At 60.9% G+C, this 56168-nt stretch carries 55 protein-coding genes and 2 pseudogenes (2 of these 57 only partly in view); 22 read left to right on the forward strand and 35 right to left on the reverse strand.

The window, feature by feature from the left end:
• The 6 genes from BM399_RS19810 to dusB all read right to left on the reverse strand — a co-directional run.
• Positions 1-280 carry the beginning of a D-amino-acid transaminase gene (locus BM399_RS19810; protein WP_092869531.1) on the reverse strand. 581 nt of this gene lie to the left of the window's left edge, so only the first 280 of its 861 coding nucleotides appear in the window; its start codon is at positions 278-280; the stop codon falls past the left edge of the window.
• Positions 281-292: 12 nt separating this feature from the next.
• Positions 293-1693, reverse strand: coding sequence for a nitrogen assimilation response regulator NtrX (ntrX, locus tag BM399_RS19815; protein ID WP_092869532.1), 1401 nt, complete (start codon positions 1691-1693; stop codon positions 293-295).
• A gap of 32 nt (positions 1694-1725) precedes the next feature.
• On the reverse strand, positions 1726-4050 hold the full coding sequence (locus BM399_RS19820) for a sensor histidine kinase NtrY-like (RefSeq protein ID WP_177228227.1): 2325 nt from the start codon (positions 4048-4050) through the stop codon (positions 1726-1728).
• Positions 4051-4297: 247 nt separating this feature from the next.
• A complete protein-coding gene (gene ntrC, locus BM399_RS19825; RefSeq protein WP_092869534.1) occupies positions 4298-5743 on the reverse strand; it encodes a nitrogen regulation protein NR(I) in 1446 nt (481 codons plus the stop codon).
• A complete protein-coding gene (locus BM399_RS19830) occupies positions 5743-6909 on the reverse strand; it encodes a two-component system sensor histidine kinase NtrB (RefSeq protein WP_092869535.1) in 1167 nt (388 codons plus the stop codon). Before BM399_RS19830 ends, ntrC begins: the two co-directional genes overlap by 1 nt.
• Positions 6906-7892 (reverse strand): tRNA dihydrouridine synthase DusB, encoded by a 987-nt coding sequence (gene dusB, locus BM399_RS19835; protein WP_092869712.1) that lies wholly within the window; start codon positions 7890-7892, stop codon positions 6906-6908. Before dusB ends, BM399_RS19830 begins: the two co-directional genes overlap by 4 nt.
• A 282-nt stretch (positions 7893-8174) precedes the next feature.
• Between dusB and BM399_RS19840 the strand changes: the two genes are divergently transcribed.
• The 5 genes from BM399_RS19840 (at position 8175) to BM399_RS19860 (ending at position 12115) form a co-directional block, all read left to right on the forward strand.
• Complete coding sequence (locus BM399_RS19840) at positions 8175-9395, forward strand: bifunctional 2-C-methyl-D-erythritol 4-phosphate cytidylyltransferase/2-C-methyl-D-erythritol 2,4-cyclodiphosphate synthase (RefSeq protein WP_092869536.1); 1221 nt, start codon at positions 8175-8177, stop codon at positions 9393-9395.
• Positions 9392-10012 carry a cation efflux transmembrane domain-containing protein gene (locus BM399_RS19845; protein ID WP_143117879.1) on the forward strand — a complete coding sequence of 207 codons (621 nt, stop codon included), beginning with the start codon at positions 9392-9394 and terminating at the stop codon, positions 10010-10012. Before BM399_RS19840 ends, BM399_RS19845 begins: the two co-directional genes overlap by 4 nt.
• Before the next feature lie 166 nt (positions 10013-10178).
• Positions 10179-10655 carry a MarR family winged helix-turn-helix transcriptional regulator gene (locus tag BM399_RS19850; RefSeq protein ID WP_244531399.1) on the forward strand — a complete coding sequence of 159 codons (477 nt, stop codon included), beginning with the start codon at positions 10179-10181 and terminating at the stop codon, positions 10653-10655.
• A 108-nt stretch (positions 10656-10763) separates the two neighbouring features.
• Complete coding sequence (locus tag BM399_RS19855) at positions 10764-11255, forward strand: CinA family protein (RefSeq protein WP_092869538.1); 492 nt, start codon at positions 10764-10766, stop codon at positions 11253-11255.
• Positions 11252-12115, forward strand: a complete 864-nt coding sequence (locus BM399_RS19860; protein WP_092869539.1) for a pentapeptide repeat-containing protein — start codon at positions 11252-11254, stop codon at positions 12113-12115. Before BM399_RS19855 ends, BM399_RS19860 begins: the two co-directional genes overlap by 4 nt.
• 9 nt (positions 12116-12124) lie before the next feature.
• Here the strand turns inward: BM399_RS19860 and BM399_RS19865 are convergent, their stop codons facing one another.
• The 8 genes from BM399_RS19865 to BM399_RS19900 form a co-directional block, all read right to left on the reverse strand.
• Positions 12125-12592 carry a type II toxin-antitoxin system RatA family toxin gene (locus BM399_RS19865; RefSeq protein ID WP_092869540.1) on the reverse strand — a complete coding sequence of 156 codons (468 nt, stop codon included), beginning with the start codon at positions 12590-12592 and terminating at the stop codon, positions 12125-12127.
• A gap of 119 nt (positions 12593-12711) precedes the next feature.
• Positions 12712-12966, reverse strand: a complete 255-nt coding sequence (locus BM399_RS19870; protein ID WP_092869541.1) for a GlsB/YeaQ/YmgE family stress response membrane protein — start codon at positions 12964-12966, stop codon at positions 12712-12714.
• Positions 12967-13051: 85 nt separating this feature from the next.
• Positions 13052-13342: a hypothetical protein gene (locus BM399_RS19875; RefSeq protein ID WP_244531400.1), complete on the reverse strand. Its 291-nt coding sequence runs from the start codon at positions 13340-13342 to the stop codon at positions 13052-13054.
• A gap of 199 nt (positions 13343-13541) precedes the next feature.
• The gene (locus BM399_RS19880; protein WP_092869542.1) at positions 13542-13928 is read right to left on the reverse strand and encodes a hypothetical protein; all 387 of its coding nucleotides are present in this window, start codon (positions 13926-13928) and stop codon (positions 13542-13544) included.
• Between the two features lie 234 nt (positions 13929-14162).
• A complete protein-coding gene (locus tag BM399_RS19885) occupies positions 14163-14492 on the reverse strand; it encodes a DUF5076 domain-containing protein (RefSeq protein ID WP_092869543.1) in 330 nt (109 codons plus the stop codon).
• A gap of 136 nt (positions 14493-14628) precedes the next feature.
• Positions 14629-14910 (reverse strand): FtsB family cell division protein, encoded by a 282-nt coding sequence (locus BM399_RS19890; protein WP_092869544.1) that lies wholly within the window; start codon positions 14908-14910, stop codon positions 14629-14631.
• Positions 14911-15129: 219 nt separating this feature from the next.
• On the reverse strand, positions 15130-15480 hold the full coding sequence (locus BM399_RS19895) for a hypothetical protein (RefSeq protein WP_244531401.1): 351 nt from the start codon (positions 15478-15480) through the stop codon (positions 15130-15132).
• A 264-nt stretch (positions 15481-15744) separates the two neighbouring features.
• A complete protein-coding gene (locus BM399_RS19900; protein WP_244531402.1) occupies positions 15745-17019 on the reverse strand; it encodes a porin in 1275 nt (424 codons plus the stop codon).
• Between the two features lie 252 nt (positions 17020-17271).
• Between BM399_RS19900 and BM399_RS19905 the strand changes: the two genes are divergently transcribed.
• From BM399_RS19905 to BM399_RS19915, 3 genes are all read left to right on the forward strand, one after another.
• Entirely contained in the window at positions 17272-18507 is a 1236-nt protein-coding gene (locus BM399_RS19905) for an FAD-dependent monooxygenase (RefSeq protein ID WP_092869547.1), read from the forward strand.
• Between the two features lie 115 nt (positions 18508-18622).
• Positions 18623-19489, forward strand: coding sequence for a lysophospholipid acyltransferase family protein (locus BM399_RS19910; RefSeq protein WP_280140600.1), 867 nt, complete (start codon positions 18623-18625; stop codon positions 19487-19489).
• A gap of 139 nt (positions 19490-19628) precedes the next feature.
• A complete protein-coding gene (locus BM399_RS19915) occupies positions 19629-20438 on the forward strand; it encodes a GTP-binding protein HSR1 (protein ID WP_092869549.1) in 810 nt (269 codons plus the stop codon).
• Between the two features lie 160 nt (positions 20439-20598).
• Here the strand turns inward: BM399_RS19915 and BM399_RS19920 are convergent, their stop codons facing one another.
• From BM399_RS19920 to BM399_RS19940, 5 genes are all read right to left on the reverse strand, one after another.
• Entirely contained in the window at positions 20599-20847 is a 249-nt protein-coding gene (locus tag BM399_RS19920; protein ID WP_092869550.1) for a DUF883 family protein, read from the reverse strand.
• A gap of 203 nt (positions 20848-21050) precedes the next feature.
• Positions 21051-22994 (reverse strand): threonine--tRNA ligase, encoded by a 1944-nt coding sequence (gene thrS / locus BM399_RS19925; RefSeq protein WP_092869551.1) that lies wholly within the window; start codon positions 22992-22994, stop codon positions 21051-21053.
• A gap of 111 nt (positions 22995-23105) precedes the next feature.
• Positions 23106-23384 (reverse strand): membrane protein insertion efficiency factor YidD, encoded by a 279-nt coding sequence (gene yidD, locus BM399_RS19930; RefSeq protein WP_092869552.1) that lies wholly within the window; start codon positions 23382-23384, stop codon positions 23106-23108.
• Positions 23385-23440: 56 nt separating this feature from the next.
• On the reverse strand, positions 23441-24076 hold the full coding sequence (locus BM399_RS19935; RefSeq protein ID WP_092869715.1) for a hypothetical protein: 636 nt from the start codon (positions 24074-24076) through the stop codon (positions 23441-23443).
• A gap of 298 nt (positions 24077-24374) precedes the next feature.
• Positions 24375-24836, reverse strand: coding sequence for an iron-sulfur cluster assembly scaffold protein (locus BM399_RS19940; RefSeq protein WP_092869553.1), 462 nt, complete (start codon positions 24834-24836; stop codon positions 24375-24377).
• Between the two features lie 219 nt (positions 24837-25055).
• On the opposite strand from BM399_RS19940, the gene hisI reads away from it, so the two are divergent.
• Together hisI and BM399_RS19950 are read left to right on the forward strand one after the other, a co-directional pair.
• The gene (gene hisI / locus BM399_RS19945) at positions 25056-25502 is read left to right on the forward strand and encodes a phosphoribosyl-AMP cyclohydrolase (protein ID WP_092869716.1); all 447 of its coding nucleotides are present in this window, start codon (positions 25056-25058) and stop codon (positions 25500-25502) included.
• 178 nt (positions 25503-25680) lie between these two features.
• A complete protein-coding gene (locus BM399_RS19950) occupies positions 25681-26685 on the forward strand; it encodes a patatin-like phospholipase family protein (RefSeq protein ID WP_092869554.1) in 1005 nt (334 codons plus the stop codon).
• On the opposite strand, the gene BM399_RS19955 is transcribed toward BM399_RS19950, so the two are convergent.
• A complete protein-coding gene (locus BM399_RS19955; protein ID WP_092869555.1) occupies positions 26667-27098 on the reverse strand; it encodes a CBS domain-containing protein in 432 nt (143 codons plus the stop codon). The two genes, BM399_RS19950 and BM399_RS19955, sit on opposite strands and share 19 nt — an antisense overlap.
• Before the next feature lie 187 nt (positions 27099-27285).
• Positions 27286-28011 (reverse strand): rhomboid family intramembrane serine protease, encoded by a 726-nt coding sequence (locus BM399_RS19960; protein ID WP_244531404.1) that lies wholly within the window; start codon positions 28009-28011, stop codon positions 27286-27288.
• 238 nt (positions 28012-28249) lie between these two features.
• On the opposite strand from BM399_RS19960, the gene BM399_RS19965 reads away from it, so the two are divergent.
• The 3 genes from BM399_RS19965 to BM399_RS19975 all read left to right on the forward strand — a co-directional run bounded on the left by BM399_RS19965 (position 28250) and on the right by BM399_RS19975 (position 30533).
• Positions 28250-28891: a PAS domain-containing protein gene (locus BM399_RS19965; RefSeq protein WP_244531405.1), complete on the forward strand. Its 642-nt coding sequence runs from the start codon at positions 28250-28252 to the stop codon at positions 28889-28891.
• A 172-nt stretch (positions 28892-29063) separates the two neighbouring features.
• Positions 29064-29693 carry a PilZ domain-containing protein gene (locus BM399_RS19970; protein ID WP_092869558.1) on the forward strand — a complete coding sequence of 210 codons (630 nt, stop codon included), beginning with the start codon at positions 29064-29066 and terminating at the stop codon, positions 29691-29693.
• Positions 29694-29966: 273 nt separating this feature from the next.
• Positions 29967-30533 (forward strand): transglutaminase-like cysteine peptidase, encoded by a 567-nt coding sequence (locus BM399_RS19975; protein WP_280140604.1) that lies wholly within the window; start codon positions 29967-29969, stop codon positions 30531-30533.
• 187 nt (positions 30534-30720) lie between these two features.
• On the opposite strand, the gene BM399_RS19980 is transcribed toward BM399_RS19975, so the two are convergent.
• From BM399_RS19980 to cysE, 3 genes are read right to left on the reverse strand one after another with little or no spacing between them, the layout of a single operon-like run.
• A complete protein-coding gene (locus BM399_RS19980) occupies positions 30721-31251 on the reverse strand; it encodes a gamma carbonic anhydrase family protein (RefSeq protein ID WP_092869560.1) in 531 nt (176 codons plus the stop codon).
• Between the two features lie 12 nt (positions 31252-31263).
• Positions 31264-31479: a DUF3126 family protein gene (locus BM399_RS19985; protein WP_092869561.1), complete on the reverse strand. Its 216-nt coding sequence runs from the start codon at positions 31477-31479 to the stop codon at positions 31264-31266.
• A gap of 21 nt (positions 31480-31500) precedes the next feature.
• Positions 31501-32328 (reverse strand): serine O-acetyltransferase, encoded by an 828-nt coding sequence (gene cysE / locus BM399_RS19990; protein ID WP_092869562.1) that lies wholly within the window; start codon positions 32326-32328, stop codon positions 31501-31503.
• Positions 32329-32550: 222 nt separating this feature from the next.
• Between cysE and BM399_RS19995 the strand changes: the two genes are divergently transcribed.
• From BM399_RS19995 to BM399_RS20005, 3 genes are read left to right on the forward strand one after another with little or no spacing between them, the layout of a single operon-like run.
• Positions 32551-33354 carry an enoyl-CoA hydratase gene (locus tag BM399_RS19995; RefSeq protein ID WP_092869717.1) on the forward strand — a complete coding sequence of 268 codons (804 nt, stop codon included), beginning with the start codon at positions 32551-32553 and terminating at the stop codon, positions 33352-33354.
• Positions 33355-33367: 13 nt separating this feature from the next.
• Entirely contained in the window at positions 33368-34456 is a 1089-nt protein-coding gene (locus BM399_RS20000; protein WP_092869718.1) for a polysaccharide deacetylase family protein, read from the forward strand.
• Between the two features lies 1 nt (position 34457).
• Positions 34458-34955: a GNAT family N-acetyltransferase gene (locus BM399_RS20005; RefSeq protein ID WP_092869563.1), complete on the forward strand. Its 498-nt coding sequence runs from the start codon at positions 34458-34460 to the stop codon at positions 34953-34955.
• A 678-nt stretch (positions 34956-35633) separates the two neighbouring features.
• Here BM399_RS20005 and metH read toward each other — a convergent pair.
• The 5 genes and pseudogenes from metH to BM399_RS20035 all read right to left on the reverse strand — a co-directional run.
• Positions 35634-38300 (reverse strand): annotated as a pseudogene (metH, locus tag BM399_RS20015) (methionine synthase); the annotation flags it as partial.
• 55 nt (positions 38301-38355) lie between these two features.
• Positions 38356-39069 carry a class I SAM-dependent methyltransferase gene (locus tag BM399_RS20020; protein WP_092869566.1) on the reverse strand — a complete coding sequence of 238 codons (714 nt, stop codon included), beginning with the start codon at positions 39067-39069 and terminating at the stop codon, positions 38356-38358.
• Between the two features lies 1 nt (position 39070).
• Positions 39071-40123, reverse strand: a pseudogene (locus tag BM399_RS20025) (homocysteine S-methyltransferase family protein); the annotation flags it as partial.
• A gap of 25 nt (positions 40124-40148) precedes the next feature.
• The gene (metF, locus tag BM399_RS20030) at positions 40149-41063 is read right to left on the reverse strand and encodes a methylenetetrahydrofolate reductase [NAD(P)H] (protein WP_092869567.1); all 915 of its coding nucleotides are present in this window, start codon (positions 41061-41063) and stop codon (positions 40149-40151) included.
• On the reverse strand, positions 41063-42076 hold the full coding sequence (locus BM399_RS20035; protein ID WP_244531407.1) for a metalloregulator ArsR/SmtB family transcription factor: 1014 nt from the start codon (positions 42074-42076) through the stop codon (positions 41063-41065). The genes metF and BM399_RS20035 overlap by 1 nt, the downstream gene beginning before the upstream one ends.
• A 161-nt stretch (positions 42077-42237) precedes the next feature.
• On the opposite strand from BM399_RS20035, the gene BM399_RS20040 reads away from it, so the two are divergent.
• The 4 genes from BM399_RS20040 to BM399_RS20055 all read left to right on the forward strand — a co-directional run bounded on the left by BM399_RS20040 (position 42238) and on the right by BM399_RS20055 (position 46425).
• The gene (locus tag BM399_RS20040; RefSeq protein ID WP_092869568.1) at positions 42238-42858 is read left to right on the forward strand and encodes a hypothetical protein; all 621 of its coding nucleotides are present in this window, start codon (positions 42238-42240) and stop codon (positions 42856-42858) included.
• A gap of 252 nt (positions 42859-43110) precedes the next feature.
• Positions 43111-43584 carry an ABC transporter substrate-binding protein gene (locus tag BM399_RS20045; protein WP_244531408.1) on the forward strand — a complete coding sequence of 158 codons (474 nt, stop codon included), beginning with the start codon at positions 43111-43113 and terminating at the stop codon, positions 43582-43584.
• 210 nt (positions 43585-43794) lie between these two features.
• Complete coding sequence (locus BM399_RS20050) at positions 43795-44382, forward strand: PRC-barrel domain-containing protein (RefSeq protein ID WP_092869570.1); 588 nt, start codon at positions 43795-43797, stop codon at positions 44380-44382.
• A 177-nt stretch (positions 44383-44559) separates the two neighbouring features.
• Complete coding sequence (locus BM399_RS20055) at positions 44560-46425, forward strand: hypothetical protein (RefSeq protein ID WP_143117880.1); 1866 nt, start codon at positions 44560-44562, stop codon at positions 46423-46425.
• 69 nt (positions 46426-46494) lie between these two features.
• On the opposite strand, the gene ettA is transcribed toward BM399_RS20055, so the two are convergent.
• The 3 genes from ettA to BM399_RS20070 all read right to left on the reverse strand — a co-directional run bounded on the left by ettA (position 46495) and on the right by BM399_RS20070 (position 50158).
• Positions 46495-48153: an energy-dependent translational throttle protein EttA gene (gene ettA / locus BM399_RS20060; RefSeq protein WP_092869572.1), complete on the reverse strand. Its 1659-nt coding sequence runs from the start codon at positions 48151-48153 to the stop codon at positions 46495-46497.
• A 190-nt stretch (positions 48154-48343) separates the two neighbouring features.
• Positions 48344-49093 (reverse strand): CPBP family intramembrane glutamic endopeptidase, encoded by a 750-nt coding sequence (locus BM399_RS20065; protein ID WP_092869573.1) that lies wholly within the window; start codon positions 49091-49093, stop codon positions 48344-48346.
• A gap of 27 nt (positions 49094-49120) precedes the next feature.
• Positions 49121-50158: a mitochondrial fission ELM1 family protein gene (locus BM399_RS20070; protein ID WP_092869574.1), complete on the reverse strand. Its 1038-nt coding sequence runs from the start codon at positions 50156-50158 to the stop codon at positions 49121-49123.
• A 135-nt stretch (positions 50159-50293) separates the two neighbouring features.
• Here BM399_RS20070 and BM399_RS20075 point away from each other — a divergent pair, with 135 nt between their 5' ends.
• Complete coding sequence (locus BM399_RS20075; RefSeq protein ID WP_092869575.1) at positions 50294-50782, forward strand: Lrp/AsnC family transcriptional regulator; 489 nt, start codon at positions 50294-50296, stop codon at positions 50780-50782.
• A 25-nt stretch (positions 50783-50807) separates the two neighbouring features.
• Entirely contained in the window at positions 50808-51371 is a 564-nt protein-coding gene (locus BM399_RS20080) for a hypothetical protein (protein WP_092869576.1), read from the forward strand.
• A 46-nt stretch (positions 51372-51417) separates the two neighbouring features.
• Here the strand turns inward: BM399_RS20080 and greA are convergent, their stop codons facing one another.
• The 3 genes from greA to BM399_RS20095 form a co-directional block, all read right to left on the reverse strand.
• Positions 51418-51891 (reverse strand): transcription elongation factor GreA, encoded by a 474-nt coding sequence (gene greA, locus BM399_RS20085; RefSeq protein ID WP_092869577.1) that lies wholly within the window; start codon positions 51889-51891, stop codon positions 51418-51420.
• 141 nt (positions 51892-52032) lie between these two features.
• Positions 52033-55308, reverse strand: coding sequence for a carbamoyl-phosphate synthase large subunit (gene carB, locus BM399_RS20090; protein WP_092869578.1), 3276 nt, complete (start codon positions 55306-55308; stop codon positions 52033-52035).
• A gap of 149 nt (positions 55309-55457) precedes the next feature.
• Positions 55458-56168: the 3' portion of an MFS transporter gene (locus tag BM399_RS20095; RefSeq protein ID WP_092869579.1), read on the reverse strand. The gene runs 516 nt beyond the window's last position; 711 of the gene's 1227 nt are visible here — the last part of the coding sequence; its start codon lies off the right edge, out of view — the gene reads right to left on this strand; the stop codon is at positions 55458-55460.

Consider the following 56168-nt stretch of genomic DNA (forward strand, 5'->3'; position numbering starts at 1 on the left):
AGACTTGCATATAAACGATGCCGTCGCGGACGCGATTGCGGCGGATCACCTGATGAATGACGTGGCGCAGCGCGCTCTCCGACATCGGCGCGGGGATCGCAAGTTCACTCAACGACCGGGCGAGACGCGCGAGATGCCGGGGTGCATCGACCAGTCCGCCGTTGCGGACTTCGATGACCTCGTAGATGGCATCGGCGAATTGGAAGCCGCGGTCTTCGACATGAACGGCGGCCTGCGCATAGGGCCGGTAGCCGCCATTGACATAAACGATGCGTGTCAAGCGACCTCGCTCCTAGGACGCCGATCTCAGGTCGCCGCTGCGCTGCTCGGAGGAAACGCCGAGCGCGCGGAGCTTTCGATGCAATGCCGATCGCTCCATGCCGACGAATTCAGCGGTTCGCGAGATGTTGCCGCCGAACCGGTTGATCTGAGCCAGGAGGTATTCACGCTCGAAAATTTCCCGCGCCTCGCGGAGCGGAAGCGACATCAGGTGTTCGGCGCCGCCATTGACGGGCAACGGCACGTTGGAGCCGATTTCATCGGGCAGCATGTCGGCCGTGATCGCGGCGTTCGGCTCACCGCCTGCGAGGATCAAAAGACGTTCGACGTTGTTGCGCAGCTCGCGAACGTTACCCGGCCAATCGTGCGCCTGGAGCACCGCGATGGCGTCTTCACCGATCCTGCGGGGCGCGAGGCCCGACGTCTGGGCGACCTGGCCGATGAAATACTGGATGAGTTCGGGAATATCCTCCCGGCGTTCGGCGAGGCTCGGCACCCTGAGCGTCACGACGTTGAGGCGATGGTAGAGATCTTCCCGGAAGCGGCCCTCGCGGATGTCCTGCTCGAGGTCGCGCGAGGTCGATGAGATGATCCTGACATCGACCGAGACTTTTTGCGAGCCGCCGAGACGGAGGAACTTCTGTTCGACGAGCACGCGCAGGATCTTGCCCTGCGTTTCCATCGGCATGTCAGCGACTTCGTCGATGTAGAGCGTGCCGGTGTGCGCTTCTTCCAGAGCGCCGACTTTCCGGGGGCCGCCCGTTCGGTCCTCCGTTCCGAACAACTCGTCTTCGACGCGATCAGGCACCATGGCTGCCGCGTTGAGCACGACGAACGGTCCGTCGGCGCGCAGCGATTTTTGGTGGAGAACGCGGGCTGCGAGTTCCTTGCCAGTACCGGACGCGCCGCGCAGCATGATGCGGCTGTTCGTCGGGCCTGCTTTGTCGATGTTGTTCTTGAGCTGGTTGATCGCGGGTGACTTGCCGATCATGTCGGCGGAGACGACGGAGCGCTCCTTGAGCTCGCGCACTTCACGCTTCAGCTGAGATGCTTCGAGCGCGCGCAACGCGACGAGGATGAGGCGATCGGATTTGAACGGCTTCTCGATATAATCATAAGCGCCGCGCTTGATCGCGGTCACGGCGGTTTCGATGTTGCCGTGGCCCGAAATGATGACGACGGGGAGATCCGGATACGTCCGCTTCATCACCGTCAGGACTTCGAGCCCGTCGAGGCGGCTTCCCTGCAGCCAGATATCGAGGACGACGAGATGAGGCCTTCGGTCTTCGATCGCGCGCAGAGCTTCATCGCTATCGCGCGCAAGCCGGGTCCGGTGGCCCTCGTCCTGTAGGATGCCGGCGACCAGGTCCCGGATATCCGCCTCGTCATCAACGATCAATATATCAGCTGACATTGCTGCGCTCCTGGGGGGTTAAGCGTTTCATCTCATGCTCCGCCGGCGATGTGGGCAGCGGCGCGAATTTGATCTGTCGTCATCTCGCGGGATGGTCCGACTTTCACTGGCAATGTCAGCCGGACCAGAGCGCCGCGCGTTCTCGTATTGCTTACAGGAGCATCCTCAAGGGCCAGCGTGCCGCCGTGCTGCTCGACGACTTTCTGCACGATGGCGAGACCGAGGCCAGTGCCCTTGGCTCTTGTCGTAACATAGGGTTCCAAAAGCTTCGCACGGTTTTGTTTTGGCAGACCAATGCCGTTGTCGATGACTTCGATCGCGACGCGGTCAGTCAGGGATACCAGCCGCACCTCGATCTCGCCCTTATAGCCCGGCGGGCGGCCTTGTGCTTCGCCGTAGGATTCGATCGCCTCGGCCGCGTTCTTGATGAGATTGGTGACGGCCTGCGAGATGAGCCGCATGTCGAAATTCGCTGTGACCGGGCGATCCGGCAGGACGAGCTTGAAGTCTATGTCCTTGTGGCCTTCGCGGAAAAGGACGGCCGGTTCCTGCACGGCGAGTTTCAGATCCTGATCGGCCATGACGGGCTGCGGCATACGCGCGAACGATGCAAACTCGTCGACCATGCTTTTGATCTGACCGGTCTGGCGTTCGATCGTCTGCGTCAGCGTTTCGAACAGCTCGCGGTTCTCGCCAATCTGCGTCCCGAACTTCCGGCGCAGGCGCTCGGCTGAAAGTTGTATCGGCGTGAGAGGGTTTTTGATTTCGTGGGCGATGCGCCGCGCGACGTCCGCCCAGGCGCTCGTTCGCTGGGCCTGGACGAGTTCGGATATGTCATCGAACGTGACGACGGAACCGACGTCGCCCTCACCCTCTCTCTCGTGCGTGATCCGGACGGCGAACGTCCGCTCTTCGTCGCCGATCTGCTTTTGGATTTCGTACTGCTTGCTCTTCAGACCAGGCTCATCTGCGGAGGAAAGAATGCAAGCGAAGTCAGGAACGACGTCCTTCAGCGGTTTGCCGACGACTTCCGCGCTCGTGAAGCCGAGCAGGCGTTCGGCGGAGCGGCTGAGGAGCGTGATGCGGTCGGCGCTGTCGAGGCCGATGACGCCGGCGGATACGCCCGACAGGACGGCTTCGATGAAGTTCCGCCGTTCGGTCAATTGCGCATTGGTGGTGACCAGCGCGTCCTGCTGCTGCTTCAAATCGCGCGTCATCACGTTGAACGTATGCGAGAGGCGCCGCAGATCGCCTTCTCCCCGCTTCTCGGGCAGCGAGAATTCGAGATTGCCTTTCGACACTTCTTGCGCGCCTGCGATCAACCTTCGGATCGGCGCGACGAACCTGCCCGCAAACCACATGCCGACCCAGATTGCCGCTAGCAGAGACGTCATCGAGATCATGAAGTAGATGAGGCCGTGCGCGACCTTCAGGCCGCCTTTGGCTTGCCTCAGCCGCGTATACTCATAGACGTTCTGCTCGGTGCTCTGGAGATGACTGATCACCTTCGGACTGACGCCGCGGGCGACGTAGAGATAGCGCCCCGGCATGCTGTCGATCTTGGTGATCGCGGAAATCCGGTAATCGCTCGACGGTTTCGATAATGCGACCTGGCCGGATTCCGCCTGCTGAATTGCGGCGGGCGGCGGCACGACATACGGCAAATTCGGATCATCGAGCGCAAGGACGATCGGTACGCCTTCGCCGTCGATGATGTAGGCCGACGTCAGATCTCGGAGACCTGCCTGGCCGATGAGAAACTTCTGAAATGCGTCGGGGTCGTCCTTGAGTGTCGCGGCCTCGCCATTGATATCGCGGACCATGTTGACGATATCGGTCCGGATGATCTGGCTGTGCTCGTCGACGTAGGCTTTCGCGACGTCGTAGGAATTTTCGACGATGGCGCGCGTGCGCCCCGAGAACCAGCCGTCGAGCGAGCGGGAGAATGTCGTCGTCGCGGCGACGGCGAGCAGCACGGCCGGCAGTGCGGCCGTCAGCGTGAAGAGGGCGACGATGCGCGTGTGCAGCCGCGCTCCAGGAACCTTTTGCTTCCACGCGCGGCGAAGTCCGAGCGCTTGCCAGACAATGGTGCCGAACATCGCAACGAGGAGGACGGCATTCACCGCCAGCGCCGTCCAGACATATTCATTGCGCGGCGTTATCGCGGTTAAACCCGTCAGAATGAGATAGCTGACGAGCGCAGACATCAAAGAGAGCAGCACGACGCCGAGGCCGAACCAGAATGCGCGGTCGGACGGGTTCAGCGGTGTTGCCCCTTCCTCGACCAAAGCAGCAGCGGGCACCCTATCGCGCGGGGCGATCGTGTCGGCTTTGCCATCGCTGTTGCTGGCGCTCATCAGTTGTCGACCGATCCAACTATTGCTCTGAATTCGTTCCCAATTGACCGTCCGCCCATTACCGTGGACGGCATTTCCCGACGCGTTATTTCCGCGCCGGGCGAGCATGCAGCGACGATCACGCTACAGCTGCCCAGACCCAACAGCCTAACTGTGACATTTTCGCGACGGGTGTGGCGCAGATCAAGCGCCAAACGCGTGTTCGGTCAAGGCCTGTGAATAACTTTTTGGGATACGAACCGGATCATTAGCCTTCGACGGTGCGGAATACCCGGATATTGAGATCCCGAATGCGCGCCCGCAGCGTGTTGCGGTTGAGGCCGAGAAGCTCGGCGGCGCGAATTTGATTGCCGCGCGTGGCGGCCAGCGCCGCGCTGAGCAGCGGCTTCTCCACGTCGCGGATGACCCGGTCGTAAAGGCCCGGCGGCGGCAGATCGTTGCCGAACGAGGAAAAATACCGCGAGAGGTATCGCTCGACGGCTTCTCCGAGATCGCCGCCCTCGGCGCCACCTCCGGCCGGGGCCGAGATGGTGGAGCCGGCAAGCTCCTGCTCGACGATTTGAGCTGTCAGCACGTCCTGCGTGTAGAGGGCGACAAGGCGGCGGACGACGTTCTCCAGCTCACGAACGTTTCCAGGCCAAGGATGCGACTTGAGGCGTTCGATCGCGGCGCTCTCGATCGACTTCTGACCGAGGCCTTCGCGCGCGGCCTGTCTCAGGAAGTGGCGAACGAGATCGCCGATATCTTCGAGCCGCTCGCGAAGGGGTGGCAGGCGGATCGGCACGACATTCAGCCGGTAGAAAAGATCTTCGCGGAATAGACCCTGCTGGATCTGCGTTTTGAGATCGCGGTGCGTCGCCGCGATGATGCGCACGTTGGTCTTGATGGGCGTGCGTCCGCCGACGGTCGTGTATTCGCCCTGCTGCAGAACGCGCAGCAGCCGCGTCTGCGCTTCGAGCGGCATGTCGCCGATTTCGTCGAGGAAGAGCGTGCCGCCCTCGGCCTGCTCGAAGCGGCCGGGCGTGCGCGTCTGGGCGCCGGTGAAGGCTCCCTTTTCGTGCCCGAAGAGCTCACTCTCGATCAATTCCCGCGGGATCGCCGCCATGTTTATCGCGACGAAGGGGCCGTGCCGGCGCTTGCCGTAATCGTGCAGAACGCGCGCGACGAGTTCCTTGCCCGTGCCGCTCTCGCCGTTGATCATGACCGTCAGATCGCTCTGTGTCAGGCGGGCGAGCACGCGGTAGATGTCTTGCATCGGCAGCGAGCGGCCGATGAGCGGCAGTTCGTCCGACTCGCGTTCGGTGTTGACCGTCTGGCGCTTTCGCCCCGGCTCCGACAGCGCGCGCGAGACAACCGCCACGACCTCATTGAGATCGAAGGGCTTGGGGAGATATTCGAAGGCGCCCTTCTCGGCCGCCGTCAGCGCCGTCATCAGCGTGTTCTGCGCGCTCATGACGATGATCGGCAGGTCTGGCCGCAATTTCTTCATGCGCGGAATAAGATCGAACGCGTTCTCGTCCGGCATGACGACGTCCGTGATGACGACGTCGCCCTCGCCCTGGCTCACCCAGCGCCACAGCGTCGCCGCGTTGCCGGTCGCCCGAGGCGCGAAGCCTGCCCGTGCCAATGCCTGGTTCAACACCGTGCGAATGGCGGTGTCGTCGTCGGCGATAAGTATTGTGCCTCTGGCCATCAAGTCTCTCTCGTCGTCGGCACGGGAGCTGGCCGCGTGCGTTGCATGGGAAGCAGCACGCGGAAGATCGTGCGCTTAGGTTCACTTTCACATTCGATGATGCCGCCATGATCGGCGATGATCTTGGCGACCAGGGCGAGGCCGAGGCCGCTGCCGGACGTCTTCGTCGTGACGAACGGATCGAAGAGATGCGGTTTCAAATGATCCGGGATACCGCAACCGTTGTCTTCGATCTGGATCATCAGCGGGAGGCTGACACGGGTATCGGAGCCGGGAAGCGACAAGCGCACGCCCGGCCGGAACGCCGTCTGCATGATGATGCGGCCAGAGTCGGTTCTATCGCCGATGGCTTCCGCCGCATTCTTCAGAAGGTTGAGGAAGACCTGCACGAGCTTATCGCGATTGCCGAGAACGGGTGGGAGCGAGGGATCGTAATCCTCGACGTAACGGACGTTGCGGCCGAACCCGTGCTCCGCGATGCGTCGCACATGATTGAGAACGTCGTGAATGTTGACCGCATCCTTCGTGATCGGGCGCTCGTCACCGAACACCTCCATGCGATCGACGAGGTTGCGGATGCGATCGGTTTCGGAACAGATGAGCTGGGTCAGCGCGCGGTCTTCGTCGGACAGAGCGGGCTCCAGCAGCTGGGCTGCGCCGCGGATGCCGGACAAGGGATTTTTGATCTCGTGCGCCAAGACGCCGGCCATTCCCGACACGGACCGCGCGGCCGCGCGATGCGTCAACTGCCGCTCGATCATTTGCGCCATCGAGCGCTGCTGCAGCATCAGGAACATGTTGCGCGGCTCTTCCGGCAACGGGCCACCGTAAACATCGACGAGCTTTGCGCCGGAGAAGCGCGGCGTTGCGACCTCGATGCCGTATTCGTTGACCGTCGATGAGGTGGCCTGCACCTGCTCGATCAATCCCAGCAGCGGGCAGCCGAACGCGACGATGTCGGAAATCCGGCTTCTCGTCAGCGCGGACGCACTCATGGAGAAAAAGGATTCAGCCGCCGCGTTTGCGAAAACGATGGTTTGATCGTCGGCGATGACGAGGATCGGGTGCGGCAGCGCACTCAATAGATCCTCGCAATCGACCACTCCGGCAGGAGGCGGCGCCGAGTGACGATCAGATTTGCGTACCGATGCCGACTTGCTACTCATGCTGCGCGGAACTCCGTACAAGAATAAAAAGTCTTGAGGCCGTCGAGCACGCGCTCGGGTTCAAGCATCGTGCAGAGCTTGGCGCGCCACGACTTGACGACAGCTTCGCTGGCGCCGCTCGTCGCCAAGTACCAGCCGACGTGCTTGCGGGCGTTGCGCAGGCCGAGCTCCCTGCCGTAATGGCCGAGCATCGCTTCAACATGCTCGATGGCAATGTTAGCCTGATCGTCGAGCGCCGGATTGCCCGCATCGCGGCCGGTCGCCAGGAAGCTTGCGATCCGCCCCGGCATCCAAGGTGCGCCGTAGGCCCCACGTCCAACCATGACCCCCCTCGCCCCGGATGCTTGCAGCGCCTCTGCGGCATGGGCCGGCGAAAGGATGTCTCCATTGACGAGGACGGGAAGCGAGGTCGCTTCGACGACGGGACGCACGGCCGACCAATCGGCAGCGCCCGTGAAGAACTGACATCTCGTGCGGCCGTGCACCGTGATCAGCTTGACGCCTTCCGCCTCCGCACGCTTGGCAAGTTCAGGGGCGTTGCGGGTCTTGTCGTCCCAGCCGAGCCGCATCTTCAGCGTCACCGGAACCTTCACGGCATTGATGACCGCTTTGATCAAGGCCTGGGCGTGGTCGAGATTGCGCATGAGCGCCGAGCCCGAGAGCTTGCCCGTCACCTCTTTGGCCGGGCAGCCCATATTAATGTCGATGATGTTCGCGCCCTTCGCTTCGGCGATACGGGCCCCCTCGGCCATCCACCGCTCTTCGCGGCCGGCGAGTTGTACGACAAACGGGGTCAAATCCCGTCCCTCGACGCGGCGCAGGACGTCAAAACGCGATTTGACCAATTCCTCGCTCGCGACCATCTCGGAAACGACGAGGCTCGCTCCAAGGCGATGAGCAAGGCGCCGGAAGGGCAGATCGCTCACCCCCGACATGGGTGCCAGAACTGCGGGCGGCGCGCCGTTTACGATGTCTTCTAGCATATGGTCGAAACCAGCTTTCACCGTTCTGCCTATTCCATGTGCAGATTGCAGATGTGCCGCGAGTTTGGGCAGCCTATGCGCCGTCCGTCAATTTCGCAAGGGTGAACAAGACGTTTCGGAATTGCCGATTTGACGCGGCTGAGCATCTGGCGACTATGAAATTGGCAGTTCCGGTTTCACGGCGGCCGTTCCAGTGGGCAACAGGGTGTTGCGAAAGCTTGCGCCAGGGGGCACGGAAGGCCTGGGCTTTCAACCATAGAGCATTTCCAGGGAGATCGTATCTTGCGCATTGCCGCTTTGATTGTCGCGGCCGGTCGGGGAACGCGCGCCGCTTCGGGCCAAAGCTCCGGAGGTCTGGGCTCCAGCGGTTTGGGCGCTGGGCCGAAGCAGTATGCGGCTATCGGTGGGAGAACGGTCCTCACCCGTGCGATCGACGCCTTCGCGCGCCATCCCGAGATCACCGAGATCAAGGTCGTCATCCATGCTGACGATGGCGAGTTGTACGAGCGGGCCACGGCGGGATTTGGCTTCGGCAAGCTCGCCCCAGTCGCCATTGGCGGCCCAAGCCGGCAAGCCTCCGTCTTGCGCGGTCTCGAGGCTTTGGCTGACACTGCTCCCGACGTCGTCTTGATCCACGACGCCGCGAGGCCGTTCGTTTCATCGAAAACGATCTCGAACGTCATTGCGGCGCTTCGCGATCGGCCCGCGGCCTTGGCAGCGCTGCCGGTCACCGACACCCTGAAGCGGACTTCCGGCGAGAGCGTCGTAACGGAGACTGTCGCCCGCGCCGGTCTATGGCGCGCACAGACACCCCAAGGTTTTCAATTCGGGCCTATCATTGCCGCCCACCGTGAGGCGGCGAAGAAGAACTTGGACACGTTCACCGACGATGCCGCGATCGCCGAATGGGCCGGTCTCGAGGTGGCCGTCGTCGAAGATTCAACCGGCAATATCAAAATCACAACGGCAGAGGATATCGAATTGGCAGACCGGCAGATGACTAGCGCACTCGAACCGCGCACCGGCACGGGCTTCGACGTTCACCGCTTCTGCGAAGGCGACCACGTTTGGCTCGGCGGCGTGAAAATTCCGCACACGCACAAACTCGAGGGGCACTCCGACGCCGACGTCGTGCTGCACGCGCTGACGGACGCTCTACTTGGCGCGATCGGAGACGGCGATATCGGTCAGCACTTCCCGCCGTCCGATCCGAAATGGAAAGGGGCTGCGTCGCGGCTGTTTTTGGAGGATGCCGTTCGTCGCGTTCGCGAGACCGGCGGCCGGATCGGCAACGTCGACATTACCGTGCTTGCCGAAGCTCCGCGCATCGGCCCGCACCGGCCGGCGATGCAGAACTTGATCGGCGAGGTTTTAGATCTTCCGCCGAACCGCGTCGGCATCAAAGCAACGACGATGGAATGCATGGGTTTCGTCGGCCGCCGCGAAGGCATTGCCGCAATGGCATCGGCGATGGTCTTTGTTCCGGCTGACGACGCCAAATGAGCGAGGCACCTAATCCCGCTGCCGACGACATCGCGACGAATAGCCGGCTGCGCGTGACGGTACGGAATGTTGCGGCACTCAATCTCGGATATTTCGGGATCGAGTTTGCCGTGGCCGTCGCGATCGGCTCCGTCTCGCTCTTTGCGGACAGCGTCGATTTCCTCGAGGATGGCGCGATCAATCTGCTCATCCTCGCTGGCTTGGGTTTCAGCGCCGCTCGCCGAGCCAAGCTCGGAATGCTCCTTGCAGTGATTATTCTCGTTCCGGGTCTCGCGACGCTCTGGACGGCTTGGCAGAACTTTGCAGACGTCCGCGTTCCGGCCGCCGTCCCGCTCAGTCTCACCGGACTTGGAGCGCTCGCCGTCAATTCCGTCTGCGCGTGGCTGCTCGCGCCATTTCGAGCGGGAGGCGGCAGCTTGACCAAAGCGGCGTTCTTGTCGGCGCGCAATGATGTGGCGGCGAATATCGCGATCGTGTTCGCCGGGCTTTTGACTGCGGGAACGGCTTCCCGCTGGCCGGATCTGATCGTTGGGCTCGGCATCGCGGCACTGAACGCCGGAGCTGCCATCGAAATCTATCAGGCCGCCCGCGATGAACACGTTTCGGCCAAACCGTGATTACCGGTTTGCGTGCTCCCAACAATTCGCCTCGCCAACGAAATCGATGCTGCTTTGCAACGGCATTCTTCGTTGACCCTCAAGGCAGAATCGCGGCATCAAATGGTTAAGTGGTTGTATTGCCACGACCCACGAAAGTGCTCATACGGGAGCCGATATGAACATCATGCCCCAAAATCTAGAACGCAAGCCTGTCGACGACGCCATCAGTACAATAGCTGAGGCACAATCGGAGATGTGCTTAGCGACCCGTGTGCGTCAGCTTTCGCGGATCGTCACGAGGGTTTACGACGATGCCTTGCGCCCACTCGGCATCACCGCGAGCCAATATACGTTGCTTGCCCAGCTAGCGTCTCGTGACGGAATCACGGCCGTCGAGATCGGACACGAACTCGACATTGAAAAGTCGACTCTCTCTCGCAATTTGAAGCGACTCTTGGCACTTGGCCATATCATCATGGATCCTCCCGCCGGACGGCGGGGACGCGGCCTGCACCTTACGCCCAAAGGTCAGGCGGTTCTGAAGGATGCCTACCCGATCTGGCAAGAAGCCCAGAAGCGTGCTGTCGGGGCCATGGGTTCCGATAGCCGGTCCGTCCTCGATAGCCTGCTTCTACACGCTGAGGTCTTAGCCGCGGCTTGATCAGCCAAGCCGTTTGCACATTCTTCTCTCTCTAGATAGCTTTGTCGGGGAGTGCTTCATCTGAAGCGCTCCCCTCCTTCTTTTGGGAGCAATGGCGAGGCTTCCCGCGTGTTTCCACCTGACGTACTCGATGACGCGAGTCGGCTCATTGCCGCTCTCAGAGCCAAGCGCCGGCTGCTGGCGACGGCTGAGAGCTGCACGGGCGGCCTCGTTGCAAGTGCGATTACGGCTATTGCCGGTTCGTCGGACGTGTTTTTCGGTGGGTTCGTCACGTACGCCGACGATGCGAAGTCCGGCATGATCGGAGTCGATAGCGGGCTCATCCAGCGCCATGGCGCCGTCAGCGAGGCCGTTGCCCATGCCATGGCGGACGGCGTCGTACGGACGACGGGCGTGGATCTGGCCGTTTCCATCACGGGCATCGCCGGGCCCGGCGGGGGCAGCCCTCACAAGCCCGTCGGGCTGGTTTACATCGGAATCGCTTCCGTGTTCGACGCTCCGCTCGTTGAACGCCATATGTTCGGTGAGGTTGGGAGGGACGAGGTGCGCCTCGCGAGCCTCCGGGCGGCCCTCAGGATGCTTTTAGAGGCGGCTGCATGAGGCGGGGAACATTTCGGGCATTGAATGGCGCCGCCGTGCGCGCGTTCCTCCTGGCGGCCACAGGCACGCTGGAATTCGCGCTCGCATTTGGGCCGGCGTTCGCGGCTGATATGTCGGCACGGGACGTCTCGCTCCTGGTGTTTCGGGCCGCTCCCGGAAGCCACCCTTCCCTCAATCATCGGGATCTGACGCGGCTCGACCTTTCGGGCCTCGACTTCAAGCAGGCCGACCTCAGCCAATCCAATCTCTTCGGCGCCGATCTTTCGGGCGCAAACCTTTCGGGGTCCGATCTCTCCGGCGCGATACTGGACCGCGTCACTCTCGTCGGTGCGAAGCTCGACGGCGCTCGCCTCGACAATGCGAGCCTGATGCGCCCGTCGTCGTTTTCAACGCTCGCCCCTCTTCTAGCTGAAGCGCCGAGCCTCAAGGGCGCTTCGATGCGCGGCGCGCGGTTTTTTGGAACCTTCGCGGGCTCGAATCTTGCCGGCGCCGACCTCACCGATTCCCATTGTGCACCCACGTACACCACGGGCTTCATCGAGCACATTTGGCGGACCGACTTCACGAGCGCGAACCTCGTTGGGGCTATTCTCACGCGCGCCGACATGGGCCGGGCGCAACTGAGTTTTGCGCGGCTTCAAGGCGCCGACATGCGCGACGTCATCCTGCGAGGCGCTGACCTTTCCGGCGCCGATCTGACGAACGCCGATTTGTCGGGGGCTGATTTGACGGACGCTGACCTGACCGATGCGGATGTTCGCGGCGCCAATCTCTCGGGCACCAAACTTCGCAATGCCAAAGGATTGGATCGGCTCAGGGGTTTGGCGCTCGCCAAAAACTCGGACAAGAGCGTCCGCTAGTTTTCGCCGTCAGGTTTCCGCCGTCTTGGGCGCAGCGCCGTAGACCTGAGAGGCTCGTTCCTCGAAGGCGTGGGTAAAGCGCCGGAATGCCTGATCGAACATCGCGCCCATGAGCGCGCCGAGCAGTTTCGAGCGAAATTCGTAGTCGATGAAAAAGTCGACCATCGAGCCCGATGGATCGTCCAAAAATTTCCAACGATTTTCGAGGTGCCTGAACGGGCCATCGAGGTAGCTGACATCGATATGCCGGTCGGACCTATCGATCACGACGCGCGTCGTGAAGCTTTCGGCAATCGATTTGTAGCCGATGCTCATGCGGGCGGTCAGTTCCTCGCCCGCAGCGGTTTGCTGGCGGGACAGGACCGTCAAGCCGGTGCAGAGCGGAAGGAAGTCGGGATATTTTTCGATGTCGGCGACGAGAGCAAACATTTGCTCGGCCGAAAAGCGGACGTGGCGCTGGGTGGAGAAAGATGGCATGGCGCCGGTCTTATGGCACGGGTCGGCTCTCGGCGGAAAGCATATGCTTCAAGCAGCCGCACCGCTGCGCGGCGCCCATTGCGCCTTGCTCTATCAGGCGATGACATCAGGCGATCAGATTAGGCGATCAGGCGGGCGAGCAGCACGATCACGATCGCGCCGATGGCGGCGGTGACGACCTCCGACACGAAGGCGTTTCCGATGCCGAGATTGATGCCCAGCGCCCTGAAGAGATAGCCGCCGACGAAGGCGCCGATGATGCCGGTGATCAGGTACCGGATCAGGCCGTCGCCACCGACCACGAGAGACGCCAGAAAGCCGGCGATGATCCCGATAATAGCGAAGACCACCAGATCGCGCGTTTGACTGTCCATGTTAGCTCCGAAGGCTTCACACTCCGAAACAGCGGCAACTGAACCGCAATTTTCGGTTCGTCACAGTGGAGTCAAAACTGGAGGCTCAAACGTGGCAGCGAGCACCCAGATACTGGTTGAGCAGGTCGTTGTACTTGTCGACGTCGGCGCGTTGGGCGGGCGTAAGTTTGCCGCCGCCGCTGGCGCGTTCGACTTGAGCGGGAACGCCCTTGGAATCCAGTCGATTGAGCTCACCGCGAATCGAACCGCACGATTCGCCCGCAGGAAGTGGCCTTGCTCCCGGATCGCCGCCGGTCGTTCCTGCGGCACCACCGCATCCCTGCAGCGCGCAGCCAAGAGCGATTACAAGACCAACCGCTAAACTACCCCGCATCATCAGTCCCACTCAGCTTGAAGTTACGAAGAGGTTTCCGAGGAAGGCCCTTCTCACGTCGCAGAGATCACAGCCAGGGAGCCTTCGCAATCCCCCGTGGCCTTCCTGTGGCACTGATGCAGCAACAGAAATTTCAAAATAGCGGTTTTCCACACGCCGAAAAAGCGTGCGCGCCATCATCGCTTCAATGCTCGGGATCAGGTCAGTTCGCGGCAGGAGTCGTTGCAGCCGCGGCGGGTTTTGCCGGCTGTTGCGATGCGACCTGGTTGGGAACGCCCGTGCCACAGCGTGTCTGATACTCGCCGTAGGCCTTGTTGAGCTCGGCCTGCTTCTGGAGAGCTGTGCGCTTCACAGAAACCTTGTCGCCTTTTCCGTCGGCCGCTTTCTCGAGTCTCTCGATTGTGCCGTCACCCTTCAAGGTCGTGATCTGACTTGCGAGCGAGGTGCAGACAGGATCGGCTTTTGCCGCTGTCTTCTCCGTAGGCGTTACCGAAGCGGTAGAAAGATCAAAACCCGAGTTCGCGCATCCGCACGTGAGCGCCGCCGCAGCGATCACAAAACCGATTTTGCCAATATGAACTTTTCTCATTGAAACCCCCAGAGAGTTGCCACCCACAACTCAACGCGCACATACCAATTGTTAGCGATCCGTGAGGACGCGGCGCAAGGAGGGGAACCCCCGTCATCCCCGGCCAATGCGGCCCGAAGGTCCGAAAGTGTGGAGATCAAATATCTGGCGCAAATGGGCAACAGAGCGGGCCGGACGCCCGCTTATCACGGTGCGTCTTACGTTCGCCACGCCCGGAGGCCGGCGCGTCGCGCGCTAGTGGGTAACGCGCTTACGGCTTTTGCCGAAGGCAGCCAATTCGTTCTTCGGGAAAGCCTCGTCGAAGCCTTTACGGACGGCCGCGATCAAGCGCTGTTCGCCTGATTCCCCGTTCGCGGAAGCGGACCGCGCGACGTGGTGCCCAATCTGCGCGAGCAATCTGCCCCATTCTTCCAATCGCGGGCCGAACGCTTCGCCGTTGAGGGTTACGACGAGTGCGCCGTCCGCCACCCAAGCTCTGATAAGTTCGACGGCCTGCTCGGCCTCCGGCACTTCTTCCGGAATATCGAGTTCGAGGAGGACGTCGGAATCCTGCAGGTCTGACATTTCATGGACTCCCCTCGATGCACCAAACGCATCTCTGACGTAGCCACTCTCGGCCTGGTGCTCAAGCGGCGATTATTCCACGGGAGCACTCATTTGGAGCTGCGAGATGCCAAGGCGTAGTAATCAACTACGGTGCTTATTGGGCGGGGATGATTTTGTCGTCGGCGCGCACATAGCCGAGCATGTCGCGTGCGGTCTCTTCCACGATATCGGCGTTCGGGATTTCGGGAGACAGCAGCGCCACGTCATGGCGGAGTTTCGTGCGCACGCTCTCAAGGCCTTTGATCTCGAAATCGAGAAGCGCCGAGCGCTCGACGAGCCCTGCCCGCACCTCGAGGCCGTGCCGTCCATATCGAATGTGGTAGGCGAAATAGCTCGTCAGCGCGATACAGGCCAAAGTAATCGCAAGCTGCTCCATGAGCCGCCCGGCTCCATTCGGCCTGTTCGTTGAGGGGCTCAAGTAACGCAAGCGGCGGTCCCGGAGAAGTGAGGGCGAGATCGACGGTATATGAGGCGGGCCATTAAGAGCGGGTAAACCCGGTGTCCAGCAACGGACAGCTGACCGACGGACATCTCAGAAGTTAGCGCTGATGGGCAACATCGTGCGAAGGAGCGAGGCCAGACGGCCGCATCATCTCTAGAAGCGGTGTTTCACCGATCCGTGGATCATCAGGTCTTTCTGATCATCGGAATTCTGGGAATCGGGAAGATTGGGGGCTTTGTTATTGTCCTCGGCGGCGCCGTACAAAAGATCGAGGCCAAAGTCCATTTTCGGCAACGTACCGATTTTGCCGAGACCGGGAATTCTGATTTCGGTGCCCTCGGTCCTCGGAGGAGTTGCAGAATCTTGCTCTTGGGCCTTCGGGGCATCAGGCACGGACATGCCGCCCGGGATCGCCCCGCGCTGCTCTTCCATTGAGAACACATTGGTGCTCGCCGCAGCGGCCAATGCCGCCAGCATGCCAGTCACCATAATCAATCGTCTCACGTCTACCCCGCAATGCTTCGAAAGCACGCACATGTCGTAGTGTTGCGCGGTAGATAGCAGAACTTCAATGGCATTAGCCCATCCTTAACTGGACAGAGGACGTTTCTTATCGTCGCTGTTGTAGCATAGCCATGTTGCCGGGACGACACACGTTTCCAGAGGCTCGCGCCGGCTGCTGGTCACGCGGTTCGCTTTGCGAATCCTCAACAAAAAGGGGCTGCCCGAAGGCAGCCCCAATACTCTGACGCAGACGGGAATAAGCGATCAGAATTTAAGCATTGCGCCCATGATGACCATGTCGAAGGCGTCAAGCTTCACTGTGTCCGCGGAGGCGTTGGTGATATCGCCGTCTGCGTGGCGATAGATCACGTAGAGATCCATTGCTGCAGGTTCGATGTTCTGAACGACGCCAGCGCCCACGAAGTCGAGGCTGCTGTTGTGCACGTAGTCGCCAAGGAAGTTCTTGTCGAGGTTCGAGCCGCCGTCATCGTGACGGTATTCACCGAACACCGTGGTCTTGCCGAGCGGAAGCCACTTCTGCTCGATACCGCCCTGGATGAACCACATCGTGTCCGTGGCTTTAGCACCGGAGACTTTAGCTTCGGTCTTGTCGTGGTTCTGCGCAAAGCCGCCATAAGCATACAGGCCCGTGGGGACGTGCATGATCGTGCCGGCGGCGCCGAACAGTTCGCAATCCTGACCGTTGAGCTTCGAGCAAGCCGAGATGGTTTCGTCGGAGTTCTGGCCGTAGCCAACCTTGCCGAGGAGTTTGAAGTCGCCGAGCGTGTTGGCGTAGGTCAACGCCATGGCCCAGATATCGTCTTCACCCCACGATGCCGTCACGGTGAAGCCGGCGATCGTCGGCGAGTCGTAACGCACGATGTTTCTGCGGCCGTCCTGGCCGTCCGTGCCGTTGTTCACGCCGCGAAGGACGTCGCTCCAGCGCAGGTTGTTGACGAAAGCGCCGCCGCTGCGGAGGAAGAACGCGCCCTGTGCAACAGCTGCTCCCTCGGCATCGGAGAAGCTGCGCGTGTTCGTGCCGTCGGCATCATCCAGGATGTGATACATCGCGGTGCCTTCGAGACCAACGGTGACTTTGCCGTAGTCTTTGCTCTTCAGCCACCAGTTGCTCTTGCGGACCGTCAGCTGGTTGTCGTTGCTGCCGGTGCCGGGCGTGGTTTGATCCCACTTGTTGGAGGCGTGGCCCACGATACCGATTTCGAGCGTGTAACCTGCGGAGTAACCGGGAGCGATCTGAGCTTCGCCGGTGAACTTGACGCGCGACTGCTCGAGCGAGTTGGTGCCGACATAGGTATTGCGTTCGGTGCCGTCATCCCACATGAACACGGCTTCGTTGACCCAACCCGAAACCGTGAGCGAAACCTTGCGGTTACCCTTGCGGGCCGTCGTGGCTTCGAGTTCGGCTACGCGCTCTTCGAGATCGGCGCAGCAATCGCCGCCCAGATCGGCCGCTTGAGCCGGTGTAAATCCAATGGCCAACCCGAAGGCTGCAACTAACGCCATACGGCTACTAGACAATTTGAATACCGACTTCATCGGTGCCCCTCTGTTTACAGACCCCAAACTTGACGACGCGCAATCCCCTTCGCGCCGGGCGATTTTTCGCCGTAGCCCCTGAGAAGTTTTTCTCCGTGAGCAACTTACGTGTCTGCTAACCACGCCAATTTAACAGATGCGTGACAGTCGGGCCCAAACAGCGTTGCACGCCAGCAACGGCTCCCCTTTAGCGAATTTCTGTGTTTCAATGATCACACTCACAGGGGCTAAGGCATGAGCCGACAAGACATTTTTGACATTGCTGTCGTGGGCGCCGGTCCTGCCGGGCTCATCACTGGATTGTCTTGTGCTTTCTCGGGACTTAGCACCGCCGTCCTTGGGCCGCGGTCCAGCATAACGGACGGGCGCACATCGGCGCTCTTCGGTGGTTCCATCGATCTTTTGAAAGCCGTCGGCGTGTGGCCGGCGCTCGCCGATGCCTCCGCTCCGATTTCCGGAATCAGCATTGCGGATGCGAGCGGCGGGTTGCTGAGCGCGCCGGAGGTACATTTCCAAGCTAAGGAAATCGAACTCGACGCATTTGGCTACAACGTCCCGAATGTCCCCCTCACCCAAGCTCTCGAGGACGCAAGCGCCGGGCGTGTGAACCGCGTTATCTGCGCGGGCGTGACGGGGTTCGCCTCGGAGGCCGATCATATCCTGGTATCGGACAGCGACGGGAACCAGACCCGGGCGAGGCTCGTCGTGGCGGCTGACGGCAGGGCTTCCCCAGCGCGGCAGTTCGCCGGCATCGATGTTTCGACCTGGTCGTATCCGCAGTCGGCAATCGTTGCGACCTTCCGGCACCAGCGTCCGCATCGGGGCATATCGACCGAGTTGCATCGGCGCGCTGGGCCCTTGACCGTCGTTCCCGGCCAATCCGGGTTGTCTCATCTTGTTTGGGTCGATACTCCCGAAGAGGCCGCGAGATTGCTCGCGCTCGATGATTTAGGTTTTGCGCGCGCGCTCAATGCGGAACTCAAAGGGCATTTGGGCGCGCTTTCGGAGTTCTCTCCGCGGCAGGCCTTCCGATTGACGGGACAAACCGCGCGTTCGTTCGGGAAAAACCGGTTTGTGCTCGTCGGCGAAGCTGCCCACGTCATTCCGCCGATCGGCGCGCAGGGTCTCAATCTCAGCTTCCGGGATGCGGCCACGATTGCCGAGATTGCCGGTAACGCGAAACGCAACGGAACGGATGTCGGCGGCGACGCTACGCTCGCCCGTTATGAAGGCGCGCGACGCAGAGACATTGCGACGCGGGTTTTCGCGGTCGACCTTCTGAACCGGTCGCTCCTGAGCAACCTTCCGGGCGTCGGCCTCGCACGCGGGTTTGGCCTCTTTGCACTCGCTTCCAGCCCCGCCTTGCGGGTTCGGATCATGCGGGAAGGCTTCAGACCGTCCGCTTCAACTCCCGCCTTGATGGCCTCGCCCGCGGTTCTGTCCGGGGGAAATAGGGTGATGGAAGCTTGACGGGCCCCTCGTCGGGGGAGCATGACCCTCGGTCAACGGGCAATACGAGGGTCGGGCACTGTCCACGCCAGAAATTTCACGGCTGCGCGATTTGCAGTTCCGGCTCGAATATTGGTTGCTTCGGGGTGTAGCCGGGGTTGTGCGCTCGGTGCCTCTCGACGCTGCGACGCACTTCTCGGCTTGGTGCTGGCGCCGGCTGGCGCCCAGGATCAACCCGAAGCGTCACAACCGAGCGCTCGACAATCTGAGGATCGCCTTTCCGGAGAAGTCGGAAAAGGAACGAGAAGCCATTGCGCTCGCCCATTGGGAAAACCTTGGGCGCGTCATGGCCGAGACGATGCGCATCGACCAGATCATCGCCGAACCGTCGCGGCTCACCATCAAGAACCCAGAGGTCTTCAACCGCTACTCGAGCAAGCTCGGGCCGATCGTTGGCGCGTCGCTTCACATGGGGAACTGGGAACTCGCCATCTGGCCGTTGACGATCTCGGGCGCAAATCCTGCCTGCGTCTATCGCACGGTCAACAATCCCTACATCGACCAATATGTCCGTTATCAGCGCCGCGACCTTTATCCCGGCGGCCTTTTCGGCCGGGGCAAGGTCGAGGGTGATCACGGCGAGAGCCAGAAAACCGCGCGGGTCATCATGGATTACGTTCGCAACGGCGGCCGTCTCGGCGTCGTTTGCGATCTCTATGATCACACAGGACTTCCCGTCCCGTTCTTCGGAAAAGACGCCCGCACCGTGAGCATCCCAGCGATGATCGCGCGCCGGGTGGGCGCGCGTATCTGGATGGCGCGGTGCCTGCGCATCGGCCGGGACAGCCGTTTCGAGATCGAGTTAAAAGAACTGCGCGTACCGCGAACTGCCAACCAGGGCGAGGACGTGAAGTGGGCGACGGCCGAGATGACCCGTCAATTCGAAGCCTGGGTGAGAGAGTTCCCGGAACAGTGGATGTGGTCGAACCGTCGCTGGAAATGAGCATCTGACGCTGCGCCGTGAGCCGAAGTTCGTGTCCCGAAGTCATGTCCCGAAGTCATGTCCCGAAGTCTGGGGCCTGAATAGGAACCGAGGGTCGACAGCTTGCGTTTCATGGGGTTGAACCGCGACGGAGCGCCGGATGAGCGACGCCCTATCACAACTACGGCTGTTTATCGTTTTCCTTGGACTGCTGTTCCCGACGCTGGCCCTTATCCCGCTTGGCAGCCTGTGGCTCTGGCAACATGGCTATCTGATCTATTGGGCAGCAGCGACGCTCTGCTGCACGCTCATTGCGTTCGTCTTCCAGCGGCGAACTCTTGGGCCTCCGCCTAAGACCGGCCAAGACGAGCCGGTCGCCGAGATCATTCCGCCGGGCAGTTCTTCCGATGGCGATCCTGTGCGCTCCGCTGCACAGAGGGCCGTCGATACTTTTGCGAGCGACGCGAACACGCGAACAATCGGATCGTGGAGCGATTTGCTGAATACCGGTCTCGAGACGGTTGAGATCGTCGCCAAGACCTATCATCCGGACCGCAAGGACCCGATGCTGCGATTCACCGTTCCGGAAGCCTTGACGCTGCTCGAACAGGTCAGCGGGCGCCTCAGGCCGGTGTTCGAGGGAACCATTCCGCTTGGCAACCGCCTGACGATCGCGCAATTCGCGCAGGTCTATCGGTGGCGCGGAATCTACGATGTTGCCGGCCGGGCCTGGTCGGTGTGGCGTCTTGCGCGGATGTTCAATCCTGCGACTGCCGCCACTTACGAATTGCGCGAGAAGCTATCGAATTCCCTCATCCAGTGGCTCAAGGGGACGATTTCAGGCCGCTTGGTTCGGGCATTCATTCATGAGGTCGGAGCAGCCTCGATCGATCTTTATAGTGGCGAACTCAAGAAAGCCGCATCGGATCGTAAAGCCGCAAATCTTCCGGCGACAATTCCGAAGCCATAGTTCGCTCATCCGAAGCCATAGGCCTCGTTTGGATCGCGATCAACGCACGAAGGCCGCCGAGCACTCCAGAGGGATAGTTGCCCGATGGAGCCTTCGACGGCCTCAATGATGTCTCACGAGCGGAACGCTGACTAACGATGCTTTACCCGCAAGCGAGTGATTACGACTTCCAAAGAGCGCCGAGGACAAAGCCGACTGCGGCTGCCATAGCCAATGTTGCGATCGGCTGATCTTTCACCGATTTATCGATTGCGCCCTTCACATTGCCGGCAACATCGCTGACCTGTTGCCGAGCCTGGCCGGCTATCTCCTGCGCGCGGTCGGAAGCCTCATTAAAGGTCTCTTTGGCTTTGCCTTTGATGTCGTCGAGTGATGTCGATGTCCCATACTGGGAAGCAGATGCGGCCATAGGTCAAAACTCCGTTCGTTGCAGTTTCATGGGTGCAAACGCGGAGCGCGAGGCGTTGGTTGCACGCGGCCGGCCCAAAAGAAATATCGGCGGTGTGAGGCCGCCGATATGCCGATATTCAGGGTGCAGATCACATGCGATGGTCGCGCCGCATCCCACGGCGCTGCTTCCGGCCGGTTATCTCAGGCCATTATCTGACGCCATTATCTAAGGTCTGGCGGCACGGCCTCGCCGGCGAGCGCGGTTAACGCCTCATCGAGGCTGAGCACCGTCTGGTCCTGCGAACCGAGGCGCCGGATCGAGACTTTCTTTTCCTCGGCCTCGCGTTTTCCGACGACGATGATGACCGGAATTTTCGCGAGCGAATGTTCGCGGATTTTCAGGTTGATCTTCTCGTTGCGCAGATCCGTTTCGACGCGCAGGCCCGCTGCCTCGGCCTTTTGCGCAACCTCGATAGCGTAGTCGTTCGCGTCCGAGACGATCGGGGCGACGACGATCTGCAACGGCGCAAGCCACAATGGGAAGTGACCTGCGAAGTTCTCGATCAGGATGCCGGTGAAGCGCTCGAGCGAGCCGAACATCGCCCGGTGGATCATTACGGGGGTTTTCTTTTCCGAATGATCGTCGATGTAGAACGCGCCGAGGCGGCCTGCGAGATTGAAGTCGACCTGCGTCGTTCCGCATTGCCAGTCGCGGCCGATGGCGTCCTTCAAGACGTACTCAAGTTTCGGGCCATAGAAGGCGCCCTCGCCCGGATTGATCGCAGTCTTCACCTGCCCGTTCGAGCGGCGTTTCACTTCGTCGAGCACGTCCGACAAGGCTTTCTCGGCTTTGTCCCAAAGCGCGTCCGCGCCGACACGCTTCTCCGGCCGGGTCGAGAGCTTGATGTAGATGTCCTCGAAGCCGAAGTCCTTGTAGATCGCGAGCATCAGATCGTTGATCTTGAGGCATTCCTCCATGATCTGATCTTCAGTCAGGAAGATGTGCGCGTCGTCCTGAGTGAAATGACGCACGCGGAGCATGCCGTGCAGGGCGCCCGACGGCTCATAGCGGTGAACCTTGCCGAACTCGGCGATGCGATATGGAAGATCCCGGTAGCTCTTCAGGCCGTTCTTGTAGATCTGCACGTGGCCTGGGCAGTTCATCGGCTTGCAGCAGAACACACGCTCGTCCGGCAGGACGGTCGTAAACATGTTCTCGCCGTAGTTCTCCCAGTGGCCGGATAGCTCCCAGAAATGCTTCTCCATCATGTCCGGAGAGTTGACTTCCTGGTAGTCGGCGCGTTGCTGCTGACGGCGCATGTATGCGATCAGGGTCTGGAACAGCGTCCAGCCTTTCGGGTGCCAGAAGACGGAGCCCGGCGCCTCTTCCTGGAAATGGAAAAGATCCATCTCGCGGCCGAGCTTGCGATGGTCGCGCTTCTCGGCTTCTTCCAGCTGATGCAGGTAGGCTTTGAGTTCGTCTTCGGTCGCGAATGCGGTGCCGTAGATGCGCTGGAGCTGCGGCTTCGTTGAATCGCCGCGCCAATAGGCGCCGGCAAACTTCATCAGCTTGAAAGCCTTGCCGACCTGACCGGTCGAGGTCATGTGCGGGCCGCGGCAGAGGTCGAGCCATTCGCCCTGCTTGTAGATCTTGAGGTCCTGATCCTCAGGGATGGCGTCGACGAGCTCGACCTTGAAGTACTCTCCCTTGTCCTTGAAGAATTCCTTCGCCTTGTTGCGCGTCCAGACTTCCTTGGTGAACGGCGCGTTCTTGGCGATGATCTCGCCCATGCGCTTCTCGATCTTCGGAATGTCGTCCGGTTCGAACGGCTGCTGCTTGGCGAAGTCGTAGTAGAAGCCGTTGTCGATCACGGGGCCGATGGTGACCTGAGTTCCGGGCCAGATCGATTGCACGGCTTCGGCGAGAACGTGCGCGGCATCGTGCCGGATCAGCTCCAAAGCTGCCGGATCGGTGCGCGATACGAAGTTGATCGACGCGTCCTTGGTGATCGGATCGGCGAGGTCGGCCAATGCGCCGTCGAGCTGCATGGCAACGGTGCGCTTGGCGAGCGACGGCGAGATCGACTTTGCGATTTCGAGGCCGGTGGTTCCTGATGCGACCTGGCGCTGTTTGCCATCGGGGAACGTAATCGTAACATCAGTCATCGCGGCCTCCTTTGCTCACTCGCCGCAAACGAACGCGGCGTAAGACGATTTCGAATGCGCTAATGGGGCGTGGCGGCGTCTGAGTCAAGTCAGCCCAATCGCAGCACCGGCTCAGCGCCAGCGGCCGTAACGCCAGGGCTCAAAGGTGTGTTTAACGGCGCGGATATCGGGCACCATGTCGACGCCGTGCGTGCCGCCCGGTCCGCATCTCACGAAGCGCGAGAGGGTCAGCCAGAACCCCCGCCAAGCGCCATTCAGTTCGATGGCCTGAAGTGCGTATTCGGAACACGTCGGCCAATGGCGGCACTGGCCGCCCGCCATGCCTTTGAAGGTGTAGCGGTAGACGTAAACGGGCGCCTTGAGGAGCGTTTTGGCGAGCGTGGAACTCATAGTGCGAGCAGACGCCAAGTCCGTGGGCAGACGCAAGCGCAAACCCGTCGCAGTTGTCAGGGCGCAGGGGTTGCCGGTGCGGCGGGAGCCGGAGGTGCAGGGGCCGGTGCCGCCGGGGGCGCCGCTTTCGCCGCTTCCAGCTCCTTCTGGACGGCGCTCAGCTGCGATTTCAGGCTGTCGTTTTCGGCACGAATTGTGTCCAGGGCTGCTTCCGCGTCGGCCTTCGCCTTGTTCGCAATATCGAGCAGTGCCTTGACCTTGTTGGTTTCGTCTCCGGCTGCCGCGAGCTTCGCCTTCGCGTCCTCGTCGGCGGCGGCGAGCTTGGCTTTCAGATCGTCGGTTTCCTTGGCCAGGGCATTCGCCTTGTTGTCGAGTTCCGACACCTTGGCCATCGCCGTCGAGACGTCGGCCTTGCCCTCGTCGACCTGACGGAGCGCATCTGTCTCAGCGGCCTTCAGGCGATCGATCTCGTCTTGCGATGATTTTCTTACCTGCGCGGCGTCGTCGACCGCCTTGCGGAGCGAGGCCACTTCACCCTGCATCGCCGTAAGTTCGCCCTCGGCCGACGTCTTGCCATGCCAGCCGTAGAGCGCGAGGAGAGTCAGGATTGCGATCACGGCCCACTTGAGCGCGCTGGTCGATGAGGCCGCACTATCCGCGCGCGCGCCGCTATCGTTGTCCTGCGCTGCCATCTGAAACTCCATTTCTGCTCAAGGCCACGGCTTGCGGGCGTACCCGACGCCGCTTCGGCCTGGCCAAAAATTCTCTTCGACTCGTGTTCGACTCGTGACTGGCATACTCCGCAGACGGGCCGACTTCCACACTCAGTTTGCCGGATGTAACCGCTTGAAAAAGATGGCATTGCTGAGGCTGTCGGCGCGGATGCGTCCTGCCGGTCTTGTCTTTTGGACATACAGCACGCCGCATCGTGCTCGTCGATTGGCTGAATGATTTTGCGGCAGACTTAGTCGCAAAAAATTGCAGTAAAGGTTAGCGCGCAGCCTGCAGCCCGCTGTCCGTCCGAAGTAACGCGTCGTCGAGTGCTTTCTCGACGGCATCGAATACAAGCAACGTCGAAGCCTGGCGCGCTTTGTAGTTGCGGACAGGCTCGAGGACGGCGAGGTCGGCCCAACGCCCTCCGGGGGGTGGTCCCCCTTCCTTCAACATGGCGCGCATCGTGTTGCCGACAGTGCGGAGTTCCTCCGGCGTCGAGCCGACGATCTCGCGGGCCATGACCGACGCTGAAGCCTGACCGAGAAGGCAGGCCTTGACCGACTGGCCGAAATCGCTGACCCGGCCATTCTCCAGTTCGAGATCGACAGTCACGGTCGATCCGCAGAGCTTCGAATGACCCGTCGCGGTGCCATGGGGGTGGGCTAATCTTCCTGTTCGCGAGATCGCTCCCGCCAGCTCGAGAATGCGTGTGTTGTAGATCTCATCGAGGTTGGCCATAGGTCTCTTTTGCGTCTTATGGTCTTTTGGATCGCGGGCGGTGTCCCGCCTCTCGTCTAAACATATGAGTGGCCGTATATAAGGCCTGCCGGCCGTGAATACGAGATCTGCCGGCATTCCGACGCGGAATGATACCCCCAACGATCCCACCACGATTGGGCCTTTCCAACCGCCATAATTGGCCTGCGTGGCGGCGGACCCGATAGTATGGCGGGCCCAATGTTGGCCCCAACCCAGACAGAGTTGCAAATGGCGGACGGCGAAACCGACGAGACCACCCTTTCCTTTCGGCCCGTATTCGGACCGGACGGCCTGATACCCGCGATCGTGACGGATCCCGCGTCCGGCAACGTGCTCATGTTTGCCTACATGAACGAGGAAGCCCTGGCGCAAACCATCGCCAGCGGATTTGCGCATTTCTGGAGCCGGTCGCGGGCCAAGCTTTGGAAAAAGGGCGACGAGAGCGGCAACCTGCTCAAGGTCATCGAACTGCGTACCGACTGCGACCAGGACGTCATCTGGGTTGCCGCCGAGGTTCAGGGCGATGGGGTCGCCTGCCATACGGGCGCTCGTTCCTGCTTCTATCGCCGAGTTGTGCAGGCCACCGGCAGCGGAACGCCCGTCCTCGAGTTTGCTGACCTTCCGGAGCCGAAGACGCCGGCGTGATAGCTGGCCTGATATGAGCGTCACCAGCATCCCGGCGCTTCCGCCAGTTGCTTTGGCTCGCCGCGTTCACACCTTGATTACCTATTGGTAGCGCGGCCTTAATGCCGCAGCGCTAGCATAAGGTTAGCGAGCGCCGCTCGGCTGGTAGAGCCGTCGCCCGCTGGCAGGGAGTGCCATCATGGACCGCACGGCGGGTGTTAGGATTGGATTGGCGCTGGGCGGAGGTGCCGCCCGCGGATGGGCGCACATCGGCGTTCTCAGAGCTTTGGAACGCGCCGGCATCAAGCCGGACATCATCGCGGGGACGTCAATCGGGGCGGTCGTCGGCGGTTGCCACGCGGCCGGCCATCTCGACAACTTGGAGCGCTGGGCGCGCGAACTCACGCCGAAGCGGATATTCGGATACCTCGACTTGAACTTCGCCGGAACCGGCCTGATCAGCGGCCAGCGTTTGTGCGAACGCCTCGAGCAACATCTCGGCGACCGCAACATCGAAGATCTTGGAACGCGTTTCACGGCAGTCGCGACTGAAATCGGCACCGGGCACGAGCATTGGCTGTCGCGCGGCCGGTTGGTCGATGCCGTGCGCGCATCCTATGCGCTGCCGGGCGTTTTCAAACCGGTGAAAGTCCATGGCCGCTGGCTGTTCGACGGCGCACTCGTGAACCCCATTCCCGTCTCGGTCTGCCGCGCTCTCGGCGCTCGCTACGTTATCGCCGTCAATTTGAACTTCGATATTCTTGGCCGCGGAAGCGTCATCTCGACACCGGAAGCGCTTTTTGCGGAAGGGGAAGAGGCGTTGCACATGGCTCAGGAACAAGAGCCGCAGGACAAGCGCGGCGTGCGCGCTCTTCTGCAACGCCAGATTCTCGGAAAGCGCGATGGCGCTCCCGGCATCTCGACAGTGATGGTCGATGCTCTCAACATCGTACAGGATCGCATCGCGCGTTCGCGGCTTGCAGGTGATCCGCCTGACGCCATGATTTCACCGCGGCTTCAGGACGTCGGCCTCTTCGATTTTCACCGTGCGGAAGAAGCCATCGAGCGCGGCAGCCAGGCTGTCGAGCGTCAGCTCGACGATATGGTTCGGGAAATTGAAATATGCGACCCCAGGCGCGCACCCAACCGCGCGCGCCTGCAAACTGGCGGTTCGATCGCGAGCGATCAGCCGGTCGCCAAGTAACCGCGCATCGCGGTCACTTCAAGCTCCACCTCGGCCGTGTGGTGCTTGACGACGTCGCCGATCGAAATGATGCCGACGAGCGCGCCATTTTCGACGACGGGAATATGGCGGAAGCGTCCCTTCGTCATCGTTTCCATGATCTCGTCGAGCGTGCATTCTCGCGTGCAGCAAACGACATCGCGAGTCATTCCTTCTCTGGCCAGCATCGTGAGCGCCGCAGCTCCGTGCTCCGCCACCAATCGTATGATGTCTCGCTCTGAAATAATGCCAATGACGTTTTCGGTTTCGCCGAGAATGACAATGGCGCCGATCTTGCGGCTGGCGAGCCGCAAAGCAATTTCCTGGATCGAGTCATCCGGACGCGCAGTCATGACACCGCGCTCTTTCGACTTGAGTATTTGTCCAATGATCACTGGTTCAGCCTCCGATCCGAACGTCGTGCGTGACCGAAGGCAGAACTTTGCGCTTGCGCGCTCGAGAGGATTCGCAAGCTTGCCTGTTCTTCAGCCGGCACAACGCTGCGTTTTTCACCCTAACCGATATCCGCTCTTACGGCGGACTAACTAAAAGCTGGGGCAAATCCGGAACGAATGCAAGGCTTCAATCGAGATCCGGTGAAGGCGGCGGATCATTTTGCGCTGCACGATCGAAAGCACCGAGTGCGAACAAACCAAATAGATATCCGCCGACGTGCGCTTCCCACGCGATCTCACCCTCTTCGCCGAATTTACCGAAGCCGATGATCGCCAGCAAATTGATCGCAAGAAATGCGGCCGACACAAGAATAATGCGTCTGTCGTTCAATGCGCTTCTTAACGTTAGTGCCGGAATTGCAGACGGCCGTTCGCGAAGCAAATAGCCTTCGCCCCGATCGAGCGCCGGAAAGAGAAATCGCATGACGCCGCCCATCATCGCGGAGATGGCGCCGCTTGCACCGATGACGGGCGCCAGCATTTCGGGATTGAAGACGAGAAACAGAAGTGCGCCGCACACGCCGCCCGCTATCGAGAACGCTAGAAAGCGACCACCGCCGAGGCGAGCGCACAAAACGGATCCGAACGCGAGCATCCACGCCGAATTGAAAACGAGATGCGTCATGTCGGCGTGGACCAGCATGTGGGTCATCCACGACGTGACCGCCGACACGTCGCCGCCCGGCAGCTCGCCTGCCAATCCCGAATAGCGGGCGGGAATGAACGCGAGCGCGAGCAGCCACCACGTGAAATCGTCGGGCGTCAGAAACGACATCGCGGCGTGGACGGCGATCAAAACGGCAATGATCGCGAGCACCGCGCCGGGGACGTTGAAGATTGGTTCTCGGTTCACAAGACGTCCCACTTTGATGCGATGCGGCATCTTTCTGCCGGACGGCCGTTGTTAGCCGTTCGGTTCATGCCGGGCAACACCGGGAACCCGCGCCTCCAGCGGAAGATCTCCGGGCTGGCACGAAGGATGCTCCCGAGAGGTCCATCGGGCCGCCGCGTCAGCGGCGTGCGCCGAAATGGTACGGACCGGCTTTTGCCGCGTCCGGCCAAGTTCAAATCGTTGCCGGGTGCCCGTTCGCATGAAAGAAGCTGTCAGCCAATCGCTGTTTACCTATTGGAACGACCTCCGAGGAGATCGGCTGGCGCCGAAGCGTTTCGAAATCGACCCCTCGAGCATTGCCAATTATCTCCCCGACACGTTCATTCTCGAGCGCGTCGATTATGCGACGCTGCGGTTTCGCCTCGCCGGGACACGGATCGCCGAAGCCTTCGGTATGGAATTGCGCGGGCAAAGTCTGCTCGGGCTCTTCAACGAGGAAGACGCCGCCACATTGGAAGGGCAAATATCGCTCATCACATCGGAGGCCGCGGTCGGCGTGTTCGAGATCTCCGCCCATGACGGGCGCAGTCACTCGGCCGCTTTCGAAGTCACGATCTTGCCTTTGCTGCACACACGCGATGTCGTGGAACGCTATCTCGGTTCGGTCGTGCCGATCGACAGGCCGGAATGGCTCGGCAGGGTGTCTCTTCCGCATCGTTCGCTTATCCGGCACCAACTCATCCGGCCCGACGGCACGACACGCCGCGAAATCGAAATCGCCAATCGTCAATCACCGTTTTGTCCAACCATTCGCGAGGCCCGAATTGTGCGCTCGGCGCGCCGGCAATTCCGCGTCTATGAGGGCGGCCTCAGCGCGCAGGCGAAGACAGATAATCTTTAGGACGGATAATCTTTAGGACGGACATAACCTTACCCGGAGCCAATCGATTTTGATGCGCTGATTAGAACTTCATTAAGGAGGTCTTCGGCATAGTCATTTTGGGCAGCGTTCATGTGTTGACACCGCGGATAGCGCCCAATGAACCCACCCCGTTCAGTCCCAAGGGTCGGCTATGTCCGTGCATTCGAGCATCATCCGGGAAGTCCTGCAGCAGACTGATGCGCTAAAGGCGGGAGACTTGCGCAAGCATCGCAGGGTTCCGCTTTCGCTTTCGGGCCGCTTCATGCGCCCTGACCGCACCGAATACACATGCCAGCTCAAGGACATCTCTGTCGGGGGCGCCGCGATCATAACGACGAATGTGCCCGAAATCGGTGAGCGCGTCGTCGTCTACCTCGATCATGTCGGCGGCCTTGAAGGCGTCGTCTCGCGAATTACGTCCGACGGCTTCGCATTTGCTTTTAAAGTCACTGAGCACAAACGCGAGAAGCTCGCGGCGCAAATCATGTGGCTCGTCAACAAGGATGACTTCCCTGATGAAGTCGGCCGGCTCCATGAACGGGTCGGAACTCGCGGGCGGCGCACGACGTTGAGGATCGAAGAAGGCGTCATAATTGACGTTGAATTGCTCGATGTTTCAGCATCTGGCGCTTCAATCGGCACTCCGGCACGGCCGCCGATCGGGAGCCTCGTGATTGCTGGAAAAACTCGGGCGATCGTTCGGCGTCATCACGGACACGGCATTGGTTTACAATTTCTGTCGCTGCTTTCGCCTGAGGCGTTGCGCGACAGATTTCCTTGAACATTACGCGTTGGTTGTGTGATGCCTCAAATCGCCCGCCGAGTTGCCAAAATCCTAAAGTTCAATTTGGATGTAACTTTAGTGCGAATGCCACGGCGGGCATTCATGCTAAAAGCAGCTGTCTCGCGTACTGTATCGTACCGTGTTCGAGGGCGTATCATGAAGTACGGTAGCGTAGCCATTTACTTGGCAGTTGGACTATTTGCGGCAGTAATGCCGGCGGCAGCGCAGCAGGTAGCGGTGGTCAGTCCCGCGACGCGAGCTCCGGAATTTATGCGGGTATACGGAAGTTCCCAGCCGCCATATGGCTTTGTGGCTTTCTGTGAGCGCATGCCTCAGGAATGTGTCGTCACCTCACCGGATGACGCACGTTACCAGGCGACACCTCAGGCGTTGAGCGAGCTCGACGAGGTCAATCGGGCGGTCAATCATGAGATTGAGCCGGCGACCGACCTCGAAGTTTACGGCGTCGTCGAGTACTGGACGCTGCCGAAAACGCGCGGCGATTGCGAAGATTACCAACTTCTTAAGCGCCATCGTCTCATCTCGCGGGGCTGGCCGTCGTCATCGCTTTTGATGACGGTCGTTCGCGACGAAAAGAACGAAGGCCACGCCGTACTTACGGCGCGGACGACGCAAGGCGATTTCATCCTAGACAACAAGGTCGATGTCGTCCGGCTTTGGAACCAGACGCCTTATCACTTCGTGATGCGGCAGTCGTATATGGATCCGAAGGTTTGGGTATCACTCGATCCGAACGATGCCGCGACGCCTTCTGCGCTGTCGGGTGTTCAGTCGGTCAACCAGGGGATCATCGAGACGACGCCTGGTTATCGGTGATGCGACGATAGTCGACGAAAGAACTTTTGCAGGCCGGACAGAAAACCGATCTTTGGCCGTTCCCCCGGCCGATCCCCCGATCGAGTCCGACCTGTTCGCGGGCCGCGTGTCTTCCCCCGAGACGCCGGCCCGCTTTTTTTTGGGCGGTTCATGCAAACTCGGTCAACGAGGTTTTAATGCCGGGATTTCAGGTTTGGGGCGTGAGGCCAGCCGCGTAATGCTTCCACTTTTCGACGTAGCGCCGTGCGCCGCCGCCGAAGCGATGAGCTTCTTCGTCGCTCAGTTGACGAACGACTTTGCCGGGCGATCCCAGAACCATTGAGCGGGGCGGGATTATTTTGCCTTCGGGTATCAGCGCACCGGCGCCGATCACGCATTCCTCGCCGATCTCTGCACCGTTCAATATGATGCTGCCGATGCCGACGAGGCTGCCGCGGCCGATGGTGCAGCCGTGCAGCATCGCCATGTGGCCGACGGTGCAGTCTTCGCCGATCGTGAGCGGGAAGCCCGGATCGGTGTGCAATACGCAGCCGTCCTGCACGTTCGAGCGCGCACCCACCGTAATCAGCTCGTTATCGCCGCGGAGCACCGCGCCGAACCAAACGCTCACGTCCTCCTCAAGCTTCACTTTGCCGAGGAGAACGGCGTTAGGGGCGACCCAGAACACGCCATTCGCGGGCGTGCTCACACCTATGCCATCGAATTTGTAAAAGGGCATCCTGATCGGGCTCTAGACGCCTTCGAGGTCCATATCGAGGATCGCCATCTGAAATTGATAGGACGTCTCGCCCTCTTCGACTTCACGATAAAGCGTCGCGACGAACTCGCCATTGATGAAGACTTCGGCCATGTCGTCTTTCTTCGGCTGCGGCCTGATCTCGAGGCTGGTGGCGCCGAAAGTTTTACGCAGGTACGACTGCAGGCGTGCGAGTTCTTCTTTCTTCAATGTCTTTCTCCTGGACGAATTTCAGAGGCCGCCGAAATCATCAACCCAACCCTGCTCCATTGAGCGGGCGGGTTCGGCGCAACCTGCGCTGCCGACGATTTTCGCGGGCACTCCGGCGACGGTTACGTTAGGCGGCACTTCGGCGAGAACCACCGATCCGGCAGCCACGCGCGAGCAACGCCCGACTTTGATGTTACCAAGGATCTTGGCCCCCGCTCCGACCAGCACATTATCGCCGATCTTCGGGTGCCGGTCACCCATCTCTTTGCCGCTGCCGCCAAGTGTCACCGCGTGCAGGAACGAGCAGTTGTCGCCGACGACTGCTGTCTCGCCGACGACGAAACCCGTCGCATGATCGAGCATGATGCCCTTGCCGAACTGCGCGGCCGGATGAATGTCGACCGCGAACATGCGCGACGACTGGCTTTGCAGATAGAGCGCAAAATCATAGCGGCGGCTCTTCCACAGCGCATGCGCGAAGCGATACGTGACGAGGGCGTGGAAGCCCTTGAAGTACAACAGCGGGTCGAGATAGCGCGTGCATGCCGGATCGCGGTCGTAGACCGCCTGGAGATCGGCGCGGAAAATTGCGCCGATGCCCGGATGCTCAGCCATCACGCTTTGGAATGTTTGCGAGATCAGCCCGGCATCCACGTCGGTGTGGTTCAACCGCTGGGCGAGCCGATGGCAGACAGCGTCTTCCAGCATCTGGTGGCTGAGAACGGTCGCAAAGATGAAGCTGCCGAGCGCGGGCTCGGACTTCATCGCGGCTTCGGCCTCGGCACGGATCTGCGCCCAGATCGGATCGACGATTTGGACCTTGGAAGTGGCTGTCTTTGTGCTCGACACGTCTTGCCTCTAACGCGGATTGAGGGCCTGAAGGCCCGCGCACGCACGCGAACCGGTCCAAATTAGCAACAGCCGATTAACGCCGGCGTAAACCCCGGTCAATCGATCGCGTCATTAACATATACACTTTCTCGCCGCCGCGTGCATCTGCCGCCCTGGCCCCGGTTTGCGGGCCGTTTTATTGCGCCTTAGATGGCCGCCCGAACAGAAGGATCAAGACGCATGGCTCAAGCCGCGGAAGTCGCCAACCCGACGCTGCGATATGTCAAGGACGGAGCCATCGGCTGGATCACGGCCGACAATCCGGCACGGATGAACGCGCTCACGGCTGCCATGTGGGAGGCCATACCAGGCGCGGTCGCGGAAGCGATTGCCGATCCAGACGTCCGGGTCGTCGTTTTGCGCGGCGCGGGCGACAAGGCCTTCTCGGCCGGCGCCGATATTTCCGAGTTCGAAAATTCCAGAACCGGGGATGCCGCCAAGATCTACGACACGTTGAACGACAATGCCTTCAACGCGCTCATTGGCTGCCCCAAGCCGACGGTTGCCATGATCCACGGCTTTTGTCTCGGCGGCGGACTTGGCCTTGCACTTTGCTGCGATATGCGGATTGCGGACGATGCGAGCCAGTTCGCCATTCCGGCGGCCAAGCTCGGGATCGGCTACAATGCACGCTGGGTGCGGCCGATCCTTGCCGCCATCCCGGCAGCGCGCGCCAAGGAACTGTTATTCACTGGACGCCGTTTCCGCTCCGCCGATGCAGAAGCGATGGCCCTCGTTTCGCAACTCGTGACGACGGCGGAACTCGAGGCGACCGTCAGGGCGCTGGCTTTGGAGATTGCCGCGAATGCGCCGTTGTCCGTCGCGGCAGCCAAACAGGTGATCGACGAAATCTCACGTCATCCCGAGAATCCAGATATGGACCGCCTCGATGCCGCCATCGCCGCCTGTTTCGAAAGCGAAGACTATGCCGAAGGCCGCCGGGCATTTCTTGAAAAGCGCAAGCCAGTATTCAAGGGCAAATGACTTGATCGAGCGCATGAAATGGCTTCGCAGTCTTGGCCTCGTGGCTGTCGCTTCCTTGACGGCGACGGCTGCATCGGCAGGCGACAAGACATTGCTCGAGGCGTGTTTTTCGCCGGCTGCACTTGCGGCCGTTCAGGGCGAGGAGGCGATCACGAAGGGCAATCGCTCGTTCGATGCTCAGATCAAAATCAAGGACTTTACGCCGGCGTCTCCCGTTCCCGATGCGCTTCGGGGCGCGATCCGTCGCGTCAACCTTCCGCCTGGCGAGAAAGCAATCGCGCTGACGTTCGACCTTTGCGAACAACGTGGAGAAGTTGCCGGTTACGACGGGCGAATTTTCGATTACCTACGGCAGCAGGGCGTCAAGGCAACGTTCTTTGCGGGCGGAAAGTGGATGGTTTCGCATCAACAGCGCACCGCACAGCTGATGGCCGATCCGTTGTTCGAAATCGGCAATCACACCGAAACGCACGCCAACCTGCGCCTGTTGCAACCTGCCGCGGTGAACCAGCAGGTGCTCGCTCCGCAAAAGGCATACGAGGACGCCCGCAGCCGCTTCGGTGCGGAACAATGTGTTGCGTCGTCAGCGCCGGATTCCATGAGCCGAATTCCGGAGCAGCCGACGCTTTTCCGCTTTCCTTATGGTGCCTGTAACGACGCGGCGATGAAAGCCGTCAACGATGCGGGCATGCTTGCGATCCAATGGGATGTCGCCACGGGCGATCCCGATCCGCACGTCTCGGCTGCACGGATTGCGCAAGCCATGGTGAACGAAGCAAAGCCCGGCTCGATCATCGTCAACCACGCGAACGGGCGCGGCTGGCACACCGCCGAGGCACTCGCGATCGCTATTCCGAAGCTGAAGGCCAAGGGCTATAAATTCGTGACGGTCAGCGAACTGATGACAATGGGCAAGCCAGTGATCACGTCCGAATGCTACGATCGCAAGCCCGGCGACACCAATCGCTACGACTTCCTCAGCGCCCTGCAGCATCCGCTGAATGCGACGGCCAAGAGCGGGGCGACCGCCGCCGTTTCGCCACCGCCCAAATCGCAGACGACCAAAAGCGTCTCGCAGAAACCCTTAGCGACCGATCACTGAGATGACGGGAGCCGACAGACTGCCGGTCTCCCCTCGCGCGGTGACGTTCGAACCGATGACGGCTGAGGCGGCGCAAAGTCTCGGCGAGGCGCTGGCGCAAATCGATCCGTGGGCGCGCTACGATTACACGGGCAAGACGCTCGCCGCGTTCCTTGCCGGCGAAGAGCCGGGCGCACAGCGTTTCCAGATCATCGTCGATCGCGTGCTCGCGGGTGCAATTGTCATCCGGAGCAATTGGCTGCGGGGACCTTATCTGCAGTTTCTCGGCATCCTCCCGGCGTTCCATCGCCAGGGCGTCGGGCGCTCAGCGCTATTGTGGTTCGAGCGCGGATCGGAAGCGGGTGGCGCCCGAAATCTTTGGGTTGTCGCTTCCGATTTCAACGGGGGCGCGCAGGCCTTCTACGAACGGCATGGCTTCGCTCGCGTCGGGATCATCGACGGGCTCGTCACCGAGGGCGCTGCAGAAATACTTTTTCGAAAACGGCTAAGAATTGGTTGAGGGGCCGAACGCGCCGCGGCCGAGTTGCTGGGACAGCCAACGAACCGTTGATGCCTGTGAGGCTTCTTACTGGCGAACGCCCCCAACGTCGTGGTGAATGCAAGCAATTAATTTTGGATCGTTATTGTGCGGCGCATCTCAACAATTCGGCAGTTATGACGGGATGCGATCCATCCCCCGCGCTCATCGCGATAACCGCGCATTTGCAGGGCTTTTCGAAGAGGCCGTCCGTTCGGTCCGGAATTTCCAGTCTATGTTTTTCGGTTAGGCCGTCTGCGCGACGCGGAGATTAATCGTTTTACGGCTTCTCTGCTTCTGCGACGCAAAATGCTTTTTGCTTGTCAGCGATGTCGGCTGTTGCATAGCTTCCGGCCGACGCTTCGAAGAAAGCGAGACGAATTCCAAGGCCTTCAAGGGGGGCCAGTGGCAAGGCTCTGCAGGGCGAACTTAACTCTCTTGCGGTAAGATTGTCGTTTGGATTTCGTGAAACTGGTCGTGCTCGGGACCCATTGAGAGCGACCGTCTGGAGGAAATGCCTGAAACAGTAATCCCACGCGCGATGCTCCAAGGAGCCAACGAGACGGGGGACTATTTCTGGGATGTCTGGCGCGAGCCAAACGACCATACGGCGCGGGACCGGAAAGCGGACCGCGCCGATTTTTTTTTTGAGACGAGCCCTCAGGCCACCGCGGCTGTGCTGGACCGTTCGTAATTCAAAACGGGGGCGAGCCAACGCTCCGTTTCTTCGACAGTCCATCCCTTGCGAGCTGCGTAGTCCTCGACCTGATCCCGCTCCACCTTGCCGACACCGAAATAGTGGCTTTCGGGATTTGCGAAATAAAGTCCCGACACGGATGAACCGGGCCACATCGCGTAGCTCTCCGTCAACGTGATGCCGGTGGTCTTTTCAACGTCCATCAGCTTCCAGATGGTCGCCTTCTCCGTATGGTCGGGCTGGGCCGGATAGCCCGGCGCGGGGCGGATGCCTTGGTACTTCTCGAGGATCAAATCCTCGGCCGAGAGTTTTTCGGATTTCGCATAGCCCCAAAGCTCCTTGCGGACCTTCTCATGCATGGCTTCGGCGAACGCCTCCGCCAAACGATCGCACAACGCCTTCGCCATGATGCGGTTGTAGTCGTCGGTCTTTTTGATGTGACGCTCGATGGCTTCTTCTTCGCCAAGGCCCGAGGTCACGGCGAAAGCGCCTATGTAGTCGGCGATCCCCGTTTCCTTCGGCGCGATGAAATCGGAAAGCGCCACGTGAGCGCGGTTGCGCGTCGGATCGCGGGCGATCTGCTGACGAAGGGTATGCAGCGTCGCCATCCCTTGAGCGCGCGTCTCGTCTGTATAGAGCGCAATATCGTCGCCGATGCTGTTCGCCGGCCAGAAGCCGACGATGCCCGATGCTGTAACCCATTTTTCGGCAACCATGCGCTTCAGCAGCGCCTGGGCGTCGTCAAAGAGCTTCTTTGCTTCCGCGCCGACTTTGTTGTCGGTAAGGATCTGCGGGTAGCGGCCCACGAGTTCCCACGTCTGGAAGAACGGCGTCCAATCGATATATGGAACGAGCGACGCGAGGTTGAAATTCGAGAAGCTGCGCGTACCGATGAAGCTCGGCTTTACCGGCTTGAACGCCTGCCAATCGATCTTGAACTTGTTGTCGCGAGCAGACTTCAGAGTGATGCGCTGTTTGCGCGCTTCGTTGGCGAGATGCGACTCGCGAACCTTGGCGTACTCGGCTTTGATGCCCTCGACGTAAGGTGTCTTATCGGTGTCCGACAGCAGCTTCGAGACCACGCCAACGGCGCGGCTGGCGTCGAGAACGTAGACGGCTTGCCCGCGGTTGTAGTTCGGATTGATCTTGACCGCCGTGTGCACTTTGCTGGTCGTCGCGCCGCCAATCAACAGCGGCATCGAAAAGCCTTCGCGCTCCATCTCACCTGCGACGAAACACATCTCGTCGAGCGACGGCGTGATGAGACCGGACAGGCCGATCATATCGACCTTTTCCTTCTTCGCCGTCTCGAGGATTTTCGCGGCGGGCACCATGACGCCGAGATCGATGACTTCGTAGTTGTTGCACTGGAGCACAACGCCGACGATGTTCTTGCCGATGTCGTGGACGTCACCCTTGACGGTCGCCATCAGAATTTTGCCTGCGGCAGGCTTCTGGTCGAGGCCCGACAATTTTTTCTCGGCTTCGAGGTAGGGCTGCAAGTAAGCAACCGCCTGCTTCATGACGCGCGCCGATTTCACGACCTGCGGCAGGAACATCTTGCCGGCGCCGAATAGGTCGCCGACAACGTTCATGCCGGCCATCAGCGGGCCTTCGATGACGTGCAGCGGCTTTTCCGCCTTGGCGCGCGCCTCTTCCGTGTCGACCTCGATGAAGTCAGTGATGCCGTGCACGAGAGCATGCGTCAACCGCGCTTCGACCGGCGCCTCGCGCCATGAGAGATCTTTCTCCTTCGCCTTCTGGCCGCTGCCGTCGCCTTTGAATTTCGGCGCTGCTTCGAGAAGGCGGTCGGTTGCGTCGTCGCGGCGATTGAGGATCACGTCCTCGCAGAGTTCGCGCAGCTCCGCCGGGATGTCGTCATAAAGCGCGAGCTGACCGGCATTGACGATGCCCATATCCATGCCGGCTTGAATGGCGTGGTAGAGGAACACCGAGTGCATCGCCTGGCGCACTGGCTCGTTGCCGCGGAAGGCGAACGACAGGTTGGAAACGCCGCCCGAGATATGGACGAGCGGCATCTTCTCCTTGATCTGACGCGTGGCTTCGATGAAGGCGATGCCATAGCCGTTGTGCTCTTCGATGCCGGTCGCGACGGCGAAGATGTTCGGGTCGAAGATGATGTCTTCCGGGGGGAACCCGACTTTTTCGGTCAGCAGTTTATAGGCGCGCTCGCAGATCGAAACCTTGCGCTCTATCGTGTCGGCCTGGCCCTGCTCATCGAACGCCATGACGACGACTGCCGCGCCGTAGCGCAGAACCTTGCGGGCATGCTCGAGGAATGCGCCTTCGCCTTCCTTCATCGAGATCGAATTGACGATCGGCTTGCCCTGCACGCACTTGAGGCCCGCTTCGATGACGCTCCATTTGGAGCTGTCGATCATGATCGGAACGCGGCTGATGTCGGGTTCGGATGCGATCAGATTGAGGAACGTCGACATCGCCCGCTCGGAATCGAGCAAGCCTTCGTCCATGTTGACGTCGATGATCTGGGCGCCCGCTTCGACTTGCTGACGCGCGACGGTGAGAGCGCCGGAATAATCGTTCTGCTCGATCAGCTTCCGGAACTTCGCGGAACCTGTAACGTTCGTGCGTTCACCGACGTTGATGAAGGACTGTGCTGCGTTGGCTGTCATTGACGAGAATTCCGTTCTGAGCTGAGAAAGTTCATGCGAAGGCCAGCCATCCCTTGATTGCAAGACCGCGGAAAATCGGCACGAGATCCGTGAAACCAGCGGCGGTCAGCAACTCTTCCTGGCGCTCGACAGTCACCACGGCCACCTTCTTGAAGTTTTGCGCGTTGCTCTCGGCGGCTTGTTCCGAAACCCCGTTCCGCATTGCGTGACGTTTCCAGATGCGCCGCAGCAGTTCGGTGCCGGGCTCGCCAACCAGCCCGACACCATCGACAATCGCGAGAGGCGCGCGCGGCTTCAGACGCGCATGGATTGCCTTGAAGAATGCCAGCTTGGAACCATCGTCGGGAACAAAGTGCGCCGTCAGGATACAGGTGGCGGCATCGAACTCGCGCTCGTCCAGCTCATCGATCTGCATGGTGTGGACTTCGCTGCGATTTTCGACTGGCGTTCCGGCAAGGCGCCGCCGGGCAAGATCCAACATGGGCTCATAGGTATCGACCCCCACGAACGACCATGAGGGATTTTCCATTCCAAGGCGCAGAATTTCTTCACCTCCGCCCGCGCCCAGAACCAGAATCTTTGCCGGGCGGCCGGCAAGGAGCTCGTGGAACGATGCCTCGATAATCGGGAAGATCGCGCGGCGCCCCGGAATGTATTGCTCGACGATTGCCTCGTAATCGTTGCGATCGTCGAGCTTAGGCAGGTCCTGATCTTCGAACTTCAGATGTGTCATCTCATCAGCCATGGACGAACGGTTCGAGACCAGAGAGGCGTAGGCGCGGGTCGTGCTTCGGGAGTGCACGCGGCTTATAGGATTTCGCGTGGCTTGCGATATGCGCGATGTGATCAGGTGTCGAGCCGCAGCAGCCGCCGACGACGTTTATCAAACCATCGGCAAGCCAGGGCTCGACCTTGCAGGCCATCTCGTCTGGACCTTCGTCATACTCGCCCATCGCGTTCGGCAGGCCGGCATTCGGGTAAGCCGAGATACGCACGTCAGCGACATGCGAGAGCTCGGCAATGTACGGCCGCATCAGCTCGGCTCCGAGCGCGCAGTTGAGCCCGATCGAAAACGGCCTCAGGTGCCGCATCGAGTACCAGAAGGCTTCAGCCGTTTGCCCCGACAGCGTACGGCCCGAGCGATCGGTGATCGTTCCGGAAATCATGATCGGCAGCTCGAGATCTTTTTCCTCGAAGACTTCCAAGGTCGCGAAGCCCGCGGCTTTGGCGTTCAAGGTGTCGAAGATCGTCTCGATCAGGATGATGTCGGAGCCGCCGTCGATCAGTCCCCTCACCTGCTCCTTGTAGGCTTCGCGCAACTCATCAAAACTGACGTTGCGATAGCCTGGATTGTTGACGTCCGGCGAAATCGACGCCGTGCGATTGGTCGGCCCGACGGCGCCCGCCACGAAGCGTGGCTTCTCGGGCGTCTTTTTCGTCCATTCGTCAGCTGCGCGACGCGCGAGCTTCGCCGCCTCGACGTTCATCTCATAGGACAGCTCTTCCATGTGGTAGTCGGCCATGGAAATGCGCTGCGCATTGAACGTGTTCGTCTCGATGATGTCGGCGCCCGCTTGCAGATACTTGCCGTGGATCTCCTGGATGATCTCAGGCTGGGTCAGAACGAGGAGATCGTTGTTGCCCTTGATGTCCTTCGAGTGATCCGCGAAGCGCTCGCCGCGATAATGTTCTTCGCCGAGCTTATACCGCTGGATCATCGTGCCCATCGCACCGTCGATGATCAGGATGCGTTCGCTTGCGGCCTTTTCCAGCGCGGCCCAACTTGGTTTGCGTCTCATGTCACGCCTCGACTTTCCTGAAATTTCACGCCGCGTCGGCATTTGCCGTCCTGACAGAGCGCAAGCCCAGCAGATGGCAAATTGCGTAAACGAGATCGGCGCGGTTCAACGTGTAGAAATGGAACTTCTTGATGCCCTCGTCGACGAGGTCCATCACCTGCTCGGTTGCGACGGCCGCTCCGACGAGATGGGAGGTGGCGCTGTCGTCTTCCAGCCCTTCGAAACGGCGCGCGAGCCAGGACGGCACGCTTGCGCCTGCTCGCTTCGCGAAGCCCGCGACCTGCTTGAAATTATGGATCGGCACGATGCCCGGAGAGATCGGCACCCAGATGCCTGCAGCCCGGGCGCGCTCGATGAAGCGCAGGAAGTGCGTGTTATCGAAGCCGAACTGCGTGATGATGCGATCGGCGCCGGCATCGACCTTGGCTTTCAGATTTTCGATGTCAGCCTCGATCGACGGGCTTTCTGGATGCTTCTCGGGATAGCCCGCAACCGAAATTTCGAAATCGGCAATGGCCTTCAATCCTGCGACGAGGTCGGCTGCGTTTTTGTAGCCGCCCGGATAGGGCTCGTACTTCGCGCCGGTTCCTTGTGCCGGATCTCCGCGCAGGGCGACGATGTGGCGGACGCCCTCGTCCCAATACGTCTTGGCGACGGCGTCGACCTCTTCCTTCGTGGCGTCAACGCAGGTGAGATGTGCGGCGGGCTTCAAGGGCGTCTCCTTGAGGAGACGGGTGACTGTCGCGTGCGTACGCTCGCGCGTCGATCCGCCCGCGCCATACGTCACCGAGACGAATTCAGGACCGAGCGGCGCAAGCCGCGTGATCGAAGACCACAGCGTCTCTTCCATCTTTTCGGTCTTCGGCGGGAAAAATTCGAAGCTGACGAGGATGTCTCCCGATCCCAGCAGCTTGCTTTTGCGTTCGCTTGTTTGTGCCATCAACCTGCCCCCTCGCGCACTTCTTCTGCCGGTGCGCCTATTCTTGCGACCGATGCCTGCGCCGCGGGACGTTCCGCCAGCCAGATCGTAACGGTCAGGATTTCTTCGCTGTCGCCGTCCTTAGGTTTCAGATCCTCGGTCGACTTCGGAACGAGGCCGGCATCCTTGAGCCAGCCGGCGACCTGCTCATGCGGGAACCCAAGCCGCTCGTGCGCTTCGCGAGATCGCAAGAACTCGAGATCATGCGGGGCGAAGTCGATGATCAGCAGCTTGCCGCCCGGAGCGAGCACGCGTGCGGCTTCGCGAATGGCGAGCGCCGGATCGGATAGAAAATGCAGAACCTGATGCATGACGACGACGTCGGCCTGCCTGTCTGCGAGCGACAGCGAATAGATATCGCCATGCCGAACCTGGGCGTTGAGGCATCCCTTGGACTTCAGATTGGCCTGCGCGTAGTTGAGCATCGCCTGGTTGACGTCGAGGCCAAGACCGCGCGTGAACCGGTCCGCGAAAAGTTCGAGCGTGCGGCCGGTGCCCGTTCCAAGATCGACGAAGAGGCCGAACGGCCCGTCGCCTATCGCACGGCGCATGGCCGCCTCGACGTCGTTTTCCGCGACGTGCAAGGTTCTGATCCGATCCCAATCGGCAGCGTGCTGTTCGAAAAACGCCTGTGCGGTGGCTTCGCGCTCGCGCTTCAGGGCTTCCGCGCGTTCGCGATCACGCCGGACCGAGGCCTCCGCCGGATCGACGTCCGAAACGAGGCGCAGCGCCAAGCGGCCGCCCGGCTGGCGATCGGAGATATGAAAATAGACCCAGCTGCCGTCGCGGAAGCGCTCGATCAGGCCTGCTTCGCACAGGAGCTTCAGATGGCGGCTGATCCGCGGCTGGCTTTGGCCAAGGATGAGAGTCAGGTCCTTGACGTTGAGTTCGCCCCCCGCGAGCAGGAGCAAAATCCGCAGACGCGTCGGCTCGGCCGCTGCTTTGAGCGCGGCAACGAGATCAGCGGTTCGCATTTCGGGCGATCGATGCATGCGCCACAACATATAAAGATATGTTTATGTGTCAAGTGGCGGAGTTCAATTCCGTTAATTGAACGGCGATACGCGGGTTAACGGCCTTTTAGCTATATTCGCAATACTGTGCCGCCGTTAGGTCTGCGGGGATCGAGTTCGGAATGCGGCGTCAGGATTTTGAAGTCATTGAGGTTTCGGGCAGCCCCTACAGGTTGCCGATCGTACTTCGCCAGACCAACTCGAAGCTTTCCCGGGTTCCAGGCCTCGTCCTGCTGGTTATCTTGGCCGCCCTGATCGTCGGCCCGCAGGTGGGCTTCGCGGCCTACGCAATTGCTTCTCCCGAAGTCCGAAGCGCGCTGATTGCACAGCCCGTGGTTGCGATAGAGCTCGCACTGGCTCTCGTCTTCTGGATCGCCCTCATCGTTTGGCCGTTGCGAAACATTCTCTTCGCTTTGCTTTCGGACCGGGAGGTCGATATCCGCGATGGCGAGGTCAAGGTGATTGACCGGACAGCCTTTTCGAAGACTTTCTGGCGGATGCCGCTTGCCACCTACGAGGGTGTGGCCGTGCATGTGCGTTCGTCACTTTCGGGTGTGCGGCAGGAGGCGGTCCTGGTGCATCCAAACAAAAATCGCAGCATCGTTTTGATGGCCGCTGAGCATATCGGAGCGCGAGAGGTCGAGGAGCTTTGCAATTTGCTGAGCCTGCCTTCTGCTCCGGCCGAGCGCCATTTTGGCGCCGGCGCGCAGGTCTCCGGCCGAGAAAATGCTGTGGCAGCGTAGCCATTCGGCATCGTTTTGACGTGATTGTTGCCTCTCTAACGCGAAGTGAGGCTTGTTTCGAAGCAGTGAGGACGGCAGAGTCTTGTTGAGGAACCTGCCACTTCCGAGGATTTTCAGGGGACGACTATGCGAGGGTTAGACATGTTGTGGGCATTTTCACGGATCCGCTCCGCTGGTTGCCTTGCCATTTTGGTCGCTTGCTTTGCCGCCATTTCTGCCGGTGGAGCGCGGGCTGAATCTCCGGCTGTTTACATGCAGCGCGTTCAGAACGAGTTGATCGTCGCGCAGAAGTCCGGCGGGGTCGCACAGTTTGCCCAGGTGCTGCGCCAGCACATGGATGTGCCCGGCATCGGCTTGACGGCCCTTGGTCCTCATGCCCGGACGCTGCCGAAGGACGAACGTCCGGCGTATTACAACGGCATGATCAATTTCATCGCCAAGTACGCGGCCAAAGAAGGCCCGAAGTACATGGTCAGAAGCGCTGTCGTGACGGGTCAGGGTCCTGGTGATGCGGGCGGCACGAATGTCGACAGCCGCATCACGCTCATGACGGGCGAAAGCTACGATATTCGCTGGCTCGTGATGAAATCGGGGTCGGGCTACAAGGTTCGCGATGCGCAGGTGGTCGGCTTCTGGATGACGTCGTTCCTCGACGATCTTTTCCAGAATTACATCACCGAGAACGGAAATAATCCGCGCGCCCTTGTATTGGCTCTGAGCCGGTAGCATCTGCCATCGGGCGCTTCTCGCCGGATGTACGTGTGCAATTGCCGGTGATGGTCATGGAATAGCCTGCAAATCACACTTCCTTTGGCCGGCGCCGAGAATTTTGACAAAGGGCCGTACTCATGGTCCTTGTCAAACGGGGACGGAAAAAATCGACGCGCGCGTTCCATTAGTGCAGTGCGCGGTCGCGAGTGGGGATGGAGACGGGCAATGAATTCTCTGAAGTTGCGTTTTGTGTTCGGTATGGCGCTTGCTGTCAGCCTCGGCACAGCAATGTCGATGTCACCTGCATCGGCGGACGATCAACAGCCGCCAGCCGCAGGTAGCGATCAAGCGGCGCCTGCCGCTGAAGGCGGCACGGATACGCTCCCGGCCGCGGGGGATGGGTCGGAACAGGCTGCTCCCAGCGCAGAGCCCGCGCAGGATGGCGGGGCATCGGCCCCTGAAGCTCCGGCCGAAGCTGCAGCTCCGGCGGAACACCAGGAAGCACCAGCTGCGTCTGAGGGTGCTGAAGCTCCCGCATCAGGCGCATCCGCCGTCTCGGCCAGCGACCTGAAAATCGGAGCCGCGGTCTATGGCGCCGATGGCGCGAAGATTGGTGAGGTCAACGGCGTCAAATCAGACGACGCCGGCAAGGTTCAAGAAATTCTCGTCACGGACGGCGTTGCAGCCGGCATCAACGCGAAGGTCTTCGCCATTTCCGGCGACAAGATCACCAGCGTTTCCGACGGCGTGAAGCTGTCGCTCAGCTCGGAAGAAGCAAAGAAGCTTCCGATCATCGACAACAGCAACGGCTAATCAGTCCACAGAATCTCATTTCGGAAGCCGCGCTTTTAACCGAAGCGCGGCTTTTTGCTGTGAATTGTCCGTGTTCAACCGAATTTGCCGGCCGCTTCTCTCGCAATCGGCGTGCCGCTCGCATATGCAGGACCTCCGACCTCAACCGCGTCAGCCGCGTCGGAGAATGGAAACGTCATGCGCAGCACCGGCTTCCTCGCACTTATTTCGTGTGTCCTATCGGCATTCGCACTCGTCGTTGGCATTGGCGTAACTTCGGCTGACGAAGCTCTCGATACGAGCAAGCTCCCGCGCGTCTCTGGCACGAAGGACATCTTCGCGAGCCCATCGTCTACGATTTTCACGGCGCCGGGTGCTGTCACCGAGGCGGCCGAGGGTACCATCGCGGCGCTCACAGCGGCGGGCTGGCAGCCGTATGCGCCAGCCTTCGGCGAGCCGATGAAGAGCCCCACCATGGCAATCGCGAACTTGAAGAAAGGCGCGACTGGCCTCTCCGTGTTCATCACGGTCGCGCCGGCACAGAACAACGCGACGAGCGTCACCTATACCGGGGTGATCATTGCGAACGACTTGCCGTTTCCTAAGGATGCGACGGACATCAAATTCGACGGAGATCGCCCGTTTCTATCGTGCGTGTCCGCCGGCAACCTCGCAGCGACATCGGATTTTCTCCGCACGGAGCTGATCGCGCGCGGCTGGTCGCCGTGGTCGGTGAAGGACAACGCCAAGTCGGCCTATGCTGACGAGAAGACCGAGAAGGGCCTCTATGCCTACTACGTTCGCGATACCGGCAAACCTCTGATCCTCGTGCTGCAGAGCGCGGACGACGGCAAGACGACGGTGAAGATCGAGGCCGTTCCTCCTGAAGTCCTGCACCCCGCCGAGAAGAAGGAAGCAGCGAAGGCGCCTGAACCTCCTCCGGCACCGGCAGCCAAACCTCAGGACAAGGTCGGCGATGCCATCGACGATCTGGCTGCCAGCATCATCAAACAGGCGCAGCAGTCGGTCGCTGACGCGATGTCGGGTGCAAAGCCCGCTGCCCCCGACAACGCCGACAAGGTTTCTGACGAGCCCACGGAAGCATTGACCGTTCTCGACGGCAACACAGCGCCCATTCCGGTTCCGTCGACGGCGGCGGACGTCGACTTCGACGGCGCCAGCGGCAAACTGGAATTCAACTCGTCCTCCAGCATCAAGCAACTTGCGGCGTTCTACAGGAGCCAGATGAAGACGCTCGGCTGGAAGGAAGAGAAGTCCGTGATCAACCAGGCGAACATGGTGGTGCTCGGCTTCCACAAGGGCGAGCAAGACGTTTCGCTCACGCTGATGAAGATGGGCGAAGCCGTCAACGTCAGTGCCAGCGGCTCGGCACTCGAGAAACCGGAGGCGACCGCGGACGCTTCAGCGAGCAGCAATGTCGCTGGCGCGCCGGGCAACGAGCCCGACAAGGAACTCGAAGCCGAAGATGCCGGAGGCCTTCCCGTGCCGAAAGAGCATTCGCTGAGCGGTAGCGAGCAGTCGATGTTTCGTCACGGCGCTAATGCCAATGTCCCGGCGAAGCTTTCCTCGGTGCTTGCCTTTTATCGCCGGGAGCTCGGCAAGCGTGACTGGAAAGAAGATGCATCGAAGTCGGTCATCAAGGATGACGCTGCGGAAATTCACTACGTGACGGCCGAGGGTCCCGCTGTTCTGAAGCTTGGGCGCGCCAGCGGCGAGACGACAATCGCTCTTACCGTGCGCGAGGACGAAAAGGCGAAGAAATCCGGGATGCTGGCGAAGCCCGGGCAGACGAAGCTTCTGCTCGGCAACTTCCTCGAGACCGAGGCCGTCATTACCATCGCCGGCAAGACGATCAAGGTTCCGGCCGGCGCCGGCAGCAAAGGGCCGGACGGGCCGACGCTCGACGTTGCGCCCGGCAAATACCCGTACATACTCAAAGGCGCGGGTGGGGCTCAACCCGACGATCCGATCGAGGTCGGCGCCGATGAAATCTGGGGCCTGATGATCGGCCCCGGCGGTGTGTTGCCGGTTCAGATGTATTGAGGCCAGCCTGAACGGACACGCTCTCCGAGTGGATGTGCGCGTCCGTCTGTCAGCTGGCCTCGGATTGCGTCACCGTTCGAAGCGCTTGAACTTGATCCGGTGCGGTTCCACTGCCTGATCGCCGAGGCGGCGCTTCTTGTCTTCTTCGTAGTCAGCGAAGTTGCCTTCGAACCATTCGACGTGGCTGTCGCCTTCGAATGCGAGGATGTGCGTCGCAAGACGATCGAGGAAGAAGCGGTCATGCGAGATGACCACGGCGCAGCCGGGGAAATCTTCGAGCGCTGCTTCCAGCGCGCCGAGCGTCTCCGTATCGAGGTCGTTCGTCGGCTCGTCGAGCAGCAGCAAGTTGCCGCCCTCCTTCAGGAGCTTGGCGAGATGCACGCGGTTGCGTTCGCCGCCGGACAGCATGCCGACCTTCTTCTGCTGGTCGGCTCCCTTGAAGTTGAACCAGCCGCAATAGGCGCGGCTCGGAACTTCCTTCTTGCCGCCGAGCAGCATTTGATCGAGGCCGCCTGAGATCTCTTCCCAAACCGTCTTCTTGTCGTCCAAATGAGCGCGAGATTGATCGACGTAGGCGATCTTCACGGTGTCGCCGAGACGGATCGAACCCTTGTCGGGCTTTTCGACGCCGGTGAGCATCTTGAAGAGGGTCGTCTTACCTGCGCCGTTCGGGCCGATGACGCCGACGATGCCGCCTGGCGGCAGCTTGAACGAGAGATCGTCAATCAGCAGGCGGTCGCCGAATGCTTTGCTCAGGCCCTCTGTTTCGATGACGATGCCACCGAGGCGCGGTCCGGTCGCGATCTGGATGGATGCGCGTCCGTTTTCCTCGCGGCCGGCTTCATCGGCCAGCTTCTCGTAGGCGGTGATACGCGCCTTCGACTTGGCCTGGCGCGCTTTCGGCGATGATCTGATCCATTCGAGTTCGCGGGAGAGAGCCTTCTGCTTGCCTTCCTCCTGCGCCTTCTCGACCGACTCTCGCTTGGCCTTCTGCTCGAGCCAGCCGGAGTAGTTGCCCTTCCACGGCACGCCCTGGCCGCGGTCGAGTTCGAGCGTCCACTCCGTGATGTTGTCGAGGAAGTAGCGGTCGTGGGTCACGAGGATGACGCAGCCCGTGTACTCTTTCAGATAGCGTTCGAGCCAAGCGACGCTCTCGGCGTCGAGATGGTTGGTCGGCTCGTCGAGGAGAAGGATGTCGGGCTTCGACAGCAGAAGCTTGGTCAGCGCGACGCGGCGCTTTTCGCCGCCCGAGAGCTTCGTGACGTCGGAGTCGCCCGGCGGCGAGCGCAAGGCGTCGAGCGCCTGCTCGACCTGCGCGTCGAGATCCCACAGGTTCTGCGCGTCGATCTGATCCTGGAGCGCCGTCATCTCATCGGCGGTCTCTTCCGAATAGTTGGCTGCGATTTCGTTGTAACGGTCGAGAATGGCCTTCTTCTCCGCAACGCCCTCCATGGCATTGCCGAGCACATCCTTCTCGGGATCGAGTTCCGGCTCCTGCGGAAGATAGCCGACCTTGATGCCGTCGGCGGCCCAGGCTTCGCCCGTGAAATCGTCGATCCTGCCGGCCATGATTTTGAGCAGCGTCGACTTACCGGAGCCGTTGAGGCCGACAACGCCGATTTTGGCGCCGGGCAGAAACGACAGCGAAATGTCCTTCAGCACCTGCTTCCCGCCCGGATAGGCCTTGGACAGCTTGTGCATGTGATAGACGTACTGATGTGCAGCCATACGCGGCGCCTCGTTGGGGATAAGGTTTAGGGATTGGGGCCTTCCTACCCGATTGTCGCGACTTCCTCAATTGCATCATTGCGCCCATGTGCGACGTGCCGCGGGCGCTTTTCGGGGCCACGACCGGAATGCCCGATCCGACTGTCGCAAGCGGCAAAGCGCCGTATGCAAATGACAGCGCTTCGAAGCATCACCACGCGGGATTTTTGACGCCGGTAAAGAAATAGACGCCGAGACCGATGGTGAAGACGAGCCATCCCCAGAGGACGTGCTCCATATAGACCGCCGCGAATGATCGGGTGCGCTCGTACCGCCAAGCCAAGAGCAGTCCGATGACGAAGGTTCCTGCGACGGCGATCCAGTTGCGGAAGAGGATGTGGCCAAATCCGAATGCCAAGGCGTTGACGAGGATCAGGCTCCATCGCGAGTGAAACAGCGGTCCGTAGCGGTGAAAGAAGAATACGCGATACGCGAACTCCTGAGGCAGCACAGACGTGAACGGATAGAGCACCATGATCTTCAGCCAGAGGCCGGGACGTTCGGCTGCGAGTGCGAACAGGCGTTCGGGCATCAATACCGCGACGAGCGAGCCGACCAGCGCGCTGCCGACGATGAATGTGCCGAGTATCGAGAGGACGGTCGATCTCGCGACGCCGCGGCTCGCCTCCGTTTTCAGGCTGAAGGTGCGATCGAAATAGAGGAACGCGACAAACGCGATGAGCACCGGCGGCAGCGCGTAAAACAGCGGCACGTTGTATTCGAAAACGGCAATCCGCATCAGCAGCGGGGTTCCGACGTAGATCAGCCCGAACTCCGCCCAGAGCTGCCGCCTGCGTCGTTCCGAAGGATGAATAACGTCGAGTGATTGCGCGAGCGTTCCACCGGCGCAGAGATCGGCAGAACCGGAGACCACATCTTTCGGGGAGAAGACTGTCGTCATCTCGTCTGCACCTCTCACCTCCCCTCGTTACGTCTTCGCCTTGACGAGCCCCGGGAGCATTTCGGCACGCCGGAGCCAGCGCTTCGCTATTTCTGCGGCGATGACGTCCGCCGAATGCAACGGTTCATAGGTCCACGACGGCAGCGGTTCATCAGATGGGGGCAAAGGCCGCGTCGCGCCATAGGACGCGAGGCCGGAGTGGAAACGGGTAAACTTCGCGCTTCCGCCGGAAGGAGAGAAAATAAAGATCGGTCGTCCCGTCGCTGCGGCCTCGCAGGTCATGCTGACGCTGTCGGCGGTGATGACGAACATATCCGCATGGGCGACGAAATCGGGGTACGGGTTCTGCCCTTCGCCGTCCCAGAAAAAGGCGCGCGCGGCCGCAACCGAGTTTTTGATCCGGGCCGCAAGCCGTTCTGGGGTTCGCCGTGAGGTTGTAATCATCAGCCCTGCGCCGCTTGCCGCCAGCCCGGCCAATGCGTCCACCAAGCGCTCCTCGTCGGCCGGCGAATAGCGGTAGTAGCCGTTCGGACCGCCGATCAGGCAGGCAATGCGGGGCCTCGGCAGCCCGGCGATCCTCGGCGGCGGGTTGGTGTGGAGCGCGCGGAGCCGCGCGGGCGAAAAGCGATGCGGGGCCGTCAACGTCGAGATGACGTTCGGGCCCCGACGCCGGTCGTGCGCGGGGACCCATATGAGGTCGGCGCTATTCGCTCCCGTCCGGGGATCCATCAGAATGACGGTATACGTCTCGAGGCCGGCGCGCCGGCGCAGGGCGCGGATGTAGGGGATGGTCGTACGGCCCGTTGCGAACGCAAACGCCGGCCACGGCGGGTCGAGACGCAGCCTGCCCTCGTTGGAAGCCTCGGGCGGCAGCGGGCCCCAGGGAGCCATAAACTTATAGATGCCTGCTATGTCGACCCGTTGAATCTCGGCCTGCAGACCGAGTGCCTCGACGACGCCGAGGACCTGAGCTTCGTGGCCCGCCTTGCCGTCGGAGAAGATCCAGGCCGTTTGACCCTGGAACATGCCGGAATATGGAGCTGAAGGCGGGTCGCTACGTGCCATGACGGACAAACTTTTGGGCTCCTCACCGCGGCTATGCCGAGGCTGCCGACGATCTTGTTAAAGAAATAAGCGAAACTTCGTGCGCCGTTCTACATTCCTGATATTACTCTAGCCTCCCTGCAGTGGCGCGGCTCCATGGCTATCGAACTCGACGAAACGGACTGGCGGATCTTGCGAGAGCTGCAAGCCGACGGACGAATTACCAATATCGCTCTCGCCAACCGCATCGGCTTATCGGCTCCGCCCTGTCTTCGCCGCGTTCGCGCGCTGGAAGAAGCCGGACTTATCGCAAGCTATACCGCTCTCGTCGATGAGGTAAGGCTCGGTTATGCGCTGACGGCGTTTGCGATGGTGAGGCTCCACAATCAGGCGGAGTCCGATCTCCGCTCATTCGAAAACAGAATTCTCGGCTGGCCCCTCGTCCGTGAGGCCTACATGCTGTCCGGCGAAAGCGACTTTATACTGAAGTGCATTGCTCGCGATCTGCAACGGTTCCAGAGCTTCGTGCTCGATGAATTGACTGCGGCACCCAACGTCGCCAGCGTCAAAACCTACCTTACGATCCGCCGAGCAAAGCGGGAGCCCGGGGTGCCGATCACAGTGGCGGGCCCAGACGGGACTTGACAGCAACGGGTATTGCGGAGGGCCGATGGCAACCTTTTCTGATCTGGCGCTTCGGATTGGAAGAGCGCTCGTTATCTCGGTTATGTGCGTATTGCCTTCGGCCGCAGCCACCTCCGACGATCTCTACAATAGCTATTTCGCGAATGTGCTCGACGGCGCGCCCTGCTTTGCCCGGACGTATGACGAAGCCCATCTCAAAGATCATCCGGACCAGCGCGTCCGCAAAATCGAGATCGACCTTTCGAAGCGGAACTCGGATGGCACGCCGAATTCCGCCGACCGGTTTGAGATCGGGTTCGGGCTCATGCTGACGAGCGGCCCGGAATGGTATGGGCAGGCCGCGAGCTGCAAAACCAACGATACCGATTTCGAGTGCTTTCTCGAAGGCGACGGCGGCGTGTTTCGCCTCTCGCCTCGAAACGACGGCGGGCTCCGCCTCGAGACCGGAGAAAGCGGGATCGCGCTCCAAGGCGGCGCGGGCGACATCGAACTCTCCGGAAAAACCGGAGAGGATCGCGCTTTCGATCTTACTCAGTCGAAGGAAGAGTGCCGGTCCGCTTCTGCATTCTTCGAAGGCGGCAACGAGTAGCCAGCCTGTGCAGCGAGAAGCGCGAGCCTGAGCCGGTGGCTGGGGCTCAGCCCCAGTTCACCTGTAAGACTTCAAGCGTGCGCGTCCCCTTGGGCGTCGTGACGTCGACACTTTCGCCCTTGGATTTGCCGATGAGCGCACGCGCGATGGGGGACGAAATGGAGATCCGGCGGTTGCGCAGATCCGCTTCGGTATCGCCGACGATCGTATAGGTGACCTTGTCGCCCGAATCTTCGTCCTGCAACGTGACGGTCGCGCCGAACTTGATCGTCTCGCCGGAGAGCTTCGTGATATCGATGACTTCGGCGCGGTTGATCTTGTCTTCGATCTCTGCGACGCGCGCTTCGTTGAGGCCCTGCTGCTCCTTGGCCGCGTGATACTCTGCGTTCTCGGAGAGGTCGCCATGGGCGCGTGCCTCGGAGATCGCCGCGATAATGCGCGGGCGCTCGACGGCCTTCAGGCGGTGCAGTTCCTCCTCGAGGTTCTTGTAACCCTCAAGCGTCATCGGCACCCGTTCCATGAGCTTCTCCAAATTCTTCCGAACGGCTAATTCATTGCGGGGAAGAGCCCCCCGACACACGGTAACAGTAGAGTTGGCAAACAGGAAAGCAACGAAGCCCGGCCGCGCCTTTCGGCGCGTCCCGAACTCTCAACGAAAGGCTCAGCGATGGGCGAAGGCCTGCAACGGCGCCACTTCGAGCGTGTCCGATGCCAGCGCTTTAATGGCCCGTGTAACCGCTACTGCCCCCGCCAATGTTGTATAGTAGGGTATGTGGTGAAGCAAGGCAGTGCGCCGAATGTCCTTGCTGTCGCTGAGGGCTTTTGACCCTTCGGTTGTATTGAAAACAAGGTGAATATCCCCGTTTTTCATCGCGTCGACGATGTGCGGGCGGCCTTCCAGCACCTTGTTGATCGCGTCACACTGAATGCCGTTGGCCTCCAGTAGGCGCTTCGTGCCGCGCGTGGCGACGACCTTGAAGCCCATGGCTGCAAGCTCCTTTACCGGGGCAACGACGCGAGCCTTGTCACTTTCCTTGACCGAGACGAAAACCGTGCCGCCCGAGGGAAGCTTCTGACCGGCGCCGAGCTGGCTCTTTCCGAAGGCCATCGCGAAGTCGTGGTCGATGCCCATGACCTCGCCCGTCGAGCGCATCTCCGGTCCAAGGATCGGATCGACGCCGAGGAACCGGGCGAACGGGAACACGGCTTCCTTCACCGCGACGTGTTTGTAGGATGGCTTTTTCAGGTTGAACGCCGCGAGCGGCTTACCCGCCATCACCTCGGCCGCAATCGTGGCGATGGGCAGCCCGATGACTTTGGCAACGAAGGGCACGGTTCGCGATGCACGCGGATTGACTTCGAGAATGAAGACCTGCTCGTCCTTGATGGCGAACTGAACGTTCATCAGTCCGACGACGCGCAGGGCGAGCGCAAGCTCCCGCGTCTGCCGCTCGAGTTCGGCGATCATCGCGGGCGAAAGCGAGTACGGCGGCAGGGAGCAGGCGCTGTCGCCGGAGTGAATTCCGGCTTCCTCGATATGCTCCATGATGCCGGCGACGAAAGTGTCCTTGCCGTCCGACAGGCAGTCGACATCGACTTCGACCGCATCGGTCAGATAGCTGTCGATCAGAAGCGGGCGCTTATCGGAAACGACCAGCTCCGAAGGCTTGTCGAGGGTCGCGGAGAGACGCGCCACATAACGGTCGACCTCGGCCCCGTCGTGCACGATTTCCATCGCGCGGCCGCCAAGGACGTAGGACGGACGAATGACGACTGGATAGCCGATCTCTTCGGCGACGCCGCGCGCCTCGCCAGGCGACTTGGCGATGCCGCTCTTGGGCTGCACGAGCTTCAGCTTTTCGATCAGCGCTTTGAAACGATCGCGATCTTCGGCGAGATCGATGGCGTCGGGCGACGTTCCGAGGATCGGGACGCCCGCTTCTTCCAATGCGCTCGCAAGTTTCAACGGCGTCTGGCCGCCGAACTGGACGATCACGCCCTTCAGCGTGCCCTTTTTGCTTTCGACGCGAATGACTTCGAGGACATCCTCGGCGGTCAGCGGCTCGAAGAACAGCCGGTCGGATGTGTCGTAATCCGTCGAGACCGTCTCTGGGTTGCAGTTGATCATGATCGTTTCGAAGCCGGCCGCTGTCAGCGCAAAGCATGCGTGGCAGCAGCAGTAGTCGAACTCGATGCCCTGGCCGATGCGGTTCGGTCCGCCGCCTAGGATCACGATCTTGTTTTTCGCCGTCGGATCGGCCTCGCAGACGGGGTCGCCGGTGAGACCCGTTTCGTAGGTCGAATACATGTACGCGGTCGGCGACGCGAACTCGGCGGCGCACGTGTCGATGCGCTTGAATACGGGCTCGACGCCGAGCGCTTTGCGGGCCTCACGGACCGCTCCTTCGGTCGTTTTGCCGAGCTTGGCGAGACGAGCGTCCGAGAAGCCTTGCGCTTTGAGTGCGCGAAGCTGGGTAGCGGACTTCGGCAACCCGTGCGCACGGATCCGCGCTTCCGTGTCGACGATGGCTTTGATCTCGGTCAGGAACCAGGGATCGATTTTGCAGTACTGATGAATTTCATCGAGCGAGAAGCCCTCGCGGAATGCCTGCGCCACCTTCAAGATGCGATCGAAGGTCGGGCGGGAGACGGCAGCGCGAACGACGTTCTTGTCATCGCCCTGACCGAGGCCTTCCAGCTGCACGTCGTCGAAACCGGTCAGGCCGGTTTCCATCGAGCGAAGCGCCTTCTGCATGCTTTCCGCGAACGTCCGGCCGATGGCCATGGCTTCGCCGACAGATTTCATCGACGTCGTCAGCGTGGTATCGGCGCCGTGGAATTTCTCGAAGGCGAAGCGGGGGATTTTCGTGACGACGTAGTCGATCGTCGGCTCGAACGAAGCCGGCGTCGCGCCGCCCGTGATTTCGTTCTGGATTTCATCGAGCGTGTAGCCGACGGCGAGCTTGGCCGCGACTTTGGCGATCGGGAAGCCCGTTGCCTTCGAAGCGAGCGCGGAGGATCTCGAAACGCGCGGGTTCATCTCGATAACGACGAGACGTCCGTCCGCCGGATTGACCGCGAACTGAACGTTCGAGCCGCCAGTTTCGACGCCAATCTCGCGCAGCACCGCGATCGAGGCGTCGCGCATGATCTGGTATTCTTTGTCGGTCAGCGTCAGCGCGGGCGCGACGGTGATGCTGTCGCCCGTGTGCACGCCCATCGGATCGATGTTCTCGATCGAGCAGATGATGATGCAGTTGTCCGCCTTGTCGCGAACGACCTCCATCTCGAATTCTTTCCAGCCGAGGACGCTTTCCTCGACAAGGACCTGGGACGTCGGCGACGCATCGAGGCCGCGTTCGATGATCTCGAAATACTCTTCGCGGTTATAGGCGATACCGCCGCCGGTGCCGCCGAGCGTGAACGACGGCCTGATGATCGCGGGCAGCCCGACGATCTCGAGCGCCGATGCCGCCTCGTCGCGCGAGTGTACGAGTTCCGAGCGCGGCGTTTCGAGGCCGATCTCGCGCATGGCTTCGCGGAAGAGCTGGCGATCCTCGGCCTTGTCGATGGCCTCGGCTTTGGCGCCGATGAGCTCGACGCCGTATTTGTGCAGGATGCCCTGCTTGTGGAGCGCGAGCGCGGTGTTGAGAGCCGTCTGTCCGCCCATCGTCGGAAGAATCGCGTCGGGGCGTTCCTTGGCGATGATCTTGGTCACCACTTCCGGCGTGATCGGCTCGACGTACGTCGCATCCGCGAGATCCGGGTCGGTCATGATCGTCGCCGGATTGGAATTGACGAGGATGATCCGATAACCCTCTGCCCTCAGCGCCTTGCAGGCCTGGGTGCCGGAGTAATCGAACTCGCACGCCTGTCCGATGACGATCGGGCCAGCGCCGATGATGAGAATTGAGTTGATGTCAGTTCGTTTTGGCATGCGGCGCAGGAATTTGGCCGAAGCTCGCGATATCGCGGTCGGCTCAGGATTGGATCAGAGGTCGGGCTAAGGGGGCCTTATAGGCAATGCGCCCCGCGGGGGAAACCCCGAAAATTTTTCGTCCGGTCGTTCTTCGCGGATAAGCGCGTTTATCCCTTTTTCACCTTGTCACGTCCCTGTGCATCGGAACTCGGAAGAAAGACGGTCAGCAGGCCCAGAAACGGCAGGTAAGAGCAGATCTGGTACACATAATCTATGCCGCGCGCGTCGGCGACGAGCCCCAAGACGGCCGCTCCGATGCCCGCCATGCCAAACGCGAAGCCAAAAAAGATACCGGCGATCATGCCGACCCGGCCTGGCACAAGTTCTTGCGCGAAGACGACGATTGCCGGGAAGGCCGAGGACAGGATGAGGCCAATCACCACAGAGAGCGCAATCGTCCAGCTGAGGTTTGCATACGGCAGCGCCAGCGTGAACGGCAAACAGCCGAGGATCGAGAACCAAATCACCATCTTAGAGCCGAATCGATCGCCGAACAGGCCGCCGAGAATGGTGCCTGCGGCGCACGCTCCGAGAAATGCAAACAGCATCAACTGAGACTGCTGCACGGAGACGCCGAAGGTATGGATGGCGTAGAAGGTGTAGTAGCTCGTCAGGCTCGCCATGTAGACGTTCTTCGAGAAGACCAGGATGGCGAGAACCGTCAGGGCGACCGCTGTCCGGCGGCGTGAATGAATGAGCCCCGCGGCCGCCGGGTGGCTGCTGACCTTGCCCCGCGCGGTCGTTCCCCATTCGCTGACTTTCCAAAGTATCACCATGCCGACGAGCGCGATCGCGCCGAACCAGGCGATGCTCTGCTG

Source organism: Hyphomicrobium facile (assembly GCF_900116175.1).
Lineage (GTDB): Bacteria > Pseudomonadota > Alphaproteobacteria > Rhizobiales > Hyphomicrobiaceae > Hyphomicrobium_B > Hyphomicrobium_B facile.

Excerpts from the sequence above, each read along its gene's own strand:
- ntrX (WP_092869532.1), bottom strand. The coding sequence starts at position 1,693 with ATGTCAGCTGATATATTGATCGTTGATGACGAGGCGGATATCCGGGAC.
- BM399_RS19820 (WP_177228227.1), bottom strand. The coding sequence starts at position 4,050 with ATGAGCGCCAGCAACAGCGATGGCAAAGCCGACACGATCGCCCCGCGC.
- ntrC (WP_092869534.1), bottom strand. The coding sequence starts at position 5,743 with ATGGCCAGAGGCACAATACTTATCGCCGACGACGACACCGCCATTCGC.
- BM399_RS19830 (WP_092869535.1), bottom strand. The coding sequence starts at position 6,909 with ATGAGTAGCAAGTCGGCATCGGTACGCAAATCTGATCGTCACTCGGCG.
- dusB (WP_092869712.1), bottom strand. The coding sequence starts at position 7,892 with ATGCTAGAAGACATCGTAAACGGCGCGCCGCCCGCAGTTCTGGCACCC.
- BM399_RS19845 (WP_143117879.1), top strand. The coding sequence starts at position 9,392 with ATGAGCGAGGCACCTAATCCCGCTGCCGACGACATCGCGACGAATAGC.
- BM399_RS19850 (WP_244531399.1), top strand. The coding sequence starts at position 10,179 with ATGCCCCAAAATCTAGAACGCAAGCCTGTCGACGACGCCATCAGTACA.
- BM399_RS19860 (WP_092869539.1), top strand. The coding sequence starts at position 11,252 with ATGAGGCGGGGAACATTTCGGGCATTGAATGGCGCCGCCGTGCGCGCG.
- BM399_RS19865 (WP_092869540.1), bottom strand. The coding sequence starts at position 12,592 with ATGCCATCTTTCTCCACCCAGCGCCACGTCCGCTTTTCGGCCGAGCAA.
- BM399_RS19870 (WP_092869541.1), bottom strand. The coding sequence starts at position 12,966 with ATGGACAGTCAAACGCGCGATCTGGTGGTCTTCGCTATTATCGGGATC.
- BM399_RS19875 (WP_244531400.1), bottom strand. The coding sequence starts at position 13,342 with ATGATGCGGGGTAGTTTAGCGGTTGGTCTTGTAATCGCTCTTGGCTGC.
- BM399_RS19880 (WP_092869542.1), bottom strand. The coding sequence starts at position 13,928 with ATGAGAAAAGTTCATATTGGCAAAATCGGTTTTGTGATCGCTGCGGCG.
- BM399_RS19885 (WP_092869543.1), bottom strand. The coding sequence starts at position 14,492 with ATGTCAGACCTGCAGGATTCCGACGTCCTCCTCGAACTCGATATTCCG.
- BM399_RS19890 (WP_092869544.1), bottom strand. The coding sequence starts at position 14,910 with ATGGAGCAGCTTGCGATTACTTTGGCCTGTATCGCGCTGACGAGCTAT.
- BM399_RS19905 (WP_092869547.1), top strand. The coding sequence starts at position 17,272 with ATGAGCCGACAAGACATTTTTGACATTGCTGTCGTGGGCGCCGGTCCT.
- BM399_RS19915 (WP_092869549.1), top strand. The coding sequence starts at position 19,629 with ATGAGCGACGCCCTATCACAACTACGGCTGTTTATCGTTTTCCTTGGA.
- BM399_RS19920 (WP_092869550.1), bottom strand. The coding sequence starts at position 20,847 with ATGGCCGCATCTGCTTCCCAGTATGGGACATCGACATCACTCGACGAC.
- thrS (WP_092869551.1), bottom strand. The coding sequence starts at position 22,994 with ATGACTGATGTTACGATTACGTTCCCCGATGGCAAACAGCGCCAGGTC.
- yidD (WP_092869552.1), bottom strand. The coding sequence starts at position 23,384 with ATGAGTTCCACGCTCGCCAAAACGCTCCTCAAGGCGCCCGTTTACGTC.
- BM399_RS19935 (WP_092869715.1), bottom strand. The coding sequence starts at position 24,076 with ATGGCAGCGCAGGACAACGATAGCGGCGCGCGCGCGGATAGTGCGGCC.
- BM399_RS19940 (WP_092869553.1), bottom strand. The coding sequence starts at position 24,836 with ATGGCCAACCTCGATGAGATCTACAACACACGCATTCTCGAGCTGGCG.
- hisI (WP_092869716.1), top strand. The coding sequence starts at position 25,056 with ATGTTGGCCCCAACCCAGACAGAGTTGCAAATGGCGGACGGCGAAACC.
- BM399_RS19950 (WP_092869554.1), top strand. The coding sequence starts at position 25,681 with ATGGACCGCACGGCGGGTGTTAGGATTGGATTGGCGCTGGGCGGAGGT.
- BM399_RS19965 (WP_244531405.1), top strand. The coding sequence starts at position 28,250 with ATGAAAGAAGCTGTCAGCCAATCGCTGTTTACCTATTGGAACGACCTC.
- BM399_RS19970 (WP_092869558.1), top strand. The coding sequence starts at position 29,064 with ATGTCCGTGCATTCGAGCATCATCCGGGAAGTCCTGCAGCAGACTGAT.
- BM399_RS19975 (WP_280140604.1), top strand. The coding sequence starts at position 29,967 with ATGCGGGTATACGGAAGTTCCCAGCCGCCATATGGCTTTGTGGCTTTC.
- BM399_RS19980 (WP_092869560.1), bottom strand. The coding sequence starts at position 31,251 with ATGCCCTTTTACAAATTCGATGGCATAGGTGTGAGCACGCCCGCGAAT.
- BM399_RS19995 (WP_092869717.1), top strand. The coding sequence starts at position 32,551 with ATGGCTCAAGCCGCGGAAGTCGCCAACCCGACGCTGCGATATGTCAAG.
- BM399_RS20000 (WP_092869718.1), top strand. The coding sequence starts at position 33,368 with ATGAAATGGCTTCGCAGTCTTGGCCTCGTGGCTGTCGCTTCCTTGACG.
- BM399_RS20005 (WP_092869563.1), top strand. The coding sequence starts at position 34,458 with ATGACGGGAGCCGACAGACTGCCGGTCTCCCCTCGCGCGGTGACGTTC.
- BM399_RS20020 (WP_092869566.1), bottom strand. The coding sequence starts at position 39,069 with ATGGCTGATGAGATGACACATCTGAAGTTCGAAGATCAGGACCTGCCT.
- metF (WP_092869567.1), bottom strand. The coding sequence starts at position 41,063 with ATGGCACAAACAAGCGAACGCAAAAGCAAGCTGCTGGGATCGGGAGAC.
- BM399_RS20035 (WP_244531407.1), bottom strand. The coding sequence starts at position 42,076 with ATGCGAACCGCTGATCTCGTTGCCGCGCTCAAAGCAGCGGCCGAGCCG.
- BM399_RS20040 (WP_092869568.1), top strand. The coding sequence starts at position 42,238 with ATGCGGCGTCAGGATTTTGAAGTCATTGAGGTTTCGGGCAGCCCCTAC.
- BM399_RS20045 (WP_244531408.1), top strand. The coding sequence starts at position 43,111 with ATGCAGCGCGTTCAGAACGAGTTGATCGTCGCGCAGAAGTCCGGCGGG.
- BM399_RS20050 (WP_092869570.1), top strand. The coding sequence starts at position 43,795 with ATGAATTCTCTGAAGTTGCGTTTTGTGTTCGGTATGGCGCTTGCTGTC.
- BM399_RS20055 (WP_143117880.1), top strand. The coding sequence starts at position 44,560 with ATGCGCAGCACCGGCTTCCTCGCACTTATTTCGTGTGTCCTATCGGCA.
- ettA (WP_092869572.1), bottom strand. The coding sequence starts at position 48,153 with ATGGCTGCACATCAGTACGTCTATCACATGCACAAGCTGTCCAAGGCC.
- BM399_RS20065 (WP_092869573.1), bottom strand. The coding sequence starts at position 49,093 with ATGACGACAGTCTTCTCCCCGAAAGATGTGGTCTCCGGTTCTGCCGAT.
- BM399_RS20070 (WP_092869574.1), bottom strand. The coding sequence starts at position 50,158 with ATGGCACGTAGCGACCCGCCTTCAGCTCCATATTCCGGCATGTTCCAG.
- BM399_RS20075 (WP_092869575.1), top strand. The coding sequence starts at position 50,294 with ATGGCTATCGAACTCGACGAAACGGACTGGCGGATCTTGCGAGAGCTG.
- BM399_RS20080 (WP_092869576.1), top strand. The coding sequence starts at position 50,808 with ATGGCAACCTTTTCTGATCTGGCGCTTCGGATTGGAAGAGCGCTCGTT.
- greA (WP_092869577.1), bottom strand. The coding sequence starts at position 51,891 with ATGGAACGGGTGCCGATGACGCTTGAGGGTTACAAGAACCTCGAGGAG.
- carB (WP_092869578.1), bottom strand. The coding sequence starts at position 55,308 with ATGCCAAAACGAACTGACATCAACTCAATTCTCATCATCGGCGCTGGC.